Raw genomic sequence first — 57,671 nt, 5'->3', positions numbered from 1 at the left:
CGTGGCCTGGGCATCCGCTTCAACGTTCCGTGGCGGCGATAAGCGCGGGGGGGCTAACGGCGCGCGTCTGGCGCTGGCACCGCAGAACGGCTGGGCGGTCAATGCCGGCGTGGTAAGTGATGTGCTGCCGGTCTTGCAGCAGATCCAGCAGGCGTCCGGCAAGCTCTCGCTGGCGGATATCCTTGTGCTGGCAGGCAGCGTTGGTATTGAGCAGGCGGCAGCCGCCGCTGGCGTGGCGGTACAGGTGCCGTTTATGCCGGGTCGCGTGGATGCGCGTCAGGATCAGACCGATATTGAGTCGTTTAACGTGCTGCAGCCGCTGGCCGATGGCTTCCGTAACTATCGTCGCGTGCAGAGCGGTTCCTCAACGGAGACCCTGCTGCTGGATAAAGCGCAGCAGCTGACGCTGAGCGCGCCGGAGCTGACGGCGCTGCTGGGCGGCCTGCGCGTGCTCGGCACCAACTATGACGGCAGCCAGCACGGCGTCTTTACCGATCGCCCGGGCGTGCTGAGCAACGACTTTTTTGTCAATCTGCTCGATATGCGCACCGCATGGCGCGCCACTGATGAACGCGCTGAGCTGTTCGAAGGGCGCGATCGCGAAAGCGGTGAAGTGAAGTATCACGCCACGCGCGCCGATCTGGTGTTCGGTTCTAACGCCATCCTGCGCGCGCTGGCGGAAGTGTACGCCAGCAGCGATGCGAAGCAGAAATTTGTCCATGACTTTGTGGCCGCCTGGACGAAAGTGATGAACCTGGACCGTTTCGATCTGGCGTAATCATCCTGCGCTGAATCGCGCCTGATACGCCCGTGTAAAAGCAGAACCGGAAGCCGCGCGCTTCCGGTTTTTTTTATTTGCCGGAAAATAGCCTGTAGCGCAGATCAGGCATGCCCGGCTGGCCAGGCGAGCCGGAAAATGGAATGCTGCTGTGACGTTACCATGCAGGTGGCATTGCCGCCGTGTGCCTGCATAATAGCCCGAACAACAGAGAGCCCCAGACCACATCCTTTTGGATTCGCTTCTCTGGCACTTATCCCGCGCTGAAAAGGCTGAAACAGCAGTGGCTGAAATTCAGGCGGAATACCGGGCCCTTCATCCTGAACGAGAATGTAATGCTCTCTCTCTGTCATACCATTTTTTATTACCAGGGTGCGTGATGTGGAGTAGTGCAGCGCATTGTCAAACAGCACGGTCAGGCACTGCGTCATGCGCAAAGCATCACAGACGCAGAGCTGTGGAGTGAGTTCAGTGATAACCGTAAAGCCTTTGCTTTCAAATTCCGGCGTAAATACGTCAATGGCATGTGTAATCAGCTGCTGTAAATCGGTTTCATGCGGGTCCAGCAGGTAGCCAGCTCCGCCAGCAGAGCTGACCACGCGTAAATCTTCAATCAACCTGTTTAAGCCTTCGGTTTGTCTGAGCAACTTTTCAAACAGAATCGGGTCGGGGCCAAAAACGCCCTCCACCAGCCCCTGTAAACGGCCACGTAATATAGTAACCGGTGTCCTGAGTTCGTGTGCGATGGCCGCATTCCACAAATTTCTCTGCTCATCGAGCGTCTGCAGCTTCTCCGCCATTTCATTAAAATCTTTTACCAGACTGTTGATCTCGCCCAGCATTGAGGTTGTACAGAGCGCCCGGGCGCTTAAGTCACCGGCAGATATCTTTTTCAGGCTGGAAGCAATTGTGTTCAGCGGAGTCAGTATGCGCGAGGAGAGCTTCACCGTAAAAAACAGCGAGATAACCAGACTGGAGAGCGTCATAACCAGCACCCAGATCCAGTCCCACAGATTCATGGACTCTTCTGCACCCGCTGTATTTTCGCCAGGAATATAGTCAGTGATGAAGGTATAAAACAGCCATGAGCCTGCAACTGAGATGGTAACGATAATAAAAGTCAGCGACAGCATATAGGTGAGTATCTGGCGACTGAGCACAGGCTCCCGGCTCATTGACTTTCTCCCAACCGATATCCCATTCCTCTGATACTTTCCGGCACACCCATCAGACCGGCATGCTCAAGTTTTTTACGCAGTTTACTCATATGACTATCTACCGTTCTGTCGAGTGTGTCTCCCTCAGGCAGGCAGGCGTTAAGTAGCTCTTCACGGGAACAGACTTTACGTGGACTTCTTGCCAGATAGGTCAGAAGTTTAAACTCGGTAGTGGTAAGTACTGGCGTTATGACGCTCTCTCCTGCTTTAACTTCCAGATAAAAGTCGTCAGGATAAATAGTGATATGAGCTGTTCGTACTGGCCTGGCTGCCTCAGCGGGCACATTACGCGCGGCTCGTCTGAGGACAGCCTCAACCCGGGCAATGACTTCAGAAGGGTTAAAAGGTTTGATGACATAATCATCAGCTCCCAGCCTCAACCCCATCAGTTTATCGATATCCTGATCGAGAGCGGTGACCATAATAACCGGCACATTGCTCTCTTTACGCAGCGTGGTCATGACGTTCCAGCCATCAAGCAGGGGAAGGTTGATATCCAGCAAAATCAGGTCGGGCTTTTTCAACCGGCTCAGACTGATGGCCTGCTCGCCATTGGCTGCCCTCAGGCTGCTCATGCCTGCTCGCTGCAAATAGCTCATTAATATATCTGCTATTTCATCATCATCTTCAGCAACAAGAATTAAAAAGCCGCTATTCATTTATTCTCCGGAAGAGCCAGGTAATGCTGGCTGGCCGGGGGGCAGAAGCAGGCAGCATAATCTTTTGCTCAAAAAGGTAACTGATATCTCATCAGGACAGGCTGGTTTAAAAAAAGTTTCATAAGGCTGACCCTATTTCTGTGCCGCTGCCTTATCTGCACGCGCCGGGGGATCTTAATGCAATCTCCACAAACCACAGATAAACACTCCATAGTGCAATGGGATAATGAAAAAAACAGGCATGCCTCTCTGGCTTTTCATTAATTGAGCGTAAAAGAGAACAGGATACCCGATGACAGGCGCTAACAGAGATACAGACGAGATGAATGGCCTCCAGGATGTTTTTATCAAAAGATTACGTGTGCTGGCACCTTTTATCTCAGTTTCATGGGGGTTACTTTATCTCTGGCTTATACTGGCGCACGCCGCTGACGACCGGGTATCGCATACGCTTATAGCGTCACCATTGATCTATCTCTCTATTGTGGCAGCCGCTTTACTGCTGGTGATGCAGAAGAGGTCCGGGGCATTAAAAGAGATACTCATTATTGCATTCTGGCTGCTGGTGATAATGCTCTGGCTGGTGTCATTTTTCTCCAGCATGCTGAATCTGCATCCGGGATTAAATGAATTACTCTTTTATTATGAATGTTTTTTGATTTTATTTTTCTGCGGTTCGCCACTCTATCTGATAATGCGAATAATGAATGCTATTTGCTAGCCGTTATTTTAAGGTTTTTTGCTCCATAATCTATCCATAAACCTCACATACAGCCTAAACAATGGCGCGTTAAACTGCATCCCTGTCTGGTTGTCACTGCGTAGCAGGTCTGTTACGGGCAGAAGTATGCTGTAGTCAGTTGCTGAGTATGAGATAAATGTAATGCCGCTATTTTTTATTCACCGCCCGGTTTTCGCCTGGGTTATTGCTCTGTTTATCGTTCTCAGTGGCGTTTTATCGATTCCGCATCTGCCGGTTGCTCAATATCCTGCGGTTGCACCGCCCAGTCTGATTATTTCAGTGAGCTATCCGGGCGCAAGCGCAGAAGCCATGAACACCTCGGTGGTGTCGCTGATAGAGCGCGAGATATCAGGCGTTGATCATCTGCTCTACTTTGAGTCATCCAGTGACACGACGGGCATGGCTTCTATTACGGTTACCTTTAAACCGGGTACTGATATCAAACTGGCGCAGATGGATCTGCAAAACCAGCTTAAAACGATTGAGCCACGGCTCCCGCAATCTGTCCGCCAGAATGGGATTAATGTTGAAGCGGCAAATGCCGGCTTTCTGATGATGGTAGGTCTGCAATCCCGGAATGGTGCGTTTCAGGAAGCGGATTTAAGTGATTACTTTGCCCGCAATATCGCGGACGAACTGCGGCGGGTGCCGGGGGTTGGCAAAATTCAGCTGTTTGGCAGTGAAAAAGCGCTGCGCATCTGGCTGGATCCGGCGCGACTGCACGATTATAAACTTTCTGTCACGGAAGTGCTTACGGCAATCAGTCAGCAAAATGTCATTGTTTCGCCGGGGAGAACCGGCGACGAGCCTGCCATCGACGGGCAGGCGGTAACCTGGCCTATCACGGTCAGGGGCCAGCTTACGTCTGCGGAGGCGTTTGGTAATATTACCATCCGGTCCGATGTAACCGGCGCACGCCTCAGGCTTGCAGATGTGGCGCGCGTTGAATCCGGACTGCAGAGTTATGCATTCGGCATACGCGACAATGGCCTGCCAGCCACGGCTGCTGCTGTTCAGCTGGCGCCCGGCGCTAATGCTATCAGCACTGCATCGGGCATTCATAACCGGCTTAAGGCGCTCACCGGCTCGCTGCCTGAGGGAATAAGCTTTACCGTGCCTTTTGATACCGCGCCCTTTGTAAAACTCTCCATCATCAAAGTTATTGAGACCTTTGCAGAAGCGATGGTGCTGGTATTTCTGGTTATGCTGCTCTTTCTGCATAAAATTCGCTGTACGCTTATTCCGGCTATTGTGGCACCGGTTGCGCTGCTGGGCACATTAACCGTGATGCTGCTGTGCGGGTATTCCATTAATATTTTAACGATGTTTGGCATGGTGCTGGCTATCGGCATTATCGTTGATGATGCCATTGTGGTCGTGGAAAACGTCGAACGTTTGATGGCAGAAAAAAATCTGTCACCCCGCGACGCAACCCAGGAAGCGATGCGCGAGATCACGCCTGCGATCATTGGCATTACGCTGGTACTCACTGCCGTCTTCATACCCATGGGCTTTGCCAGCGGATCGACCGGAATTATCTATCGTCAGTTCTGCATTTCGATGTCGGTGTCGATTCTGCTGTCAGCCTTTCTTGCGCTGACGCTGACGCCCGCATTGTGCGCTACTCTGCTCAGGCCGCACGATAATGGTTTACGCAGCGCCCGGACATTTTCAGCCCGCTTTAACCGGCGTTTTAATGCGCTTACGGCTCATTATGAATCGGGCGTCAGCGCACTTCTTAAACGAACCGGCAGGATGATGCTGCTCTACCTGGCACTATGTATAGCGCTGCTGGCTGGTTTAGCTACGTTGCCGTCCTCTTTTTTGCCTGAAGAAGATCAGGGCTATTTTATGTCGTCTCTTCAGCTGCCTTCCGACGCCACGATGCAAAGGACGCTTAACGTGGTTGAAAAGTTTGAGCATGAAATAGCGCAACGGCCAGCCATTAAAAATAACATTATGATCCTGGGTTTTGGCTTTTCAGGCTCTGGTCCTAACACGGCGATGGCGTTTACGACGCTGAAAGCGTCCAGGGATCGTGGCGGCAGCAGTGCGAAGACTGAAGCGGATTATATTCAGCAGCAGATGGAAAGCGTGGCGGATGGCGTTACGATGAGTTTGCTGCCCCCTGCTATTGCCGATCTGGGGACCTCTTCAGGCTTTACCTACTATGTGCAGGATCGGGGAGGGCGGGGCTATAACGCGCTAAAACAGGCGACCGACGAACTGATACGGCGTGCAGGCCATCATCCTGCGCTGGCAGAAGCATATATCGACGGTTTGCCGGACGGCACCAGCCTGTCGCTGAAGATCGACCGGGAAAAAGCAGAGGCGCTGGGTGTTTCATTTGATGAGATAAACCAGACCCTTTCTGTCATTGCAGGATCCAGTTACGTTAATGATTATGTCAACCAGGGGCGGGTACAGCAGGTTATCGTTCAGGCGGATGCAGCATACCGCATGCAGCCTGAGCAGCTGCTGCAGAGCTGGGTCAAAAACCGCAGCGGTCAGATGGTTGCGCTATCCAGCTTCGCGTCGATTGAGTGGGGCGTTGCACCGCAGCAGCTGAATCGCTATCAGGGCTATCCCGCTATTCGTATTACCGGTAGTGCTGCCCCCGGCGTTTCCAGCGGCACCGCCATGCAGGCCATTGACCAGCTGGCGCAAAATCTGCCAGATGGATTTGCCGGCGAGTGGGCTGGCAGTTCGCTGCAGGAAAGAGCGTCTGCAGAACAGCTTCCGTTACTGATTGTGCTTTCCGTGTTGGTGGTATTTATGGTGCTGGCAGCGCTCTATGAAAGCTGGTCTGTGCCGGTGGCCGTTATGCTGGTTGTACCACTCGGGCTGACTGGGGCTGTAATTGCGGTTGCCATTGCACAGATGACGAATGATGTATTTTTTAAAGTCGGACTGATTACCCTGATTGGGCTTTCGGCCAAGAATGCCATCCTGATTATAGAATTTGCCCGCCATTTACAGCAGCAGGGTGAGACCCTGACGGCGGCGATTCTGACTGCGTCACGGCAGCGCCTGCGCCCGATTATAATGACATCACTGGCCTTTACGCTTGGCGTTGTTCCGCTCATGCTTGCCAGTGGCGCAAGCGATAGTACACAGCATGCCATCGGCACAGGCGTATTTGGCGGTATGATCAGCGGTACGCTACTGACAATATTTTTTGTACCCATATTTTTTACCATAGTGATGCGTTTTGTTAAGAAAAGCGCGGAGTAGCACAATGGTATCTGCGGACAAGCTTCAGTAATCAATCGTTTTATCACATGGTAGCGCGAGGCATAATGAATATTATTACCACTTCAAGACTGATTATTCGTCGGTTTTGTCAGAGCGATGGCGCGGCATTATTCAGCTATCTGCACAAGCCTGGCTCCCCCTGTTTTTATGATGAAAGAGTAGCGTCGCTGGCGGCTGCTTATCTGGAAGCGGAAAAACGATCGACAGATAAAAGTCAGTTTGCCGTGTGCCTGAAAGAGAACAATCAGTTAATAGGCCATCTTTTTGCTGAGAATGGGAATGATGAACCTGACAGGCACACCTGGTCAGCCGGCTGGCATTTTTCTCCGGCATTTCACGGTCAGGGATATGCCTGTGAATCGGTGGCGGCACTGTTTGATTATCTTTTTAAGCAGCAATATGCCCGGCGAATTTATGCCTGGGTGGAAGATTATAATGTTCCTTCGCGCAATCTCTGCGTTCGCTTACATATGCGGCAGGAAGCATGCTTTAAGGAGTTCGTCAGTTTCATCACTGAAAATGGTGAAGCGCGTTATGACGATACGCTGGTGTATGCCATTCTGAAAAAAGAGTGGGATGCGAAGCGAAATAAAAATAATGGCGATAATGCTGAGTGAGAGAGTGAACTTTTTTTATGGAGTAAAGACTAATATCTGCCATCAGAAATGATGCAATATATTCAAATAATAGATTCCAGTCAAAGGGTGAATGCGCTATTTAGCGCTATTTGCCAGAGCAGCTTATGTCTGCTGTGTCATAATTAAAGAGAAAAGAGATGAAGAAAATACTGGTTACAGGGGCTACCGGCTTTTTGGGCGGTGCTATTGCTGCTGAGTTAATGGTAAATGAAAACCCAGAGAAATTGCTTCTTCTTGCGCGAGGCGATGCAGAGAGTAGCGCCCTGGAACGGGTGAAGGAGAATTTAGCTAAGTTTGGCATCAGCCCCGCTCAGCTAAATACCCTTTCAGCGCAACAAATCATAGAAGGCGATTTATCAAAGCCGAAAACTTTTATTGCAGATCTCAGGCTGAACGATGTGGAAAAGGTAATTAACTGTGCCGCAATCGCTTCCTTTGGTAACAATCCGCTAATCTGGAAAGTAAACGTTGAGGGCACGTTTCAGCTTGCCAGCCGCATGAGTAAAGTAAAGGGATTAAAACGCTTTATTCATGTGGGTACCGCGATGTCATGTACGCCTGAACCTGACAGCCATGTGACAGAAGCGATCGCGCCCACGCAAAGAAAAGACCATATCGTAGAGTATACCTGGAGCAAATCGACGGTAGAGCAGATGATAAAAGAGCACCTGCCGGGCTTTCCGTTAATTATTGCCCGGCCATCTATTGTGGTAGGACATACCGAGCATGGGTGTATTCCCTCCGCCAGCATTTTTTGGGTGTTTCGCATGGCGCTCAGACTGGGCAAGTTCATGTGCAACCTTGATGACAGAATCGATGTTATACCGGTTGATTACTGCGCCAAAACCATAGTCAGGCTGCTTCAGGCAGCTGAACTTGATCATCCGGTTTATCATATCTCCTCCGGTAGAGAGAGCAGCGTAACGTTTGCAGAGATTGATCGTGCTATGGCGCTGGCTTCAGGCTCCCGACCCATCTCGGCCAATTATAAAAAAGTCGGCTATAAAGAGTTATCCCGGGAAAAGCATAATTTCAAAACGCTTTTTGGCGACTGTAATGAAAAAATCGTACTGAAATCGATGAGTTTGTATGGCGAGTTTTCAAAGCTAAACGTGACTTTTGATAATGAAAAAATCCTGAAGCTCGGCATGCCAGCCTCACCCAGGTTTACCGATTATATTGCGGTCTGCCATAACTCAGTAAAAGAAAAAACGCTTTCTGAATTAATGGCTGTCGATTTCAAATAATATGAATGCTTAATAGGGTAGTGCTATATTTAAGCACTACCCTGGATGTCGCTCAGTGGACATGGCGCCTGAAGTTAATTTTTTTTCAGGGTATCCTTTTAACTGCGGTGCTTAGCTTATTAACCGCGGTTATGGCAGGTATGAGTTGCCTGACAATCCGATTCCAGCGCGTCAGTGGCGTTGCGGTAACATAGACAATATCATAGGGCTGTAATTTGAAATCACTGGCCAGTGCCATCGCTGCCGCATTTCTCAGGTTAATTTGATAAATATCAGCGATTCTTTTTTGTTCTGGTGCCTTTAATTGTCTGATGACAAAAATGCCCGTGGCATCTGCCGTGGTCTGATCTATCCCCCGCGCACTGCTGATAGCCTCTGTCAGCGTCATGCCGCTTCTGTCCATCAATAATGTTTTTTGCGCGCCTGTTTCACCCATGACAAAAATCTTCCGGGAATCGTTACGCGGGATGTAAAGAATATCACCATGATGCAATAGAGCGTTTTGTGTCAGGTCGCCCCTCTCCAGCAGCAACTTAAGTGATATCGGGTGCTGCACGGCATTATGCGTTAGTGTGGCATTTTCCCAGTCCGCCTCTTTCGTCAGGCCGCCTGCAGCATTAATTGCGTCGAGCACGGTCAGCGGAATATTAGTAATGGGCTGCTGGCCGGAACGCATCACTTCGCCACTCACATACGCTTTCCGGGAGCGAAAAGCGGCTATTTTCACATCAACCTGCGGGGATTCAATGTAGTGGCGAAGTCGTGCAGTTATCTCTGTCCTGACCTGTTCTGTAGTTTTATTAAGAACATAGATACTGCCCGTATAGGGAAAATAGAGGGTGCCGTTAGGCCGGACAGTGCTGCCGGTTTCCGTTGAGTCACGATACTGACCCGCCGGAGACGTAATTTCCGGATGATCCCAGACGGTAATACTCAGTACATCACCTACGCCGATGCGATAACAATAATCGTCTTCCGGCAGCCGGAAAATATGTTTTGAGCGGTTTTGCTGACCGGCTTCATTAAGCTGTTGCAGCATTACCGGACTTAACAGAGTGACCCTGACCAGCGCGTTAATGTCAGAGCGCTCGCGGTTATCGTTAACCAGCGTTTTATTGGCCAGCGGCAGGTCCTGACCTGGCTGCACGGTACAGCCGCAAAGTATTAACGCAACACTGAGCGCTGAATGGCGAAATAGTCGCAATTTACTCTTCATTAATCCGGTCCATAAAAAAAGTGCACAACAGCAAGGGGTTTCAGAAATTATCAGTAGCGGCCAGCTATCATTTTGCAAAGCGATTTGCAGCGGGCTGACGATACAGATGGTGATAACTAGCTGGTATACCGAAGTAGTGCGGATTACTGATGCAGGATTTATGGAGGGAAAATGCAGGCCTGAAAAAGCAGCGTAGTTAACGCTGCTTTTCCGCAGGATAAACTAAATCCGATAAATAAAAATCACCGGCTGATTGCCTGTTGTCAGTCGCAGTCGCTCAGCCCAGTGTCCACGTATCAGCATCGCGCCACGCCGGAAAGCGCTCGCGGTACGTCTGCAGCGCCTCCAGCGACAGATCTGCATCCAGGCGTGCCGGGGTGAACGGCTCAGCCGCCGCGAGGATCTCCCCCTGCGGTGAGATAATCTGGCTGTCGCCGCGGTAGCGGTGATGATTGCCGTCGCTGCCCACCCGGTTACAGCCGGCGACATAAGCCTGATTTTCGATAGCGCGCGCCATCAGCAGCGCCTGCCAGTGATGCGCGCGCGGGGCCGGCCAGTTAGCCACGTAGAGCGCCAGATCGTAATCGTTACGGTTGCGGGAAAACACCGGAAAGCGCAGGTCGTAGCAAATCTGCGGCAGAATGCGCCAGCCGCGCCAGTAAACCCGTTCCCGGCGTTCGCCCGGCAGATAGTGCTGATGCTCCTCCGCCATACGAAACAGATGGCGTTTGTCATACTGATGCAGCGTGCCGTCTGGCTCCACCAGCAAAAACCGGTTTACCGCACCCGCTTCTGTCTGAATGGCCGCGCTGCCGCCGATCAGCGCCTGGGTGGCCCGCGCGTGATGCTGCAGCCAAGCCACCACCTCCTGCTGCGGCAGCGAAGCCTGCGCCGCCTCCATGGCAAAGCCGGTTGTAAACATCTCCGGCAGCACAATCACATCGCGTCCGCTCAGATTTTCCAGCAGTCGATCAAAATGACGCAGGTTAGCGGCGCCGTTCATCCAGCTCAGCGGCTGCTGCAGCAGAGTAATCTTCAAAGTTTGCACAGGCGCTCCGCGGCGGCGTCAAGCGTCGCCTCTTGTTTGGCAAAGCACAGGCGGATCAGCCGGTGCGGGAAAGGGTCAGCGCAAAACACCGACAGCGGGATAGCAGCGACGCCCGCCTCTCTGGTCAGCCACTCGCAGAAGCTGACGTCGTCCAGATCGGCGATCGCACTGTAGTCCAGCAGTAAAAAATAGGTGCCTTCGCAGGGTAATACCTGAAAGCGACTGGCTGCCAGCGCCTGCGTCAGACGATCGCGCCGGGCGCGGTAAAACTCAGGCAGCGTCCGGTAGTGTTCCGGCTGCTGGCGCAGCATATCCGCCAGCGCCAGCTGGGCCGGAGTATTGACGGAAAAAGTCAGATACTGATGTACCTTGCGCAGCTCGGCGCTGATAGCGGGCGGCGCTATGGCGTAGCCCACTTTCCAGCCGGTCATATGATAGGTCTTGCCAAATGAGGAGACGGTGACCGCACGCTGGCGCAGTCCGGCATGCGACAGCACGCTGGCGTGGCCTGCCGTGCTGAAACAGATATGCTCATAAACTTCATCGCTCAGCACATAAATCTCCCGATCTGCAATCGCCTGCCACAGCGCCTCCAGATCGCTCTGCTGCCAGACGGTAGCGGAGGGATTGTGCGGCGTATTCAGAATCACCAGCCGGGTACGTGCGCTGAGCCGATCGCGAAACGCAGGCCAGGCGACGCGAAACGCAGGCGGCTGCAGGGCGATGCGCTGCATCACGCCGCCCGCCAGCGTTACCGCGGGCGCATAGCTGTCGTAGCTGGGGTCAAAGCAGATTACTTCGTCGCCGGGGCGCACCAGCGCGGTAATGGCCGCGTAGAGCGCTTCCGTCGCTCCGCTGGTCACCGTAATGTCGCTGCCGGCGTCGGGCCGGTAGCCATAAAGCCCGGCGGTTTTATCCGCGATGGCGTCGCGCAGCTCCGGCGTGCCGATCATCGGCGCATACTGATTGGCTCCCTGGCTGACGTGATGCGCCAGCCGCGCCTGCAGCAGGGCGGGGCCGCTGAAATCGGGAAATCCCTGGGAAAGATTAATGGCGCCGTGCCGGGCGGCAAGCGCGCTCATCTGCGTAAAGATCGTGGTGCCGGTCGCGGGAAGCTTGCTGTCGGGAATAAGATCAAATGGCGTCATAGTAAGCTGGCCTTGCGCATAAGCAGCGTGATAAGAAACCCTGTATTGCTGACACTATAATCAGGATGCTACTCTTTGGCAATCAAGACGCTTAGATGGCTAAATGCAGCTTTTACAGGAGCAGGTAATGGCACAACCTCATGACAACAGCGCCGCCGGCGAGGCGCTGGCGCAGACTTTGCTGGCGGCATCAACCGGGATAAATGACGAAGCGGCACGCCGCCTGGCGGAACAGCTGTTCAACTGGCAGCCCGTGCCGGTGCCGGTTACGCTGCAGGCGCTGGCGGCGGAGCTGCAGCAGGATGAGGCGCTGCAGCAAATCCTCGGCGTACTGCGCTGGCGTTTCCTTACCCGTCCTGAAACACAGCTGCCTGAGCACGGCTGCGCTGCGCCTATTGGTTTTGCCGTCAGCGGGGCGTTAAGCGATCTGCTGATCCACTACTGCGCGGCTCCCGGCCAGCTGCCGCTGCGCGAAGCCGCCGATGCGCGCGAGCAGCATCTGCAGGCGGTTCAGCAGCTGTGGCGCGGATTTTCCGCCGGCTTTCGCCGCCAGGTGGGCAGCGAAGCGCTCTTCAGCTGGCCCGGCTGCGACCAGCTGCTGCTGCAGTCAGTCTGGCATGACGCTCTCGGCTACAGCGGTGCAGCGCTGATCCGGCGCAGCCTCAGCGCCATCACGCTGAGTGATTTTTCCGGTATCGATGATGACGGGATGCGCAACGCCTGTCTGCACAGCGCGCTGGCGCTGGGGCGCACCCTGATGCTGGCCGCTGACCATATTGCGGATGAAGAGGCGCTGGTTGCCCGCATTCGCCAGGCCGCGTAGGGGCTGGCGCAGGCAAAAAAAAGACGCCTCCCTAAGGAGGCGTCTGGCACCTGGTGTCGGGATTATGCCGCTTCGCTGGATCGCGCCTGCGGCCGGGGTTGTGGCTTCGGTGCGGCCAGCGCTTCCGGCACGAACTCATCCACATTAATGGCTTTCAGCCGGCTTGCTTCTGCGCGGATCAGCACCTGCGCTTCGCTCTCGTCGATCAGTCCTTCCTTCAGCGCCCGCTGCGCCAGCGCATCAAGGCGGGTAAAAGAGAGATGCTTTTTCTGCTGCTGACAGAGGCGATCGTGGATCACTTCTGCCGCCATCACATCCTGCAGCGCCTGCTCCAGCTGGCCCGCCGGATTATGCTCAGCTGGCGTCAGATACTGACCGCGGCCAAGGCGGGAGCGGGTGGCAGAAGGCAGCTGCAGCAGCTTCGCCAGTTTATGATCAAGTTTGTCTGACGGCGGCAGGCAGCGTTTGCCGCCGGCGAAGATAGCCAGGCGCAGCGCACCGGCGGCCAGACGGTTCGGAAAGTTACGCAGCAGATCGTCCATCGCCACTTCTGCCTGATGCAGCGCATCCTGCACGCCCCAGTGCACCAGCGGCAGATCGGCTTCATGGCGTCCTTCTTCGTCATAGCGTTTCAGCGTAGCGGAGGCCAGATACATCTGGCTCAGCACATCGCCAAGGCGGGCAGAGATACGCTCGCGCCGCTTCAGGCTGCCGCCGAGCACCGCCATGGAGATATCGGAGAGCAGCGCCAGGTTTGCGCTCAGGCGATTAAGCTGCTGATAGTAGTGGCGCGTCGCGTCACGCGTCGGCGCGGCGCTGGTGCGGCCGTTGGTCAGGCCAAGCCACAGGCTGCGTACCGCGCTGCTGCCAACGTGACCGATATGGCTGAACAGCGCGTGGTCAAAGCGGGAGAGATCGTTCTTCGCCGCCGCGTCCATCTCTTTAAGCACCCACGGATGGCAGCGAATGGCACCCTGGCCGAAGATAATCATGCTGCGCGTCAGGATATTGGCGCCCTCAACCGTAATGGCAATTGGCGCACCCTGATAGGCGCGGGCGAGGAAGTTGTTATCTCCGAGCATAATGCCTTTGCCGCCCGCGATATCCATCGCGTCAATAATGGCGCGCTGACCGCGGTGGGTACAGTGATACTTCACAATCGCAGAGAGCACGGCGGGCTTTTCACCCTGCATAATGCCGGTAGTGATCAGCGTGGCGGCTGCGTCCATAACGTAAGCATTACCGGCAATACGCGCCAGCGGCTCTTCAATGCCTTCCATTTTGCCAATCGCCACTTTGAACTGACGGCGGATATGCGCATAAGCGCCGGTGGCCAGCGCCACGCTTTTCAGACTGCCGGTGGAGTTAGAGGGCAGGGTGATGCCGCGCCCGACTGAGAGGCACTCGACCAGCATGCGCCAGCCCTGACCGGCCATCGCCGGGCCGCCGATAATATAGTCAATTGGCACAAAAATGTTGTTGCCGCGCGTCGGGCCGTTCTGGAACGGCACGTTGAGCGGGAAGTGGCGATGACCGATCTCCACGCCCGGCGTATGGGTCGGGATCAGCGCACAGGTAATTCCCGGCTCCGGGTTATCGCCCAGCAGGCGATCGGGATCGGAAAGTTTAAACGCCAGGCCCAGCACGGTGGCGACCGGCGCCAGCGTGATATAGCGTTTGTTCCAGGTCAGACGCATCCCCAGCACCTGCTGGCCCTGCCACTCGCCCATGCAGACCACGCCGGTATCAGGAATGGCACCCGCATCAGAACCCGCTTCCGGGCTGGTCAGGGCAAAACAGGGGATCTCCTCACCACGTGCCAGTCGTGGCAGGTAGTGATCTTTCTGCTCCTCAGTACCGTAGTGCTGCAGCAGTTCACCCGGTCCCAGAGAGTTCGGGACGCCGACGGTGATCGCCAGAATACCGGAGACGCCAGCCAGCTTCTGCAATACGCGCGCCTGCGCATAAGCGGAAAACTCCAGGCCGCCATACTCTTTTTTGATGATCATGGCAAAAAAGCGATGCTGCTTCAGATAGGCCCACAGTTCCGGCGGTAAATCGGCCAGCTCATGAGTAATCGCGAAGTCGTTTGCCATACGGCACGCTTCCTCAACCGGACCATCCAGAAACGCCTGCTCCTCATCGGTGAGGTGCGGGCGCGGGTAGTTATGCAGCTTCTGCCAGTCCGGCTTGCCCTGAAACAGGTCGCCTTCCCACCAGGTCGTGCCGGCATCGATCGCTTCCTGCTCGGTGCGTGACATCGGCGGCATGACGTTGCGAAAGCCCCGCAGAGCCGGTTTTGAAAACAGGCGCTGGCGCAGCGACGTCAGGTTAAACGGCAGCAGGACCAGCGCCAGCGGCAGCAGCAGCCAGGCGCTCCAGAGGCCGGTCAAGGCCATGGCAGCGGTCCAGAGCAGCAGGATGGCGCTGCTCAGACGCAGAGATATCTGATGATAAAAGAGGGCGCTAACCAGCAGTAGCGTCGCCACGATGGAAACCAGCAGCATAGTGAATCGCTCCGTAAGTAGTAAGAGGTCTGACCTGTTAGTCACAGGTTTAGAGCAGCCGGTCTTAATAAGCAATTCCTTTACATCACAATTACAACCAGGCTCACAAAATCATCGCGGCTGGCGCATTTATCACCTGGCGACGCTGTAGCGGACGCGTTTTCCCTGCTGCCAGCGCTTTGCGCCCCTGTGGCATTCCGTTAAACTTGCCGGGTTAACCTCTCCGCTAAAGGACATCTCCTATGTATCAGGACATCATTCGCTCGGAACTCAACGAAGCCGCCGACACCCTGACCCGATTTTTGAGTGACGACGCGAACATCCACGCTATTCAGCGCGCTGCGGTGCTGCTGGCAGACAGTTTCAAAGCGGGCGGAAAAGTGCTCTCCTGCGGCAATGGGGGATCGCACTGTGACGCGATGCATTTTGCCGAGGAGCTGACCGGCCGCTATCGCGAAAATCGTCCCGGCTACCCGGCGATTGCGATTTCCGATGTCAGCCATCTCTCCTGCGTCAGCAACGACTTCGGCTACGACCATGTGTTTTCGCGCTATGTGGAAGCGGTCGGGCGCGAAGGCGATGTGCTGCTGGGGCTCTCCACTTCCGGCAACTCCGCTAACATTATCAAAGCGATTGAGGCTGCGCGCGCGCAGGGAATGAAAGTGATCACCCTGACCGGCAAAGATGGCGGCAAAATGGCGGGCAGTGCAGATATTGAGATTCGGGTGCCGCATTTCGGCTATGCCGATCGCATTCAGGAGATCCACATTAAAGTGATCCATATCCTGATGCTGCTGATTGAAAAAGAGATGGTTAAGTAAATTACGCTGCCTTCCCGCATGCCGGGAGGGGTGAGAAGGGGGGAAGCTATGTGCGAACTGCTCGGGATGAGCGCCAATGTCCCTACGGATATCTGTTTCAGTTTTACCGGACTGGTGCAGCGCGGCGGCGGTACCGGGCCGCATAAAGATGGCTGGGGTATCGCCTTTTATGAAGGTAAAGGGTGCCGCACGTTTAAAGATCCGCTGCCGAGCGTAAATTCACCGGTTGCCCGCCTGGTGCAGGAGTATCCGATCAAATCGCACTCGGTGGTCGCGCATATCCGCCAGGCAAACCGGGGCGAGGTCTCACTGGAGAATACGCATCCGTTTACCCGCGAGCTGTGGGGCCGCAACTGGACTTACGCACACAACGGACAGCTTAAAGGCTATCGCCAGCTCGACAGCGGCCACTTTCGCCCGGTGGGGGAGACCGACAGTGAAAAGGCGTTTTGCTGGATCCTCTCACAGCTGCAGGCGCGCTATCCGCGCACGCCAGGCAACTGGCCCGCCGTATTCCGCTATATTGCCGAGCTCGCCGGCGAGCTGCGTGAAAAGGGCGTTTTCAATATGCTGCTATCGGATGGTCGCTATCTGATGGCGTTCTGCTCCACCAATCTCTACTGGATCACGCGGCGCGCGCCGTTTGGTAAAGCGCGCCTGCTGGATCAGGATGTGGAGATCGATTTCCAGCAGCAGACCACGCCACATGATGTGGTGACGGTTATCGCCACGCAGCCGCTGACCGGAAATGAAACCTGGCACCGGATAGCGCCAGGCGAGTGGGCACTATTTTGCCTGGGTGAGCGCCAGGAATGATTTGGACGCCGCGTCCGGTGCAGAAAGTACCGGCGTGTTGTTCACCGCATACTGACCCGTTGCGGTGACGTTAACGCTGGGCGGTACGTGATATTTAGCAAAATAGGCGTAGCCCGGCTGCAGTTCGNAAAAATCGATGTAGGTCGAATAGCGATGACGCTGAAGATTGCTTTCCGTCATGCGGAACGGATAGATATTCAGCTGCATCTCCTGCTGGCCGTTACGCAGGGCCGCATTAACGTAGTTGAAAATCTCATCCATTGAGCCGTTGGTCATGGCGTAGCAGCCCACGGAAACGCAGTCGCCGTGAATCATCAGATAGTTGCCGTTATAGCCCTTGCTGCGATCGTACTGGTTAGGAAAACCGGTATTGATGGCGCGGTAAAAGCGGCTGTCGGGTTTCAGCTGATTAAGTTTAACGTTGTAGAAACCTTCCGGACTTTTGAAGTCGCCCTGGCGGCGCTTGGGACCGAGTCCGCCGGAAAAATTACAGATGCGATAGCTGTCCAGCAGGCGATATTCATTACCGATTTTGCCATAGAGCTCCAGCGTACGCTCTTCTTTGAAAATCTGAATAAACACCGGCGTACCCAGCAGTTGTTTCTTTAACTCTTTGCTTACCGGAGCCAGCGGCTGTGCGGGTTCAGGTGTGATTGCCCAGCTAAGGACTGGCATAAGAATCATCGCGAACAGCAGTGCGATTCTGCCCATTCTGTGTGTACCTTGAAGTGAAGAAAAACTCAGACGCGCAGCGTCACTCAGTTGCATTATCGGAAATATCCGCTATCGCTGCGCAACATTAACATTGTCTGGCTTTTAATCAAGATAGCGGGCAACAAAATGGCGCAAAGTTGTGAAGCATCGGGGGAGTAAAAACGCTCAGGCGCGACATTGATGATGAGGAAGATTGCTCAACGCCTTCGCTACTGTATACTTAGCCAGTGTCCGGAGGGGGTATGCGCAAAATCATTCATGTCGATATGGACTGCTTTTACGCAGCGGTTGAGATGCGTGACGATCCGTCGTTGCGGGATATCCCTATCGCCATTGGCGGCAACCGCGTTCAGCGCGGAGTCATCAGTACTGCTAACTATCCGGCGCGCAAATATGGCGTGCGCAGCGCTATGCCGACCTCGACCGCGCTGCGTCTCTGTCCGCATCTGCGCCTGCTGCCGGGGCGTTTTGACGCCTATAAAGAGGCCTCGCGACAGATCCGCGACATCTTTCTCCGCTATACGCCACTGATTGAACCGCTCTCGCTGGATGAAGCCTATCTGGATGTCACCAGCAGTCTGCACTGCCAGGGGTCGGCGACGCTGATGGCGCAGGCGATCCGCGCGGATATCTTGCGCGAAACCGGGCTGACGGCGTCGGCCGGCATCGCACCGATCAAATTTCTGGCGAAAATCGCCTCCGACCTTAATAAGCCTGACGGCCAGTATGTGATCACCCCGCAGGCGGTGCCGGCGTTTCTGCATGAGCTGCCGCTCAGTAAGATCCCGGGCGTGGGCAAAGTGGCGACCAAAAAACTGGAGGAGATGGGGCTGCGTACCTGTGCTGACGTGCAGCGCGCCGACCTGGCGCTGCTGCTGAAGCGCTTCGGAAAGTTTGGCCGCTCGCTCTGGGAACGCAGCAACGGCATTGACGACCGCGAAGTGATCGTCGAACGTGAACGTAAGTCGCTCGGGGTAGAGCGCACGCTGCCGGAAGATATCCACCACTGGGAGCAGTGCCTGCCGATTATTGACTACCTCTATGCGGAGCTGGATCGCCGTCTGGGTGCTATCCGGCCAGATAAGCAGATCGCCCGGCAGGGGGTGAAATTTAAGTTCAGCGATTTTCAGCAGACCACGCAGGAGCACGTCTGGGCGGTGCTGAATAAAGAGGATATGGTGGCGGTGGCGCGTCAGGTCTGGGAAGCGCGTCGGGCAGATCGCGGGGTAAGGCTGGTGGGGCTGCATGTCACGCTGGTGGACCCGCAGCTGGAGCGCCAGCTGCTGCTGGGACTCTGAAATCTCCCCTGCCCGGCAGCGGACAGGGGAGCAACATCAATTACGCTTTTGCCGGAATCGCGTTCAGCAGCGCAGTGAGCAGCTTCCAGTAGAGGCCAACGCTCTCAATATGCACCTGCTCATCCGGCGAGTGCGGGCCGGTAATGGTCGGTCCGATAGAGACCATATCCATATGCGGATAGGGTTTTTTGAACAGACCACACTCCAGACCGGCATGGATCACCTGAATGTTAGGCGTTTTACCAAACAGCGCTTCGTAGGTGGTGCGCGTCAGCGCCATGACCGGTGAGTCGGCGTCAGGCTGCCAGCCCGGATAACCGCCTTTTGGCGCGGTCTGTGCGCCCGCCAGCGCGCCCAGCGAGGTCAGCGTTTCTACCACCCACTCTCTGCCGGTATCGATCAGCGAACGGATCAGGCAGATGATCTCAGCGTTAGCCTGATCCATGCTGACCACACCCACGTTCAGCGAGGTTTCAACCACGCCTTTCGCCACGTCTGAATTACGGATCACGCCGTTAGGGGTGCTGTTGAGCAGGTTGATAAAGCGATTGCGGCTCTCTGCGCTCAGCGCCTCAGCCTGCTGCGCCAGCGGCTCGGTCTGCAGTACAATATGCTTCTCTTTGCTGCCAAGCTCGTTGAGCAGTACCGCCTGGAAGTGCATCGCCGCAGATTTCAGCGCATCCACTTTGTGGCTTTCTACGGCCAGCGTGGCAAAGGCTTCACGCGGGATCGCATTACGCAGCGTGCCGCCGGTAAAGTCGATCAGACGCAGATCCAGCTCGCGGGCATGGGCGGCAAGAAAACGCGCCAGCAGTTTGTTCGCGTTGCCAAGACCCAGGTGGATATCCGCACCGGAATGACCGCCTTTCAGCCCTTTGAGCGTCAGCTTCAGCGTTTCATAGCCGGCCGGCACCGCTTCGCGGCTCAGCGGCAGTGTGGTAATAAAGTCGATGCCGCCCGCGCAACCCATGTAGATCTCACCCTCTTCTTCAGAGTCGGTGTTGATCAGGATCTCTGCCTGCAGCCAGTCCGGCTGCAGGCCAAATGCGCCATCCATGCCCGACTCTTCGGTCATAGTCAGCAGCACTTCCAGCGGGCCGTGCGTCAGGCTGTTGTCAGCCAGTACCGCCAGCGCTGACGCCATGCCGATGCCGTTATCTGCACCCAGCGTAGTGCCGCGCGCTTTCACCCACTCGCCGTCAACCCACGGCTGAATCGGATCTTTCGTGAAATCGTGGGCGGTATCGTTGTTCTTTTGCGGCACCATATCCAGGTGCGCCTGCAGGGCAACCGGCGTGCGGTCTTCCATGCCGGGCGTGGCAGGTTTGCGGATCAGAATATTGCCGACCCGATCGCGTTCGACCCAGAAATTCTGCTCTTTGGCCCAGCTGACCACATATTCAGCCAGCGCCTCTTCATGATAAGAAGGGTGGGGAATAGAGCAGATTTTGGCGAAGATATCCCACAGCGGCTGCGGGGAGAGTTGAGACAATTCAGACACAACGCGTCTCCTGTATCAGCGTGGCGGACAGGCCGCTCGCACGCAGTTTCCGGTTTAAGATCGCCGTCAGCTCATCTGACGTGATGAGCCAGAGAATATCACCCTTTATTCGCAGGCGCGTCATCAGGCGCGCTAAAAACCTGCAACCAGTGTGACGGATGCTGGTTTTTAACGCGTCAGATCCTTATAATCTCGCGCAACCTTTTCCCCCTTGCATATTTTTAAGCCACTTTTGGTGGTTGGGATTCCTTTTATGAGCGAAAAATACGTCGTAACCTGGGACATGCTGCAGATTCATGCCCGTAAACTGGCCCAGCGCCTGCTTCCTGTGGAACAGTGGAAAGGTATCATCGCGGTAAGCCGCGGCGGTCTGGTTCCGGCATCGCTGCTGGCGCGTGAGCTGGGTATTCGCTACGTCGATACCGTCTGCATCTCCAGTTACGATCACGATCACCAGCGCGAAATGAAAGTGCTGAAGCGCGCTGAAGGCGACGGTGAAGGCTTTATCGTTATCGACGATCTGGTCGACACCGGCGGCACCGCGCAGGCAATCCGTGACATGTATCCGAAAGCGCGTTTCTGCACCATCTTCGCCAAGCCTGCTGGCCGCGCGCTGGTGGATGACTACATTGTGGATATCCCGCAAAACACCTGGATTGAGCAGCCGTGGGACATGGGCGTGGTCTATATTCCGCCAATCGTCAAAAGCTGATTGATGCAACGCAAACAACGCCCGGTTAAGCCGGGCGTTGTGCTATTCGCGCCTCGCGCAGCCGGAGCGGGTGCAGTAAACTCATAGCCATCTATGCGACCGCCGCAGGAGAAACCGTCAGATGGCCGAAAAAAATCTTAGCGAAGAGTTATTCAAGCCGCGTTTTAAACATCCCGAAACCTCTTCCCTGGTGCGCCGCCAGCATCACGCTACCGCGCAGGTGCATAACGCGCTGGAGGGTGATACTCAGCGCGGCTGGTATCGCATGCTCAACAAACTGCTCTGGACATGGCGCGGCCTGTCACCGCAGGAGATCAGCGAAGTTCTGGCGCGTATCGCCGTCAGCCGCTTTGAACACACCGATGAGGCGCTGCTGGATACGGTAATCGGCTATCGCGGCGGCAACTGGAATTTTGAGTGGTCAAAGCAGGCGGCGCTCTGGCAGCAGCGGGCGATGCAGAGCGAGCAGCATGATGAAGCGGGCCAGCAGTGGCTGCATGCGGCGAATCTCTACAGCCTCGCGGCCTATCCCTATATTAAAGGCGATGAGCTGGCGGATCAGGCGCAGGTGCTGGCTAATCGCGCCTATGAAGAGGCGACCCGGCGGCTGCCTGGCGAGCTGAAATCGCTGACGTTTCCCGTCAGTGGCGGCAGCCCGGTTACCGGGTTTCTGCATATGCCGGCGCAGGCCAGCGCACCTTATCCCACCGTAATGCTGTGCGGAGGGCTTGATTCGCTGCAGAGCGATCACTATCGGCTATTTCATGACTACCTGGCCCCGCGCGGTATCGCTATGCTGACGCTGGATATGCCATCGGTTGGCTATAGCAGTAAATGGACGCTGAACCAGGATACCAGCCATCTGCATCAGCAGGTTCTGCGCGAGCTCAGCAATGTGCCGTGGATCGATCACACCCGCGTGGCGCTGTTTGGCTACCGCTTTGGGGCCAATATTGCGACCCGACTCGCCTGGCTTGAGGTGCCGCGTATCCGTGCCGTAGCCACGCTGGGCGCGATGGTGCACGGCGTGTTTGTTGACGCGGCGCGTCAGCAGCAGCTACCGGACATGTATATGGATATGCTGGCGAGCCGGCTCGGTATGGCGTCAACGTCCGACAGTAACCTGCGCATTGAGCTGAATCGCTATTCGCTAAAAGTACAGGGTCTGCTGGGACGCCGCACCCCGGTGCCGATGCTGGCCGCTTACTGGCCGGACGATCTTTTCAGCCCGGAAGAAGACTCGCGCCTGATTGCCGGCTCGTCGGCGCAGGGGAAAACGCTGGCTATCCCGGCCTCACCGGTATTTCACAGTTTTGAGAAAGCGCTGAATCAGATCTGTGACTGGCTCAGCAAACAGTTGCAGCGGTAACTGGCAAAATGCAAAACCTCTGCTAAAACTTAATGTCGGCCTACTACGCGCTGCGCCCTTTGCGCAGCGCGCTGCTTTTTTACGGTTTATTTGAGGGAGAGAATTAGCATGACGTTACCGAGTGGTCACCCCCGTAGTCGCCTGCTTAAGCGCTTCACCGAATTGGGGCCGTACATCCGTGAAGGAAAATGCGAAGATACGCGTTTCTTTTTTGACTGCCTGGCTGCCTGCGTAAACGTAAAGCCTGCACCAGAGAGCCGCGAGTTCTGGGGCTGGTGGATGACGCTGGATGCGCACAGCGATCACTTTACCTACGAATATCACTTTGGCCTGTTTGATAAAGAGGGCGACTGGAGTGTGACAACCATTAAAGGTAAAGAGAATAATGAGCGTGTAGAGAGCACACTGCGTAACTTTCATGAGCGGCTGAAAGCGATGCTGCACGAGCAGAAGCTCGATCTGCGCCCCGCCGCTGGCTTTAAAGAAGAGCCGGTTAAGCTGAGCGCATAACGTAAAAAAAGAGCCGGTCTTGCGCCGGCTCTTGCGTTGTCAGGGTATCAATATCACAGCGGGTAATCAGAACTGATAGGTCAGCGCGACGGCCACCACATCGTCATTGTTCAGCCCCAGCCTGTTGTTGTCATCCAGCTGATTAATTTTGTAATCCACCATGGTCGACATGTTTTTATTGAAGTAGTACGTCAGGCCCAGATCAACATATTTCACCAGGTCTTCATCACCCACGCCTTCAATATCCTTGCCCTTGGTCTGTACATAGCCGAGTGACGGACGCAGACCGGAATCAAACTGATACTGCGCCACCATTTCGATGTTCTGCGCTTTATTAGCAAAGCCGCGCGTGCCGATTGGCGTCATGTTGCGCGTCTCGGTGTAGATGGACGCCAGGTAGAGGGCGTTGGCATCATATTTGATACCGGCTCCCCAGGATTCTGCTTTGTCGCCGCGTCCGAGCAGGCCAGCCTGCTGCTGCTGGCTGGTGCGATCGGATGAGGTAATGGCTGACATCAGGCTGACGCCGCTATCGCCAATGGTATAGCCCAGGGATGCGCCGTAGCCGTCGCCGTTCTGGGTGCTGGTATCCGCTGCGCTGCCGCGGCTGTTCGCGCTGTCGGCGTCGTTTTTACCCTGATACTGCAGGGCGAAGCGCAGGCCATCCACCAGACCAAAGAAATTACTGTTGCGGTAGGTTGCCACGCCTGATGTGCGCGCCGCCATAAAGTTATCGGTGCGCGCGGTGCCGTCACCCCCGAACTCAGGGAAAACGTCGGTCCAGGCTTCGACGTCATACAGTACGCCGTAGTTACGGCCATAATCGATTGAGCCGTAGTCGCCAAATTTCAGGCCGGCAAAGCCCAGACGGGTTTTGTTGCCGTTGTTTGCGTCACTGCCTTCCGAGCGGTTGCCCTGAAACTGATATTCCCACTGGCCGTAACCCGTCATCAGATCGTTGATCTGCGTCTGACCTTTAAACCCGAGACGCACGTAAGTTTTATCACCGTCCGCGCCTGCATTGTCACTGAAATAGTGCATCCCTTTTACGCGACCGTAGAGATCCAGTTTGTTACCGTCTTTATTATAAATTTCTGCGGCTTGTGCCGTTGTGGCCAGAGCCAGTGCGGAAACAACCAGTGCCAGTGTGCTTTTCTTCATTTGCTATCAATCCCGATGAGTAAAAAAAGTATGTACCCGTGAAAAGGTTTGTAAAACACGGGACGTTTTACCGATCGCTGATGAAGGTTTTATGACAGATTTGCGCAATCGGGGTGAATGAGGTAGCGCAGTTGCGCTGGCAGGCCTGCGGAAATTCGCGCTTTTCCCAGCGTGGCTGTTGGCTTCCTTGCTGACTCCTGATAAAACGTCCGTTCGCGGATTTTTTCTCAGATGGCAGGAAAATATGAGTGGCAGTCAGACCCTGGTGGTCAAATTGGGTACCAGCGTTCTCACCGGCGGTTCGCGCCGGCTGAACCGGGCGCACATGGTGGAGCTGGTTCGCCAGTGTGCACAAATGCACGCGGCAGGACATCGCATTGTCATTGTCACCTCCGGCGCGATTGCGGCCGGACGTGAACACCTTGGCTATCCCGAACTGCCACCGACCATCGCCTCAAAGCAGCTGCTGGCTGCGGTGGGGCAGAGTCGTCTGATTCAGCTGTGGGAGCAGCTGTTCTCTATTTATGGCATCCATATCGGGCAGATGCTGCTGACGCGCGCGGATATGGAAGATCGCGAACGCTTTCTTTATGCGCGCGATATGCTGCGCGCGCTGCTGGATAACCACATCGTTCCGGTGATTAACGAAAACGATGCGGTCGCCACGGCGGAAATTAAAGTTGGCGATAACGACAACCTCTCGGCGCTGGCGGCGATGCTGGGCGGAGCGGACAAACTGCTGCTGCTGACCGATCAGCAGGGGCTGTTTACCGCCGATCCGCGCACCAATCCGGAGGCGCAGCTGATTGGCGACGTGCACCAGATTGATGATGCGCTCCGGACGCTGGCGGGCGGCAGCGTGTCAGGATTGGGCACCGGCGGTATGGCGACCAAACTGCAGGCTGCGGATGTCGCCTGTCGCGCCGGCATCGATGTGATTATCGCTGCCGGCAGCCGTCCCGATGTGATTAGCGATGTGCTGAACGGCAAACCGGTCGGCACGCGCTTTCACGCACAGCAGTCGCCGCTGGAGAACCGCAAGCGCTGGATCTTCGGCGCGCCGCCGGCTGGCGAAATCACCATTGATGATGGTGCCCTGGCGGCGGTGCTGGAGCGCGGCAGTTCGCTGCTGCCTAAAGGCATCCGCGAGGTGCAGGGAAATTTCTCACGCGGTGAGGTGATCCGGATCCGCAACCTGCAGGGACGCGATATCGCCCACGGCGTGACGCGTTACAACAGCGATGCGATGCGCATGATCGCCGGACATCACAGCCAGGAGATCGGTGATATTCTCGGTTATGAGTATGGCCCGGTTGCCGTGCATCGCGACGACATGGTTGTCAGCTAAGGAGCAGAAAATGTTAGAGGAAATGGGTAAGGCGGCGCGGGCGGCATCGTACGCGCTGGCGGCGCTCTCCACCGCAGAGAAAAATCAGGTGTTGCTCACCCTGGCTGAAGGGCTGGAGGCGGATCACGCAGAGATTCTGGCGGCGAATGAACAGGATCTGGCCGACGCGCGGCAGAGCGGCATGAGCGCGGCGCTGCTCGATCGCCTGACGCTGACGCCGCAGCGGCTGAAAAGTATTGCCGATGATGTGCGGCAGGTCTGCCAGCTGGCCGATCCGGTCGGACAGCTGATTGACGGGGGACAGCTCGACAGCGGCCTGCGTATTGAACGGCGTCGTGTGCCGCTCGGCGTGGTGGGCGTTATTTACGAAGCGCGTCCAAACGTCACCGTTGATGTGGCGGCTCTCTGCCTGAAAACCGGCAACGCAGCCATCCTGCGCGGCGGCAAAGAGACGTGGCGCACCAATGCGGCCACGGTCAGAGTCATTCAGCGTGCGCTGGTAAAGCACAACCTGCCAGCCGGAGCCATACAGGCGATTGAAAATCCGGATCGCGAGCTGGTCAGTCAGCTGCTGAAGCTGGATCGCTATGTCGATATGCTGATCCCGCGCGGCGGGGCAGGGCTGCATAAGCTGTGCCGCGAACACTCCACTATCCCGGTGATCACCGGCGGTATTGGCGTCTGCCATCTCTATCTTGATGAGACGATGGAGATCGCGCCGGCGCTTGAGATCATCGTTAACGCCAAAAAGCAGCGGCCGAGCGCCTGCAACTCGCTGGAGACGCTGCTGATCCATCAGGATCAGCTCGATCGTTTCCTGCCAGCTTTCCTGCAGCGTATGGCGCAGGAGAATATTACGCTGCACGGCGATGCTAATATTCTGGCGCAGCTGCAGGCGGGGCCGGCCAGCGTAGCCGCAGTGAGTGAGGCGCACTATCGCGATGAGTGGCTGTCAAACGATCTCAACGTGAAGCGGGTGGCGGACATGGATGAGGCGATTGCGCACATTCGTGAATATGGCACCCAGCACTCCGACGGCATTCTGACGCGCAGCATCCGGCACGCGAATGCGTTTGTTCAGCAGGTGGACTCTTCTGCGGTCTACGTCAATGCCAGTACCCGTTTCACCGACGGCGGCCAGTTTGGTCTGGGCGCTGAGGTCGCGGTCAGTACGCAAAAACTGCACGCGCGCGGCCCGATGGGGCTGGAAGCGCTGACCACCTACAAATGGATTGGCTGGGGCGACGATACGCTGCGCCGCTAGCCGTCCTGCCCGCCTGAGATGGGTACCTGTACAGGTACCCATTTTTTTTGCTTTAGATCCACTCAATATCACAGCTTTCTGAAATTTATCTGTCATCTGTGGCGCGTCAGCCGCTTTTCACCCATTTTTTTGTGTAAGCGCTGGCCCGGGTTTAACAGAAGATTCCTGAAAACCTCAGTCAGAACAAGCTGTCACACATTCATTGCTGGTTTAGCGCAGGCGGGCGAGGATAATGATCCTCCAGCTTCATTGATAATATCGCGTGGGTAGTAAACTAGCGGTAATATAAAATGAACTGGTAGCAAAAACCAAAATAACATTCAGTCTTTTACTGATGGCAGACAATTAACTGATGGTTAAAAAAGAGAGTACAAAACACGCTTTTACTGCCAGGCTGATTGCCGCATGCGAAAGTGCGGGAATTGTCGGACATGGACGAAACAAACAGGTTGCACAGGCGTTGCAGCAAAGAGGATGCAAAATTTCAACGCCGGGGGTATGGAAATGGTTCAACGGTCAGTCGATTCCGGATGACGGAAATTTATTAGCGCTCAGCGATCTGCTGGGCGTGCGCGTGGAGTGGCTGCAGTTTGGTATGGAGAAACCGGATGCCGCGCTCTCGCAGCAGCGTCTGCTCTCAGCCGGGCATATGTTCCGCGTGGAGAGCCTGGATATCGGCCAGCGTAGCGCGCAGGGCATTGCCGCGCGCGATGAGCTGGTAGAGACCATTCAGGCGATAGAATATGGGCTGGATGAGGCGCGCGTGCTCTTTAACGGCCGCCCGGCAGAGAGTATCCGGCTTATTGCGCTGAACAGCGATTCAATGGCCGGCACCTTCGCACCGCGCGATCAGCTGTTTGTTGATATCAGCGTGCATCACTTTGATGGCGATGGAATTTATCTGTTTACGCTTGACGATCAGCTCTATCTCAAACGCCTGCAGCTGCAGCATAAAAAAGTGGCCGTTATCTCAGATAACAAGCGCTATGAGACCTGGTATCTGACGCTGGATGAAGCCGATTCTCTGCAGGTAATCGCCCGCGTCATCATGAGCCAGGCGCGTGATTATCAGATTCTGGGCTGAGCGATTGCCAGCACCGGCAGAAAAAATAACCCGGCTGAAATCATAAATTTAACTGCTGGTAAATAAAAAATTAACTGTTGGTGTTTGCCAAAGTATTAGAACATGTTAATAATTTGACCATAGATGGACGAAATCGTTGCCCCCGGATGGGCCCGCTCTTAAACAATTGAGGCGCTGCACAAGCGCGAAACTACCCACTCAAAATCAGTGTATTTTGGGATGGGGTGGATACGCACTTAGCAGCGTTGTCAGTTGTCTCCTGCCTTCACTTCTCTCTGCTTTTTCCTGGCCGTTTTTTAACGACCGGGAAAGCGGATTGTGGGTGATTCCAGTGGCACACCGGACGCACCGGCCTCTGCCGGAAGGCCGCGTTTGCCACCCCATCGCCAAAAACTCATTCACAGGAGGAGTTATGGCGATTATCCAATATGGCAAGTCAGCGTTTACCGGTAATGCACGAACCCGGCGTCATCGACGACGCCAGCCACTCGCACGTCTGAACCGTACTATCGACAACGCACTCGGGTTCGAATGCGATGACGTCACGCTGCGCACCGCTGAACGTATATGTCAGCGGGAGATTCGATCCAGAGTAGAGCGTGCCGTACTGGCGCCGGGACGCTCGCACACTGAAAGCGCCAGTTTCGATAACTGCTGTTTACCCCACGTTCATCTCTACGCTACCCGTTAAGTTTCCTCTGCTTTTCCAGTTCTCAACGGAACGTTTTTACATTGCTCACTGTTTAATCGCGCTTGAGCGTTGCGCTTGATTCTGGCGTGCGCGAATGGCTGACCGATCAGTGATGTTTAAGTGTGCTGAGCCTGCGCGCAGCGTACTCCGCGTTGCGCCTCAAAGAAGGAACGGATATGAGCCAGATTATTGCCATTTTAAATTTTGAAGAGGGTTATCGCGAAGCGCCCTATCTGGATACGCAGGGCTTCCCCACCGTGGCGGGCGGCATCCGCATCGGACCAAAAGGCGCCTCGCTGAGTAACTACATCTTTCAGGTGCCGCGCCGCGTCGGGGACGTCTGGAAGCAGTGCATCGTGGAGAAAAAAGTGCAGGAGATGCAGCAGCGTGAACTGATCCGCCAGGCGCTGCTGAAGTGCAACGACGCCCGCAGTGATGTGCTGATTAGCATGGCATATCAGATGGGCGTGGAGGGGCTGGCGCTGTTTCGCGGCATGCTCACCTCGGTCACGCAGGGCGACTTTGACGCCGCCGCAAATGCCATGCTGGATAGCCTGTGGGCGCGGCAGACAGCCGGACGCGCCCGGCGGCATGCGGAAGCGATGCGCAGCGGCACCTATGACATCTACCGGGGGCTGCTATGAACATGAAGTGGATGATCTTCATCATTGCAGTACTGGCGGCAATCATACTGCTGCTCCTGCTACAGCGCTTTACCACGCTGGAGTTTGTTAAACATGCGCGCCTGCTGTTTAAAACCTGGTCGGTATGGCTCGCCTCACTTGGCTCCATGCTCAGCGCATGGGCGCAATCCTTTCCCGCTTCCGCGCTCGATGCCTGGAACGCGCTGCCGCCGGACGTCAAAGAGGTTCTGCCGCACAACTACCTGGGGCTGATTGGTGCCTTTATGGTGGCAATGGGCGTTATGGCGCAGTTTGTGCGGCAGAAAAATCTGGCGGAAAAACGCAGCGCGCTGGAGGAAAAATCATGAGTTTTCTTCTTTCCCTGCTGGCGGGCAGCTGGCACTGGCTGGCGGCGCTGTTCGGCATCATCGCCGCGCTGGTAGCCAGCTACGCTGGCGGTAAAAAGATCGGCAAAGTGCAGCAGCAGGCCAGAGCAGACACCGAACGCGCAGAAAAAACAGCGGCGCAGGCGGTAGCGGTTAACCAGCAGCAGCAGCAGCTGCGTGAGGAGGCCCGACGTGTGGAAATCAGCAACAGTAATCTTGATGATGCTGCCGCTCGTGACAAGCTGCAGCAGTCGAAGTACCACCAGCCCTGAGGCGCCGGTCGTTATCGATTCCGCCTGCTCTCTGTTTTCACCCATTTATACCCACGGCAGTGATGCCGACCGCATGGATATTCGCACCGTGCGCGCCATTAACAATCACAACGACCTCTGGGATCGGCACTGCCGCACGCCGGCACGCTAACGCCGCTCCTTCTGACGCTATTCCAATACCCTGTATAAGCCGAGGAGGCTGACATGATCGAAGTTAATTCATTTGCTGAACTGCGTACCACTGCACCTGCCAAAAACGGCGATTCTGCGTTTCTGCGCCGCTACAATGCGGACTCAAACTTTCGCGGTGGCGGTGACTTTACCGGTTTTATCGGGACAACCACGGCGGCTGACGATGGCGGTACGCTGGCGGTCGGTAATGGCTTCTACTGGAAGCGCGTGATCAACGATCCGGCAGACCTTAACGTCTACCACTTTGGTGCGAAGGGGGATGGCTACGCCAATGACACCGAACCCTTCAAACGCATGCTGGCGTGGACTCAGGGCTACAGCGGCAATATCCGCGATCTGCCGGTGCGCTTTCCGGGCGGTAAATTCCTGATTAACCCGATAGATATCAGTGATACTGAGGTCGCCTTCTTTGGCCTGCAGGGGGATGATGTGGAGCTGGGTTCGCTGCCGCGTACCACGATCATTTCCGACAAGAGCGCCAATACGGTGTTCAAGGTGAAGGCGCGCCGCACCGCGATCAAGGGGATCACCTGGCACGGTCAGGCGTCCGCCGATACCAATACCAACAAAGGCACCATCACAGCCGAGCTGTGTACCAACGTGCAGCCTTTCTTCGAAAACACCTGCATCGAAGGCTCTACGGTAAATATCTACTGTTTCCGCGCGCAGAATAGCGGCGGGACCGTAATCAAAGTGCTGGATACCCTCGACAGTAAGTTTGACCAGATCTACACCCTGTGGACCTACGGGCGCGTATTCGACATCGGCTGGTCAAACTCGCCGAAAGGTAAGTGGGACCACTCCACCGCGATTGAGATCTGCAACTGTAACTTCCAGACCGGTTACGGTGACGCCACGCTCTATATGCCGCGCGTGACGCAGGGCATTATGCGTAATGTCTGGATTGAGCATACGCGTAACCCAGGCGATCTCTCCGACGGCGGCTGGACCATCGATACGCTGAACATTGAGGATTGCGGCTCGCCGTTTAACCTCAATAACGCCCGCGTGATCATGCGCCAGATTGGCCTGCAGTCGGGTGCCACTATCTCCAACGATCTGGCGGGCACGCGCTGGCTCTCGACGTTTGAGTATGGCTACCGGCGCGAGGAGAACCACGGCACTATTATTACCGGCTCCCTGCGTACGGGTTACTACAGCGGCCATAAAGTCACCAATAACACCGATACCGATAACTGGTATCGCCTGGGACAGCTCTTTTTCCCGGTGGCGAACCAGCAGTGGGTAATGGAGCTGATTGGTAAAGCGGATGCCACCCAGCCCACCGGCACGGCGGCATCGCCGGTCAATATGGCCGGCACCGGTAAAACCTGGATCAACCTGCAGCGGCTGGATACCGTCTGGGCTGACGCCTGCCATATGGGCCAGCCTGCGGTGATGGATATCCGCTACAACCGGGTCGGCACCACCTATGCGGTGGTGTGGGTTAAGCTGCGCGCCAAAAGCGGTGATACGCTGATTAACCTGAAAACCACCGGACCAACGCGTTTTGAGTCAGGCTCCTGCTCGCTGTTCCAGACTGACTTTTCAGTCGTAACCGATACCACCAAAATGGGCACACTCAAGCCTGCGGCGCGCTTCGGCCTGCATAACGGTGTAGCTGGCATTGGTGCCAATGAGAAAGGGGTGCTCACTGTCGCGACGGCAGCGGGTAATCCCACCAATAAAACGGCCCCTTCGGGCTTTGTGCTGGTCAATATCAACGGTGTTGATCGTAAGCTGCCTTATTACGATTAAGGCCAGCACCTTTTTGGCGAGGCTCCGGCCTCGCCTTTTTTTTGTGGTGAAAAACGCACCAGCGCTGCTGAAAAAGCGGACGGTTGAATCACCGCATCTTGACGCCGCGCGTCACATTTCCTATTTTTACTCCCCGTAGTTCCCGCCCCATTGCCGGTGTAGCTCAGTTGGTAGAGCAGCGCATTCGTAATGCGAAGGTCGTAGGTTCGACTCCTATTATCGGCACCATCTTTTCCAATAAAATCATATAATTACTGTTGCATAGTTTTGCTTTTCTTAACACGAATGTGCATTTTTNTGTGGCAAAATTGTGGCAGGCACAGTGAGATTATTTGTGGCCCAATGCAAGGGTATGCTAACAGCATGTCTTACCTTGAAGCTCCCCCTCTATCTTGTCTTTTGAGCAATATTACTACTTTGATGGCTTCTGGTTACGGATGTTGACAATCCAATGCTTGCCTGCACGGATGGGTCGAAAAGATGTCACTACAAAAGCATCATTCAAACACTTTTAGTAGTCCATTTCGGTATTTGCATTCTTGACTAACCACTTGCATTTTACTTAGCCAGGTCTGACAAAAAAGCATCCAATACCCTGCTAAATTGACAGTTAGCTTTGAGCGCGGAGCGGAAGCTGGTCCAGTATGCCAACTAGAAAAGGTGACAGAAGTGCTAGCGATTCAAGCCGGCTTGATGTGAGTTACTTAGTCGGAATGAACTCAGAAAATAGCGTCAAGCTGCTGAGCTTTCCTGTGGTCTTAAAAGCAATAACTGAAAGCACGTCTTATACTACAAATCCGCTCTAACATATTAACCGCACTTATGATTTTTTCTTAAATTCAATAGGTTAATCATAGTTGTTAGGTCAACAAAAATCAGTAGCTTTAAGCGCTTAAGCCTTCCCTAAGGAAAATAGAGCAGACTAACTATATGAAACCTCACCCTCGACAAAACCTCCTAGATCGAAACGATTCGTCAAAAAAACGCTACAACACACCAAAATTGCGATACAATTACGGTAAAATGTGACTCATGCTGCGATTGTAAAAGGTAGTGCTAAGTGGAATATATATCTGAAGTTCTGAAAATTTTAGAAGGGGCATTGAAGGCAAACGCGTCAATGTCTAATAATTATGCTGGCCTTCTAGCTGACAAACTCGATGAGAGGGGAGAAGCCCGATACGCGAAAATGATTCGTGATAAATTGAATAAAATGCCCACTGCTCTGGTTAGCGCTCAAAAAGGTGATGGTGGCTTTTCATTTAATGATTTACCAGTGGACAATGATAGCAGATTAAATACTGTTGACGTCAGCATTCCAACATTACATGAAGACAAGATTATTTTGTCAGAGAGTGCTACTGAGGTAATCGATGATTTCATAGCAAATATTGATAATTATGATAAATTATATAAGTTCAATGCGGCACTTCCAAATAGAATAATATTATTTGGAAAACCCGGAACAGGTAAGACAAGACTTGCCAGACACATTGCAGCCCGTTTATCGTTACGAATGTTAACTGTGCGTTGCGATACATTAGTTAGCAGCCTTCTAGGGCAGACAAGTAAAAATCTTAGAAAAGTATTTGAATATTCCTCGACAGTCCCTTGTGTGCTTTTTTTAGATGAATTTGATGCGCTCGCATCAGCCCGCGGGAATGAAAGGGATATCGGTGAGTTACAAAGGATCGTTATCGCATTATTACAGAATATTGATTCTCTTCCCGAAAATGTGATTGTGATTGCTGCGACTAACCATGAGAATCTTTTAGATCCAGCAATTTGGAGGCGGTTCTCATTTAAGTTACCGATGTATACACCAGATGAAAATATTTTGACTGAAATATGGAGAGACAAGCTTGGTCAATTCATCAGCAAAGATGTAGATATAAATTACATTGCAAAGAAATCATTGGGAGTGACTGGCTCAACTGTTGAGCAAATTTCACTTGATTGTAAAAGGAAGGCGATACTTTCAAATAATAATAATGTTGACGAGATATTACTCCTTAAAAAAATCGCATTTACAATAGCTCAGGATAAAAATATTTCCTTGAAGAGTAAAGAAGATGAAATTAGATGGTTGAGAAGTTGGGACGAAAAAAAGTTTTCACTGAGAGTATTATCTAAACTATATAACCTATCTGTTCGCGGGATAGGAAACATTGTTAAGGAAAATAATTATCATGGTAAACAGAGTATCTAAAAGGAGAAACCCGTTCTTCCACATTCCTTACAACCCACGAGATCTTACTGGGGTAGAAACGAAGGGTGGGGGTGGGAAGTTATTTGTTAATGTAGATGAAAATTACCGAGTGAAGTTAGCAAATGAGCTAGACTCATCTTTTGAGGCATTATCTGAAGAATCAAGGGATTATCCAGAATTACTTAAAACTTTAGTTTTCAAGATTCGAGATGAAGCTATTGCTAAATCTCATAGACCAATGACATTAGCAAGTGATGGCAATCTTGAAATTGCTGGGCACGGGAAAATAAATGAAATGCTCGTTGCTGCACACTCTGCGAGTTATAGAAGTCTTAAGACTGCTATACTGAACAGGCAGACTAAAGCTATAAAAAACAACCTAAGCGCAATCGAGTCAATTGAGCCATGGACAGCTGAACGAAAAACATCACTTTCTTCAGATGAACTTGTACGCATGAAAAGTATTTATGTGCGTCTATTTAGATATAATGGTGATGATGCTAATCAAAAAAATATAGATGCTTTCCGAGAAATCTTAGATGAAGAGGGGTTGATGTACGATGAAATAATTCAGCCAAGAAATAGCTTTATTTTCAATATTAAAGAGTTAAGTACAAATGATATAGTTTCTATTGATAAACTTCTCAAGTTTCCTGGAGTTAAATCTGCCTATCCAGTGCCGATTGTAATTCCAGAACAAACTGATTATCTGAATGCTCAAGGAAATAGTGAGATCCTTCCTCCACCTGTAAATGGTTTGCCGATTGTTGCTGTATTTGATACTGGGGTCAGTAACGCAGCAACAGCTTTGTCACCCTGGATAGTGGGAAATGATTTATACGTATTGCCTCCTGAAACTGATTATGAACACGGAACAATGGTTTCTTCTTTGATAATAAATTCAAGGAAAATAAATAACAACCACAGTTGGCTTCCTGATAGCCAATCTAGAATTTATAATGTCTGTGCTTTAGAATCTGCAGGAAGTGATACCGCCCTGCTAACTGAAAGGCTTAAAGCAGCAATTGCGAAAAGACCAGATATAAAGGTTTGGAATTTGTCACTAGGTGGAGGCTCCTATAAAAACGAAGAGTTTAGTGACTTTGCCATCGAATTAGACCATCTTAGCGATCAATATGGTGTTTTATTTGTTGTTGCATCAGGGAATTACATTCCTTACAATTACAACCCACCTCTATCAGTTCGTAGATGGCCAGTAAATGGTACATATCCAGATTTATTATCCTCCCCCTCAGAATCAGTTCGGAGTTTAACTGTTGGTTCTATAGCACATTTAGAGACTCATGACTCTTACGTTAAAGTCGGTGAACCAACGCCATATTCTCGTAGAGGACCTGGGCCTGTCTTTACACCAAAACCAGATGTCGTTCATCTTGGTGGAGGTGTGCACCAAGCATGGTGCTCTGGCAATACAAGCTTAAATGTCATAGGTCCAGACAATAGAGTATATGGTGGTTTTGGGACTAGTTTTTCAGCTCCTATTATTTCTAGTATGGCTGCAAATACTTGGCGTTCACTAGAAGGCAATCCCAATATTTCAGTTTCTCCAAGCCTTGTAAAGGCTTTGATTATACATGCTGCGCAACTTAACTCACCTAAATATGACGCAACGGAAAGACGTTATTATGGTGCAGGAAGACCACAAGGTGTTTTGGAATCATTATATGATAGTGATGATAGCTTCACTTTGGTTTTTCAGGCATCTTTAATTCCGAATATGAAATGGAGGAAATCAAATTATCCTATTCCACAATGTCTTATTCAGGATGGAAAATTCAAGGGTGAAATAATTATCACCGCCTCCTATAACCCGCCTTTAGATCCTAATGCTGGTAGTGAATATGTTAGAGCCAATGTCGAACTAAGCTTTGGCGTACTGGATGGGGAAAGTATGAAAGGCAAAGTGCCTATGGAAGGAGAAAAAGGAAGTAGCGGTTATGAATCAGCCCAAATTGAACATGGTGGAAAATGGTCGCCTGTTAAAATCCACAGACAGCGATTCCCGAATGGTATTTCTGGAGATGTTTGGGGTCTACAGGCTAAAGTGATGCTAAGGGCAAATGAACCAGTACTTCCGAATCCTTTAGATGTGAATATTATTGTCACCATCCGCTCTTTAGATGGAAACAACTCCGTCCACTCAGATGGAATTAGAGCACTTGACGCGACTAACTGGATCAAAAATCAATTATCCAACCAGTTGCCAATTAATGTTTAAATGATAATCTTTAGCCATGTTATCTTGATTTTTGTGACGTGGCTAATAACCTCTTTCAACAATTAATTAGATTAATCGCGATCTAAGTGACTTGCTTCCCATAAACGAACATAACATTATGTAAGCAACGTCTGCACATATAAGTCTTTCAGATTTAAGACCTATATCCTTACGTTCCCGAATTTGAGTGGTCGGATTTTATTGGCGATGATCGAGTAATCTGCAAAGGTCATAAGGGTAAATTCAAATGGGCGGTCAGGTCAAATGCAACTACGTATCCATTAGTATTTTCGGGTAATTAGATGTAAGATCTTAACGTCTGATGTAGGATGTTCTATGCAAGCCAGAGTCCCCAAAAATAAGCCCGATCTTACCAATCGGGCTTATTTATATCGACTTTCAGTGTCGCCTGTACCACTGCTAAAATGATTTGTCCGGTCAGGACTGGGGCCCATCATCTAGGATTCGATTTTTTAACCCTCAGTTGTCCGAGTGTTATCGTATTTTAATAAGTCGCTAGTAATGCATGTGTATTTTTCAAAGAAAATTATGCATTAGGTTTAAGTAATCTAATTGAATGCCCTTACTTTTGTTTATTAAACCATGTCTCATGTAGCTCTTGCAATTTCATCCAAAAAGATGCATCTGTGTTGAAAATTATCGAGAGTTGAGTAGCTTCTTCAAGCGTTATATTTCGCTCATTTTTAATTATTTCCCAAATTTTTTCATATGTCGTATCCATCAGTTCAGCAAGTCTTGCGGGAGGCATATCCAATGGTTTCAAGAATTCTTCGTATAAAATCTCGCCGACAGTTGAAGGTGCAGCATTTATCGTCTTCATATCTCCCCCTTTTTTTCAAACGTCATAGGATTCCATGTAGTAATTTGTTTAGCTAAACAAATCAGAGAGTAAGGTTAGTTGAAGTATTTTTCTTACTAAAATTCGATATATCCGTTGTCAGAAATGAAACATTTACCAACAGTGTTTGTTATAAAGGTTAGCTAACCAAATTTCTAAATCATCTACCTTTCCTTGCTGTTTACATTTTGTTTCATTTTATTTGTTGCTATTTAGTTTAGCTAAACAATTTAGATTTATCATGTATAAGCTGTGTATTTATCCACAGATTATGTTAATAATATTGTGCATAACCTGTTTCTTTATTTTCTATATTATTGACATATGAAGTAGTGTTTATTGACATATGAGGGGCAATTTCATGACACTTGAGGGGCTACTTTATGACATATGAGGGGCGCATTTGGATATTTTTCCTCTTAATAATCATTGCGTTAATTGATTTTTGCACACCCCTCTAACCAGATCTTTAACCCTATATATAACCAAAAAGATTAAAAGGATTATTAAAACCTTAGCGTCGTTCAAAAAACGCCCAAAAAAACAAATTCCCTGCAGAATAAGAACCCACTGAATAAAAAACTCTGTTGACATAATTATTTTTGCCAGTAATTTTTAATTATTCTCAATTCATAACGTTGGTTTGCAAATTTTAGCAGCTAAAATTTTAGCAGCTAAAATCCTCTAATTTTTACTGAGAGATAGGTTCTTCGATGAAATCAGTTATGCCAGAACTTATAACCGTTGAAGAGTTGGCTTTTGCGTTAAAGAAAACCGTAAAAAGTATACGCAGTGATGCAACGCGAAATCCAAAATGTCTACCACCAAGGTGCCGTCTTCCAGGTAATAAACGCCTTCTCTGGCGTAAAGAAGATGTCAAGGACTGGATAGATAAATCCGTTGAGTCAAAGAAAGAGAATGATGATATATCGAAAGAGATAAATAAGTCTCAAAGGAAACGTGGCAGACCACCAAAGCTCAAGCCGCAAGAATAAAAATATTCCTTGGGGTATTCAAATAAGTTTCCTTTCAATAAACACATATGCTGCACACTTTTACATGACTAATCCTGCACAAATGCTTTAGGAAAACACACTGAGTACACAGGAATACACAATACATACACAGATTCACAACGGCAAATGTAGGGCAGGACATGTAAAGTAGGCCCACCGTAAACGGTGCTTCTACTTTACCTTCCCTTATTCGCAGCTGGGCTGCTCGATGGAGTCCTGCTCTGCGAGGCTGATCGGCTACCGGCTGTATGGAGAATGATATGACCGTTTCTCAGACTAGAAAAAATAGTACACCAATTAAAGTTTATTGTTTGCCAGATGAAAAAGCGCAAATCCAGGAAAATGCAGAAGCATCTGGCTTAAGTGTAGCGAGTTTCATTCGTAAAGTAGCAATGGGTTATCAGGTTGAGTCGATTGTAGATATTGATCAGGTTGTAGAGCTTAGCCGAGTAAATGCTGATCTTGGTCGACTTGGTGGGTTACTTAAACTGTGGTTAGCTAACGATCCACGCACAGTTGATTTTTCACCCTCATTAATAAAAACGTTGCTTGCTAAAATAGAATCAACCAGACAAGAACTAAGAAATATTATGGATAGAATCTTGGATAAATAAATTTATGGCTTCCTAACTATCTGTATCTGTTAAAAGTACGAGTTTTCAATATCAATAATCAGTTAAAATTAAGGTGGGCAAATGAAGTTAATGCTCTTAGTATTTTCATCACTGAGAGGGATTTTAGCAGCTAAAAATCTTTAGCAGCTTCCTTCCTGGCATCCATCATGGCATTACCGGCGACAGCCGGTATCCCTGTCATCGATGGTACTAATGTGGTGCAGACCACAATCAGCGCAGTCAATAACGTTCAGGCTGTGGCTAAACAGATCCAGCAGTACCAGACGCAGCTGCAGCAGTATGAAAACATGCTGAAAAATACAGTCGCACCTGCGGCATATATCTGGGATCAGGCCAATTCGACCATCAACAAATTATTGCAGGCGCAGGACACTCTTAATTACTACAAAAATCAGGCCGGGAGTCTCGATTCATATCTGAAACGTTATCAGGATATTAACTATTACAGATCGTCGGCGTGCTTTAACAGTAATGTTGAATGTACTGCGGATGAAATTAGCGCACTGCGTAAAGCTGAACAGAACAACTCTGAGGCACGTAAAAAGGCGAACGACGCCGTGTTTAAGGCTCTCGATCAACAGCAGGAAACACTGCAAAGCGATGCTGATAACCTGACAGATTTGCAAACTCAGGCAACCGGCGCGCAAGGGCAAATGGAAGCTATTCAGGCCGCTAACCAGCTTGCCAGTGCTCAAACAAACCAGCTGCTGCAAATCCGCTCGCTTCTGGTAGCTCAACAAAACGCTGCAGCAACACTGGCGCTGGCTCAGGCCGATAAAGAGGCCCAACAAATAGTCGCTGATGAAAAAGCGTTAGCTGGCGAGAACACACCAAGCCCGAAGCGAATTTAGTGAGGGATAGCTGAATGAAAAATAAACTTTTGGTCATTTTTATTCTAATCATTCCATTGATTCTATGCTCTTGTGATAAAAAAGATGAAGATTGTTTATCGACGCCAGAGAATAAATTGAACGAACATAGCTACGATAAATGTGCCCTGCGCAGTAATAACAATCCTAGCCCTAAGCGAGAATGGTAATTATGAGAATAGTAAGCAAACTCACTTTTTTGGGAATGATTTTTTTATTTTCTGTAAATGCTTATGCTGGTCAATTAGATAGTAGCGGATTACTTGATACGTTATTAGATAAGTTTCAGCAAGTAGCCAGCACATGGTCATTAGTAATTGGTGATTATGCGAATTGGCTCTTCTGGGGGCTGGTATTAATCAGTATGGTTTGGACATTTGGTATGTTGGCGATGCAAGGGGAAGGTTTAATCAATGCACTTGCAGAAATAGTTCGTTTTTTTGCCGTGATTGGTTTTTTTTATTATCTTTTAATCAACGGCCCAGCCATAGCACAATCTATAATTAACTCAATGAGACAACTTGCAGCAAATGCTTTAGGAACAAGTACTGGTATTTCACCCTCCAGCATAGTTGATATAGCTTTTGTGATATTAACAAAGGTCAGTTCAGCGGCATCAATTTGGTCTCCAATGATTTCGACCATAATGATAACCGTCGCGATAATAGTATTAGTAGTAATGGCGCTTATCGCGATAAATATGCTAATAATGTTAGTTTCTGCATGGGTGTTGTGTTATGCAGGACTTATTTTGCTTGGGTTTGGTGGCTCGAAATGGACTTCTGATATAGCAATAAATTACTTACGCACAGTATTATCGATTGGTATTCAGTTATTTACAATGACATTAATCATTGGGATTGGGCAATCATTTATAGATCAGTATTTTTCTATTATTAAAAATGATATTCCTGATCTTAATAGTCTTATTGTTTTACTTCTGGCGTCAATTATTCTTTTAGTATTGACGAATAAATTACCGTTGTTGTTATCAGGCGTTGTTGGAGGAGCGTCCTTACAAGGGATCGGTGGTTTTGGAGCAGGTATGATTACTGGCGCTGCTACTACTGCAATCAGTGGCGCTGGGGCAATGGCAATGAGCGCTACAGCTCAAGTCAGTGGTGGTGCTTCCGCTCTAAAAGCAGCATTTGAATCTGCACAAGCGGCGATGGCCGAAGAATCTGGTTCTGGTGATAAAGGTGGTTTAGGTAGAGGATTTGGCGGCGGGGAAGATACCGGTTCCGTAGATACTTCTGGAGGACAACCATCAGGCGGTTCCGGTGGTTCTTCTGCAGGGAGCAATACAGGTAGCGTCAGCGGAGGAAGCCAGGGGTTTGCTTCATCATTCTCACGAGCTGGCCGCATGGCTTCTCACATGGCGAGCGGGCTGTCTAATGGAGCATCGGAGTATCAGATGATGAAGGGAAGTGCTAATTCTATCCGAACACAACAGACTGTTGGTGGGGAAATAGCGAATCAAATACGTAAACACACAGCCGATCGTCAGAGTAACCACGAACAGGATGAGTTTGAGGGTGATAGTTTTACTGGCAGTAAAAAATCTTGATTTAGGCGCGTCAGTTAGCGCGGTAACGTTAACTGACGCTTCCACTAAACACCTGTAAGGAGGTGGATAATGGTTGATTATAATAGCTTAGTTTTGGAAGGGCTAAAAATCCTTTTTTCCGACAAAAATAATGAATTTGTAAAAAAACTCTATGATCCCTTGATAAATATTCTGTGCATTGAAGACTATTATTTTGCTACCGGAATTTATGATTCAGAAGATGCGTCCAAACAAATTGAAAAGCTAAAGAAAGCAATAAATGATTATAGGTTTAATTATTAGTAATTAGAAAGAGGCTAACAAAGGTTAGCCTTTCTTTTATTTTGATTTTCCAGTGTAATAGTTAAATACCTCAAGTCTAGCTTCTTCATAAGTCAATTCTCCATTAATGACCTTGCTCTTTATTAGTTCATAGTATGGTAACCCTCGCGGATCTTTGTTTGATAAATATAAACTCGCCTCCGCTTTCTTGAAAGCTTTAGTACGCTTATCATATATTGAATTCATTTATTCAAAACTCATTATCGTATTTTTTTTCATTAACTGTACTACTGATTTCTTGAGGTTCGTAATCATCTTCTTCATGATAGTCTTTCACAGAACTCCCAATCTCTTCAATTTCTGCTTCTCCTATAGCAAACTTGCCTAGTATGATTTTACTTTTATTTGTAAAGGAGACATCAATTTCTTCACCGCAATAAGGCTTGTCTTCATGAGTGGTTCCTGAAAGGATGCACTCGAACTTGACTTTAAACGATTCATCAGTGAGTTCGCTGTCTATAATTTGCAGGTTTTCTACATATTCAAAGTAAGCGTTAGTTTCTGCTATGCTACCACTTACTTCATCACAATGAATCAAGTCGTACATACCATTTTCCTCAAGATTGTCACGTATTTTTTCACTGACCTCATCTTTTGTAAGGATTTTTATATTGAGATCCTCTTCGAATATATTCTGTAAATGTTCAAATAAAGTGTAGCTGTCAGTATCTTCATCAATATTTTCGTCTTCGATTATTGATTTAATATCCGTTATTAAACTTTCTGAGTAAATTATATAATCAATCGCCTCTAAAGAATCTGTGTTGAAATTTTCATCTTCGAGTAATTTTGTAAAAGATGTGTATCCAAAAACACTAGCGATTACTGCGCCTAAACCCGAAAGCGATATTTTAATTGAATCAGCAGTAAGTATTAAGTCAAGTTTATTAATTAAATAGAAGGCTGAAGAAAGTTGTGATATTTTCTTTTTTTCCTCGATTTGATATTTCAGTTTGTCATAGCTCATTTTTTCTCTCTCTCTGCTCATAGCCTCTCGTGAGAGTTTGATTTCTGCTGCTTGTTTTTCTTTGATAGAAGTCTCCAGTTCAATTTTCATTTTCTGAGATTTTTCGTACATCGCTTTAATAATTGCCGAGGATGCTTTAGCGCGTTCCTTTATATCTTCAGTTAGTGTTTTTTGTTGTTCGATTTTTTCATTGCTAAATGCTATTTCTTCGATGATTTCTTGAGCTGCAATTTCACTCTCATGCTCAGCCTTATATTTTGAGTTAATAAGCCGTGCTCTTTCTTTCTCTTTTTTTACTTTTTGATTAATGCTAGAACAATATCTTATGTGTTCTATCTCACCTTGAATTAAACCAGTAAGATAATTTACTAAGGGTAATAAAAATAAATATGCTAGTATCAGAAATGCTATCAATAAATATTCTGAAGTGGTAATCCCAGTTAAGAATGATTTAAATTGAGTGACTCTGGAGTCGATTGTTCCAGTTCCCCAAAATAGCAATGTGAATTTATCCCAGTATAAAATTACAAATATAGCACTCAATGTACCTAAGATTGGACTATTTATTCTGGTGTCAATGTGTTTATACATACTAGAGATTAAATCTTTCAAAAATTGCATTTTTTTCTCTTAGGTTGTTAGTCTAATTTTTTTGCCAAATCTTCAGCCTTTGGATGATAATAGCGCATAAGCATCCTGGGGTCTTTATGTCCCGTTATTTTTGTCAACTCATGCATGGGGAAGATTACCGCAAGTCGTGAAGTGGCTTCATGCCGCAGGTCATGAAATCTCAGATCTTTTAGGAAAGTGTCATCACAGTGTGGATTAGTTTCTACATACCTTTCTCGGGCTCGCTTTACAGCTCGGTCAAAAGCTTGAGTTATCGCGTCCGCACGCATATTGAAAACCTTGTCAGTCCCAAGTTTAGCGTGTTCCTTGAGATTGGAGAGCATTTTTATTGCTTTCGTTGATAAGGGGACATCGCGGGCATTCCCATTCTTAGTATCTGGTAAATGTGCAACTCGCTTCTCAAGGTCGATAAAGCGCCAGCGTAGTTCTGCGATCTCGCTACGGCGCATGGCTGTCTCTAACGCCAGAAGAATGATTGCTGGCAATACTACGGAATGTGTTGCGGCGATAATATGTTCGATCTCGTTAGCTATTTCTTTTCCTGACGTAACACCGGTTTTCTCTGAAAGTACTGGCTGCGTTTCCAGGCGCCTAGTTCTGGCGTTCTTGGGTTGGGGTTTGCGAATGGCTTCTACAGGGTTAAGCAGGCTTTCCATGCCCCATTCTTTACGCGAAACGTTGAATACGTGAGAAAGTAACGCCAAACGCCTTAAAACGGTTGCAGAAGCATAGATTTTCAACCATTCATCCCTGAGTTTGGCGACATCAGCGCTCCTGATGCTGGCCATATAGTTTTTCGCCAGCTGAGTACCTTTTAGTATCCGCACTAGGGAGTGATCTTGCACTGCTCCTTTTTTGCCGGGAACAATCTCTTTTTCATAGCGCGTTAGGGTTTCATACAGTGTTGTAGATTCCGCTTCGCTCCGGCTGAGCCAAACACCTCTCGCCATTTCTGACTCGATCATTTTGGCCCATGCCTCTGCTTCCACTTTGGTGTTAAAGGTTTTGGTTTGGGAGGGAAAACCACGTTTACGGATCTGAGCTTCCCATTGGTAGTTACCACGTTTGCGTATAGTCGCCATTTCAACCTGATTCCTAACGAACTGTGGCGATATTGTGGCAAAAAATCCATTTAAATTCGATAGGTATTGATTTTATTAGATCAATTTACGCATTCGTAATGCGAAGGTCGCAGGTTCGACTCCTGTTTCCGGCACCAGTTAATTCCATCTCTTATCGATCATTTTCTCCTGCTCCTTTCAGCATCTGCATAAGACAGCCTCAGGCAGACGCCGGCTGGACGTATTCCTATCCGTTGACCAGACTTAGCGTTCCCCCCGAAAAGGAGAATGCACAATGAGTACCCGATACAAAGTGACCTATGAACATCAGGATGGCGACGTTAAAAAGCGCGAAGAGGTGATACTGGAGAGCGAAAATGAGCCTTCAGATGAAGAGGCGCATGAAGCGGTGCTGCAGGATCTTGCGATGATGAAAACTCCCGGTACCGGCGTAGATGGCGTGGCGAAGTTCGATATTATCAGTATCGCCCCGGCTGACGAGTAAAAGGGGCGGTTGCCCCTTACCTCTTACCCCTGCAGCAGCTTAAGCACCTGCTGCGGTTCCTGCTGCGCCTTTGCCAGCACGGAGTTACCGGCCTGCTGCAGAATTTGCTGACGCGCCATCGCTGACACTTCCTGCGCATAGTCAGCGTCTTCAATACGCGAGCGGGCTGCTGCGTAATCGGTTGTGCTCTGGCTCTGCAGCCGCTGCGCCGACTCCAGCCGGTTGGCAATCGCACCCAGCTGGCTGCGCCGGCTGTCAATCAGCGCCAGGGCGCGATCCAGCGTTGCCAGCGGATCGTCCGGATGCTTCAGGCGGATCTCATCGCCCATCTCTGAAACACGCATCGTCGTCAGATTGGTTGAGGCATCAGTGGTTGAAGAGATGCCCGCCTGAAAATAGATCTGAATATCACCGGTGCCCTGCAGCGTTTTCAGCATGATACTGCCGCTGCTGTCGTGAGTCACAAAGGTCGCTGTTTTATCAATGCCGATATCCGGCGCATCCATATAGTAGTTGCCGTCACCGTCCAGCCGCAGCACGTCGCTGGCGCTCTGGCCTGAAACATCGGTATAGCGCAACTCAACGTTTGCCGGGTCCAGCGTGACGTAAGCCGTACCGGTTACGCTGTTTACGCTGCTAAAACTGTTGATAGCACTGCTGCTGACAGCGCTGATAGCCAGGGAACTGCTGCCGGTCTCGTCAGTATGCGCGGCCACCGCTGCGTTGAAATATTGAAAATTACCGCCGCCGTTATCAACTTCCATCACGTACTGTGAACCGCTCTGCAGCAATCGCGCATTACTCAGGCTATTTCCGCTGGCATCCGTAAAGCTGAGCGTGGCGCTGCTGGTATCAATAGCGGGCGTTTGCGTTACAGCAGCCGGTAGCGTAGCAAAATCGGCACTGCTTTTGGTCGGGGCGCTGGTGACCTGCGCGATAACATTTCCGCTGCTGCCAAAGTCCAGCGTGGCAGCGTGATAGAGACCGCCTTGCTCAACATAATAGCTGCCGTTATCAACGGTGAGATGCGCGGCGGGCGTAGCGGCAAGCGCAGTGCCATCTGATTGCTGAAAATTAACTGCCGGAATAGCACGCGCCGCTATAGTGTTTACGCTGCTATAGAGCGGGGTGGATGTGGCGCGGCTGATGGCCACCGTTCCGGCGGCATTAGCGGTGTCCCAGCGGGCGCTTACCGCCGCCAGATAGTATACCGGCTTGCCGTCAGCGCCGGTGCTCTGCACATACTGCCGGTTATCCGCGCTGCTGCGCATCAACTGCGGCGCGCCTGACGAAGGCGTATAGGTCACAGTAATAGCCGGATTGGTGAAATTCATATTGGTGGCAAGGCCGGTCACGCGGTTAACCGGCGTCACTTTGCCGCTGATGCCACCGATCACCAGATCTTTCAATCCCAGCGCGCCAACGCTAAAGCCCGGCGCGGAAAGGTCCAGCATAATCTTTTCACGATCGTTGGCACCAACCTGGAAACCGATTTGTCCGGCGCTGCCATCGAGCGTTTTGATGCCATTAAACGCAGCCGTACTGTTCAGACGATCGATCTCTTTCAGGTTAAGGTTAATCTCTCCCTGAATGGAATCGGCGTCACTCTGCGAAAGGGTACCGTTCAGTCCCTGTACCGCCAGCTGCCGGATACGCTGAACGCGATTATTGATCTCATCCAGAGCGCCAGCAGTGGTATTTACCAGCGACAGCCCATCGCCTGCGTTACGCTGCGCCTGCTGCAAACCGCGCTGCTGACTCTGCATCCGGTTTGCTATGGCCTGTCCTGCCGCATCATCACTTGCGCTGTTGATACGCATTCCGGAAGAGAGATTACGTATCGCTGTTCCCAGCGCTGACTGGCTTTTGTTTGTGTTCTGCACCGCATTAAGGGCAAAAAGGTTGGTTTGCAGGGAAATCATTTACTAACTCACCGGTTGTGCTGTTGATAGCGTTATCGGCAGAAAGTGATTTTATTTTAACCATTATTTGGCCTAAGTCGCTGTAGCGCTGCGGTGCTGTGATTTACAGCGGAATCGCGATCTTTTTTTACTGATATTAATCCTGGTGACCCTTACGCGTTTATCTTATCAGTCAGCGTAATATTCCTTTATTAAAGCTAATCAATCTGCATTTTAATTAATGGCCGATTTGCTGCGTAAATTCTGTTTTCCTGGCCTCCCCATTGACCCTGGCTTGTTCAGCAGAGAGAATGCCGTTTAAAGTTTTGAAACAGATCGCATTTTAAGGGCCTGAAGCCCATTGCAGTATGGCTGCGATAGCCATACTGGATTAACGCCTCCTGCTTCTCACGCGGTGCAACAGACGCAGCGGAATAATAAAAGAGCAGGGCGCACAGCACATATCATTAATGTTGCCACACGTTACGTTAAGGCCGCTGAAAAGTCGGTAAAACGATTTGCGCGACGTCGCGCCGCAGAGCGCGGCAGGCCGGACGCGGATAACTTATTGATAAAGAATGATACCCAGCTGAAGCTGATGCTAAAGCCGCTATTATTTGCCCGCCATCCAGCCAGATTGCGAGGTGAATCGCAGGCAGCCGGGCGTCGTCAGCGGTATGCATTTACAAACGAATAATAAATAGTTCTGGCGTGCAGCGCTGGCGAAATTCTTATTATTACTTTGAGTGTTCGTTTATTTAATTAGCGGATTTCCTTACTGAGGAAACTCCGAAAAAAATCCGGAATACAGTTAAGCCGGACGCAGGAATATGCCATAAAGCACGCGCTTTATCTGAACGGCAATCTTTAACGCCGCTGCGTTCGCCTTATTAATACTGACAAAACGAGTTCTGAGGTCTCATGCAAAATCCCGTAAACGACGTGTTACTGAGCGTCATTGTGCCGGTGTATAACGCGGCTGCTTATCTGGAAAGAAGCATTAATAGTCTGCTGCAGCAGACGGAAATGCGCTTTGAAGCGATTTTTATCAATGATGGCTCAACGGATACGTCACAGGCCATTCTTGAGCGGTTTGCGCACCATCCGCAGTTCCACATCATTGAACAGTCCAATATGGGCGTCTCTGCGGCACGGAATCAGGGGCTGCGCAGCGCACGCGGTAAATTTATCTGTTTTTTAGACGCGGATGACTTTCTGCCGCACGACGCCTTTGCCACCTGGGTAGGGCTGATGCAGGAAAATATCGGCATGTGTATCGGCGAGTCGCAGCATTTTACGCCAGCCGGTGAGCCGCTGGATCAGCCAGCCAACCGTGACGCATCGCGGCAGATGAGCGCGGCGGCAGCGGTCAACGACGTGCTCTATTTCCATCCCCGTCACGGCATCTGCGACAAGGTATTTCGCGCGGACGTTATCCGGCAGCATCAGCTGCGTTTTAACGAGGAGATCTTCAACTTCGAAGATCTGCTGTTTGTGATGAATTACCTCTATCTGCTGCAGAACCAGCAGGTCATCGCCACCGAACGCGTGGTCTACCACTACGTGAAGTCAGACAACTCCGCCACCCGTTCGGCGCTGCGTGAAAAGCACTTCTCCTTTGCGCGTTCGTTTGGCCGGATGAAGGCGTTTATGACCCGGCAGCACCATCGCTACTACTACCATCTCGTGCTCAAGGTCACCTCTTCCTACATCAGCAAGGGGCTGAACAGCCGTGAATTCAGCGGCGCCTTTATTGAGGATTATATCGCGCTTTATCGCCGCAGTTTCCGCGCCTATCTCTCTTCCGGCCCGATGCTGAATCCCTGGAGTCTCTATTTCACCCTCTTTTTTGTCAGCCCGCGCGGCGTTTCACAGCTGCGCCGCCTGGCGCGTAAAGCGTAAGGGGAGCCGGAATGAAAGAGAAACTCAGAAACTCAATGTGGATGATCGCTGAAAAGCTGATCGCCGTTTTTGGCCTGATTTTTGTGACCTCTTACGTCGCCAAATATGTCGGCCCGACCACCTTCGGCATTATCTCACTCTCAATGCTGATTTTTCAGTTTTTGCAGAGCATCGCGGTAATGGGCAGCGATGTCATATTGCTGAAGCGCATTGCGCAGAACCACCGTTCGGGTATTCGTCTGATGATGGCTGCAGGCCTGCTGGTGCTGGGCGTCTACAGCGTCCTGGCGATTAGCGGCATGCTGATCATGAAGGCGGAGTGGAGCCCGGACGCGGTAGTCTTTATCTGTGCCGCTGCGCTGGCCTGCCTTTTCTCGGCGCTCGATCTGGTTAACATCTACAACGAGGCGATGCTCAATGCCCGTCTCAATGTGATCGCTAACGTTATCGGGCTGGCGATCAGCCTCTCGGTGCGGTTCCTTATCTCCTGGCTGGAGCTCGATCCGCGCTACCTGGCGATCCCGATTGTGCTCGCCACCTTTATTCCCTTTGTCATTAAGCTCGCGCTGTTTACGCGCCAGCACCGCCATGAACCGCTGCCGGCGCTGCGTCAGCTGAAGCAATATTCGCGCTATATGGTGGCATCAGGCATGTCGCTGGTTATCTCGGCCATTGCGGTCGGCATCTATACGCGCGTCAACCAGGTAAGCGTCTCTTACTTCCTCGGCGTAAAAGAGGCGGGCATTTTCTCTGTGGCGCTGACGCTCTCCACGGCGTGGGTATTTTTACCGGCCGCACTGCTGGCATCGTTTTATCCCGCTTTCTTTGCCGAGCGCAACCGCGATCGGGCGATCGTCAAAGCGCAGCAGCTGCATCTGCTGGTGATTGGCGTCTCTGCGCTGGTAATTATGGCGATCTGGCTGCTGTCAGGCTGGTTTATTGGTCACTTTTACGGCGCTGCCTATCTGGATGCGGTAGCCCCGACGCTGCTGCTGAGCGTGGGTGCAATGTGCGGTGTGCTGAGCAGCGTGATGGACCGCTTCATTGTGAAATACAACGGCTATCGCTTTCTGATCAAAAAGACCTTTGCGGTACTGGTTATTTGCCTGATCTCTTCGCTGCTGCTGGTGCCGCATTACGGCCTGACCGGTGCTGCACTGAGCGTGGTGATTACCGAATTCGTCTCCTTCTCCCTGCTTAATTATTTTTTCACCGCGCAACCCGTGGCGCGGATCCACCAGGTTTTTTTCAACCCCAGGAAGCTATGGCAGTTATTTAGCGATTACAAAACCTCAGACAGTAAAGAGAGTTTATCATGAATGACAATCCGCTCTTCAGTATCATCATTCCCGTTTATAACTCACAAAATACCATCCGGCGCACGCTGCTGAGCGTTTTGAACCAGACGTTCAGCAGTTATGAAGTGGTGGTGGTTAACGACGGCAGCCGCGACGACAGCGCGCAGATTCTGTCTGAGTTTGCCAGCTATCCGCAGATAACCGTGCTGGAGCAGATCAACGCCGGCGTCAGCGCTGCGCGCAATACCGGGCTGTTAAAGGCGCGCGGCGACTACGTGCTCTTCCTGGACGCCGACGACTGGGTTGATGACAATTTCCTGATGAGTTTCAAGCAGAATCTCAACGCCTGGCCGGCTGAAACCGTAGACCTGATGGTCGGCCACCTGAATGACGATCGCATTGGCAAGGTGTCGCAGGCGGGCTTTTTCAGCCAGCACGATATCCCTTATGTGCTGGGCGAGCTGGAGATCAGCGACAACATCGGCTATCTGCATAATAAATGCTACCGCCGGGAGATTATTGAATCCCTGAACCTGCGCTTTCTGGAGGGGATCTCAATGAGTGAAGATCTGCTGTTTAACCTGAAATATTTCAGCTGCATCAGTAACTTCCTGATTACGCCTAACGCGGCTTATCACTATGAAGATACCAGCGGATCGCTCTCCAAGCAGAAGGTGCAGTACAGTGAATTAAAGGTGCGTAAGCAGTCGCTGACCGCGCTGTATGACACCATCGTCGATAAATATCAGGCCAGCGAACTGGACCACTTTCTGAAAGGGATCTCAAAGCGCGTGCTGGCGCTGGATATGCAGATTGTCACTGCCATGTATCACGCTTCCTTTTCACCGGCAGATATCGCAACAGAAATAGAACAGATAAAGCGCGGAAAATACTCAAAAGGTATCTTCACGCTGCTGAATAAAAATGAAAAACTGAAGTACATGATTATGAATCTTAACTCACTCACAGCGTACTATTTCCTCTATGCGTTATACAGAATGCGCGCATTCTGATCCCTGATTCTCCCGGCGTTGCCCTCCGATCTCTGTCTCTGGCAGAGGAGGGCAGCAGCCGGGAGAGACCGCTGCTTTTACCCTTCGGTTGTTTACTTCACTTGCACAATTTTTGTGACTCAGGTCAAATAACGTCAGGCAATCGATTGCGCGCCGGTTTTGTGCATTTTTAAAGCATAAATTTACCAGCCTGCGCATTTTTGCTGCTTTTGTGACGCGTATCTTGCGTTGTGCCCCCCGCACGGTGACAAAAACGTATAGCATGAGCGCGGTTGAACGGCAGCCCGCAGCGGCTGACCGTGAACAGAGAGCCGGAAACCGGCTGCAATAATGATGATTCTGGAGAGAGTGATGAACAACTCACAAACCAGCACGCTGGCAACCGCCAGAGCGGCCAGGGGCTGGAGCAAGAGTGACACGGTGTGGATGCTGGGTCTGTATGGTACGGCGATCGGTGCCGGAGTGCTGTTTCTGCCGATTAACGCCGGCGCCGGCGGGCTGCTGCCGCTGCTGATCATGGCCCTGCTGGCATTCCCGATGACCTTCTATGCGCACCGCGCGCTGACCCGTTTCGTCCTCTCGGGTAAAAATCCGGGTGAAGATATCACTGACGTGGTGGAAGAACACTTTGGCAGCGGGGCGGGTAAGATCATCACGCTGCTCTACTTTTTTGCTATCTATCCCATTCTGCTGATGTACAGCGTGGCCATCACCAATACCGTAGACAGTTTTATGGTGCATCAGCTTGGCCTGGTGTCGCCGCCGCGCGCGCTGCTGTCGCTGCTGCTGATCAGCGGGATGATGGTTATCGTGCGCTTTGGCGAGCAGATGATCGTGAAGGCGATGAGTATTCTGGTCTTTCCGTTTGTTGCCGTCCTGATGCTGCTGGCCGCCTGGCTGGTTCCGCACTGGCACGGCGCCGCGCTGCAAACGCTGTCGTTTAGCGAGGCAACGGGCAGCGGCAATCTCTGGATGACGCTGTGGCTGGCGATTCCGGTAATGGTTTTTTCATTTAACCATTCGCCGATTATCTCGTCGTTTGCCGTCGCAAAACGCGACGAATATGGCGCCGGTGCGGAAAAACGCTGCTCGCGCATACTGGCCAGTGCGCATCTGATGATGGTGGCTACGGTGATGTTTTTTGTGTTCAGCTGCGTGCTGAGCCTGTCGCCAGCCGATCTGCAGGCAGCGAAAGCGCAGAACATCACCATTCTTTCTTATCTGGCTAACCATTTTCAGGTGCCGATGATCGCCTGGCTGGGGCCGATTGTCGCGATGGTCGCGATCACGAAATCGTTTCTGGGGCACTATCTGGGGGCGCGCGAAGGTTTTAACGGCATCGTCACCAAATCGCTGCGCAGCCGCGGTAAAGCGATCGCGCCGCAGAAGCTGAACCGGCTGACCACGCTGTTTATGCTGCTGACCACCTGGCTGGTGGCCACGCTGAACCCCAGTATTCTTGGCATGATTGAAACGCTGGGCGGGCCGGTTATCGCGGCGATCCTGTTTTTGATGCCGATGTATGCGATTCAGAAAGTGCCGGCCATGCGCCAGTACAGCGGGAAAATCAGCAACCTCTTTGTGGTAATTATCGGACTGCTGGCGATCTCTTCTGTCGCCTGGTCGCTGTTCAACTGACCACAGCCGGGTCGCCGTCACCGGCGGCCCGGGCGTGGGCATTACGCCAGCGCGGTTTTAAACACGCTCATCGACTGCGCCAGCCGATCGGCCTGCTCCTGCAGCGCCTGTGAGGCGGCGGATGCCTCCTGCACCAGCGAGGCATTCTGCTGCGTCACCGCTTCCATCTGCGTAATAGCCTGATTAATTTCACCAATGCCGCTGCTCTGCTCGCTGCTGGCAATCGTAATTTCACTCATGATCTCAGCCACGCTCTGCACGCTGCTGACGACTTCACCTATGGTAGAGCCGGCGTGCGTCACCAGGCGGCTGCCTTCATCGACTTTTGCCACCGAATCTTCAATCAGAACTTTGATCTCTTTAGCGGCGGAGGCGGAGCGCTGGGCCAGATTACGCACTTCCGATGCCACCACGGCAAAGCCGCGTCCCTGTTCACCGGCACGCGCTGCCTCAACGGCGGCGTTGAGCGACAGAATATTGGTCTGGAAAGCGATAGAGTCGATGACGCTGATAATATCGACGATCTTCTTCGAGGAGTAAGCAATCGCCTCCATTTTATCGATAACCTGCTCCATCACCACGCCACCCTCTTTAGCCACCTCAGAGGTTTTTGATACCAGCGAGTTCGCTTCGCGCGCGTTGTCGGCGTTGTGCTTCACGGTCGCGGTCATCTGCTCCATCGCGGAAGCGGTCTCTTCCAGCGAGCTCGCCTGCTGCTCGGTGCGCGAAGAGAGATCGATATTGCCGCTGGAGATCTGATTAGAGGCAACGGCGATGGTATCGGAGCCGGCGCGCACGTTAGAGACGATGGTAATCAGATTGTCGTTCATGGTCTGCAGCGCCTGCATCAGCACGCCGGTTTCATCTTTACTGCGTACCGTTATGCGCGAACTGAGATCGCCGGCGGCCACTTTGCTGGCCACGGTGACGGCCTCATTTAGCGGACGCACGATAGAGCGGGTCAGCAGCAGACCCAGCAGCACGGCGGCAGCGATGGCGATAGCCGTGAAAATTACGGAAACCTGAATCGCCGTGGTGCCATCCTCAATGATGCCGACCCCTTCCTGATGGAGCTGGCTGGCCTGAGAGTCAGCAAAAGCGGCCGCGCTGAGCAAAAAGGTGTTTTGCGTCTGAGTAATCTTTTTCAGCACGTAGTTGCTGGCTTCCTCTGTCTTGCCATCCCGCACCAGCGCCAGCACCTCATTTTTTTGCTGTTCAAACAGCTTGCTGGCGGCAAGTAATCCGGCAATTTTCTTTTTGCCTATCGGCGTGACCTGGATGGCCTCAATTTTTTTCATGGCGCTGTTGGTTTGCGCCGTTGCATCCGCGAGCTGAGCAAAGCGTTTAACATTATTTTCCGGTCGGGTGGTATCAATCACGATACCGCGCAGATATTTGATCTGATCATTAACGCCATCGCGCACGTCAAAGCCGAGGCGAACCTTAACAAAACGATCTTCTACAATAGAGGTAATACCGGTTTTGATATTGCTGATTTTAAGCCACGACGTAACGCCCACCACCATTAACAGGGCCACGACCAGGCCAAAGGCGATGCCCAGGCGTACCCCGACTTTCATATTCTTGATGCTCAACATTGGTTCTCCCTGTTTGCCAGAAATCAGACAGTAATAGGATGCGTCAGCAGGTGGGTAATCTGCTGCGATAGACTGTTTTTAAAAGAAAAAGAGAAATCTGTCTGCGCAGGCTATCCCCGAAAACTCCGGCGCAGGCGCAACAGTTATCGGTAACTAATATATTTACTTTAATTTTTGCGCGCGGCAGCGAAGATCGGTTAGCAATACTAAATAGTGATGAATAAGCGGTACTGTTTCGGGGCGGGAGGAATAACCACAATAAAAAAGGCGCGATAGTCGCGCCTCAAGGGGAAGGGGGAAACAGGGCGGATTCAGCGCTGTTTTTCCAGCACGCTAAAAATGGCACTGGAGAGCTCATTGATCTCGAATTTTGCCACATAACCATCGGCGCCCACTTTGCGAACGTGATCCTCGTTGGCGCTGCCGGAAAGTGAAGAGTGAATGACGACCGGAATATGACGCAGCGCATCATCACGCTTGATATTACGCGTCAGCGTGAAGCCATCCATCTCCGGCATCTCCAGATCGGTCAGAACCAGGGCGATTTTATCGTGAATCGATTCGCCGCTGGCCTGCGCTTCTTTCTTCATTTCATTGATTTTTATCCACGCTTCCAGGCCGGTATTGTGCATCAGGGCCGGAATACCCATGCTCTTCAGCCCCTGTTCGAGCAGCTGACGAGCCACTTTAGAATCTTCCGCCACGATAGCGACTGCGCCGGGCTTCAGATTAAAGTTTTTCGCGGTCTTAGCGTCAGGTTCAACGCCGCGCACCGAAGGAATGATGTCATAGAGGATCTGCTCTACGTCGAGTACCAGAGCAAGGTTATTGCTCTCACCATTGCTGTCAAGGCAGGCGATACTGGTGATATTGCGGCTGCTGATCCCCGCTTCTGCGGTATGCACCTGGCTCCAGTCGAGACGCACAATATTCTCTACCGACTCCACCGCGAACGCCTGGGTACTGCGCGCATATTCGGTAACCAGCAGCAGATTCAGACCGGTTTCGGGTTTGCAGCCGGTTACGGCCGGCAGGTCGATGACCGGAATAAACTGCCCCCGGATACTGGCCATACCAAGTAGCGGTGAGTTCATACCAGCGGCGCGCGTGATGGCCGGCATCGGCACAATTTCGCGTAGCTTGAACACGTTGATGCCATACAGCTCAGATTTGCCTTTCAGCCGATCGGAACCCAGGCGAAACAGCAGCAGTTCAAATTTGTTGGACAGCGCCAGGTTTGCGCGTTCGTCGATCTCTTTCTGAAAATTATCCATCATGGCCTCGGGGCAGAATCTGGGCGGAGCAGGGAGAGGGCGGAAGTGCCATGATTAACTTATCGGCAGGGCGTGCGAAAAATGAAGGGAGAAGGAGAAATTTAGCGCAAGGGCGCGATCGCCCTCACGCTATAGCCATACTATTTCAGAAGAATCGCGCGCACGCTTTTTCCTTTGATCTTGCCCTCTTTGAGCCGGATCAGCGCTTTTTTCGCCTGCGCTGCCGCAATCGCGACATAGGCGTGCGACGGCGTCAGGTCAATTTTACCGATCTGATCGGCACTGAAGCCCGCTTCACCGGTCAGCGCGCCCAGGATATCACCCGGACGCATTTTTGCTTTGCGCCCGCCATCGATACAGAGCGTCATCATGGCCGCAGGAAGCGCCTGTGCCGCTCTGCCTTTTAAGGTAGCGGCCGCCACCCAGTTAAGCTTCTGCTGCAGGTAATCCTCCAGCGCATGGGCGCGAGCCATGCCGTCAGGAGCCACAAAGCTCACCGCGACTCCTTTTTCGCCCGCGCGCCCGGTGCGGCCAATGCGGTGCAGATGCACTTCCGGATCCCAGGCCAGTTCAAGATTGACGACCAGCGCCAGCGATTTGATATCCAGACCGCGTGCGGCCACGTCGGTCGCGATCAGGACGCGGCTGCTGCCGTTAGCAAAGCGGATCAGCACGCGCTCACGATCGCGCTGCTCCAGATCGCCGTGCAGCGCCAGCGCGCTGATATCGCGCTCGTTCAGCGCGGCGGCAATATCATCGCACTCGCGTTTGGTATTGCAGAACACCACGCAGGAGGCGGGCTGGTGCTGACTCAGCAGAGCGCACAGCAGGTTAACGCGCTCGCCTGCGCTCGCTTCGATAAACTGCTGTTCAATCGCAGGCAGCTCCGCTTCGGTTTCCGTTGCAACCGCCAGCGCGTCGCGCTGAAAGCGCTGGCTCAGGCTGGCAATGATGTCAGGCCAGGTGGCGGAGAAAAGCAGCGTCTGCCGTGCGGCGGGCGTGAAGCCAATAATCGCTTCCATATCGTCGCGGAAACCCATCTCCAGCATGCGGTCGGCTTCGTCGAGCACCAGCGTCTGCAGCTGGCTGAGATCGAGGTTGTCGCGCTTAAGGTGATCCAGCAGGCGGCCTGGCGTGCCGACGACGATGTGCGGAGCATGCACCAGCGAATCGCGCTGTGCGCTCATCGGCTGGCCGCCGCACAGCGTGAGGATTTTAATATTGCGCGTAAAACGTGCCAGCTGACGCAGCACATTGCTGACCTGCTCAGCCAGTTCACGCGTCGGGCAGAGGATCAGCGCCTGCGTATGAAACTGGCTGTTGTCGATACGATTAAGCAGGCCGATACCGAACGCAGCGGTTTTGCCGCTGCCGGTCTTCGCCTGCGCACGCACATCGCGGCCGGCAAGTATGGCGGGAAGCGACGCTGCCTGGATAGGCGTCATCGCATCAAAGCCCATGTCGCGCAGGTTGTCGAGCTGGCTGGCGGGCAGTTGCGTCAGGGTTGAAAAAGCAGTCACAAAGATGTCTCAGATAGGAGGGAAGATAACGCGGCCAGTCTGGCAGAAAGCCACGCAGGCAGCAACGGTAATTCGCCTGATGCATACGGCCGGAGAGAGAACACAACCCTGTCCCGCATAATGGTGATTATTGTTGCAAAGTTTTAATAAGTTGTTATCCGGAACGATCCTTTGTCGTTTAAAAAAGATTCAGTAAATAAGGAGATTAACGCTTTTAGATCGTTTTTCCGCGGTAACTTAAGATAAGTTTTCCCCGGGTCAGGCTTATATATTACCCAGCATAAGGAAATTCTGATTAAAAACCCTTGTTGTTCTGATCTATATTGGGCGCGCCATTTGGCGAACGAATTTACTTCAGAGGTCAATTTCATTGAGTCAAAGTCTCCAGGGACATAGCGAAGACATTCTGAAAATCGTCGGCCGCGCCGTATTAACGCTGCACCTTCATGGAGAAGCTTTATCCTCTGATAAAGTCAGCTCAATGATCGCCTGTTATGCGGAAGAAGAGCCAGTCAGTGACGATGAGCATCAGCGCCTCTATGCGCTGGCCATTCAGATGTTGTCGTAAAACGCTATGCAGCGGCGGGTGTCGCCGGTAAGTAAGACAAAAGCCTCCAGCCGGAGGCTTTTTTGTTTTTGGGCTGGGTGCTAAGCAGCGCGGGGCACTGAAGGGTTCCGCCCGTCAGGGCAGGGCTGTGCGCGGCACCGGAGGGTTCCGCCCGTCAGGGCAGTGCGTGACACCGGAGGGGTTCCGCCCGCCACGCTTCCGGCAGTTTCAGCGGCGTTTCCGCACGCGGACGGGCTAAGGGGCGGGTGGGCGCGCCCCTTAGCAATCCGCGCCCCGCGCCGTC

General features: G+C 51.8%; 49 protein-coding genes, 1 tRNA gene and 1 pseudogene (1 of these 51 running past the window's edge). 35 read left to right on the top strand and 16 right to left on the bottom strand.

All coding sequences use genetic code 11. From position 1 onward, the window contains the following. Positions 1-778, top strand: the end of a protein-coding gene (gene katG, locus F3I15_RS15950; RefSeq protein WP_150018584.1) for a catalase/peroxidase HPI. Its footprint begins 1,424 nt before the window's first position; the window shows 778 of its 2,202 coding nt (coding positions 1,425-2,202); its start codon lies beyond the left edge, outside the window; its stop codon occupies positions 776-778. Between the two features lie 104 nt (positions 779-882). On the opposite strand, the gene F3I15_RS15945 is transcribed toward katG, so the two are convergent. Continuing rightward, positions 883-1,953: an ATP-binding protein gene (locus F3I15_RS15945; protein WP_150018583.1), complete on the bottom strand. Its 1,071-nt coding sequence runs from the start codon at positions 1,951-1,953 to the stop codon at positions 883-885. After that, positions 1,950-2,654 carry a response regulator gene (locus F3I15_RS15940; RefSeq protein WP_150018582.1) on the bottom strand — a complete coding sequence of 235 codons (705 nt, stop codon included), beginning with the start codon at positions 2,652-2,654 and terminating at the stop codon, positions 1,950-1,952. Before F3I15_RS15940 ends, F3I15_RS15945 begins: the two co-directional genes overlap by 4 nt. A gap of 292 nt (positions 2,655-2,946) precedes the next feature. Here F3I15_RS15940 and F3I15_RS15935 point away from each other — a divergent pair, with 292 nt between their 5' ends. The 4 genes from F3I15_RS15935 to F3I15_RS15920 all read left to right on the top strand — a co-directional run bounded on the left by F3I15_RS15935 (position 2,947) and on the right by F3I15_RS15920 (position 8,536). Beyond that, the gene (locus F3I15_RS15935; protein WP_223810725.1) at positions 2,947-3,375 is read left to right on the top strand and encodes a transporter; all 429 of its coding nucleotides are present in this window, start codon (positions 2,947-2,949) and stop codon (positions 3,373-3,375) included. Between the two features lie 162 nt (positions 3,376-3,537). After that, complete coding sequence (locus F3I15_RS15930; RefSeq protein ID WP_150018581.1) at positions 3,538-6,630, top strand: multidrug efflux RND transporter permease subunit; 3,093 nt, start codon at positions 3,538-3,540, stop codon at positions 6,628-6,630. A gap of 65 nt (positions 6,631-6,695) precedes the next feature. Next, positions 6,696-7,268: a GNAT family N-acetyltransferase gene (locus F3I15_RS15925; RefSeq protein WP_150018580.1), complete on the top strand. Its 573-nt coding sequence runs from the start codon at positions 6,696-6,698 to the stop codon at positions 7,266-7,268. A gap of 158 nt (positions 7,269-7,426) precedes the next feature. Next, entirely contained in the window at positions 7,427-8,536 is a 1,110-nt protein-coding gene (locus F3I15_RS15920; RefSeq protein WP_150018579.1) for an SDR family oxidoreductase, read from the top strand. A gap of 85 nt (positions 8,537-8,621) precedes the next feature. On the opposite strand, the gene F3I15_RS15915 is transcribed toward F3I15_RS15920, so the two are convergent. The 3 genes from F3I15_RS15915 to F3I15_RS15905 form a co-directional block, all read right to left on the bottom strand. Beyond that, positions 8,622-9,752: a polysaccharide export protein gene (locus tag F3I15_RS15915; RefSeq protein ID WP_150018578.1), complete on the bottom strand. Its 1,131-nt coding sequence runs from the start codon at positions 9,750-9,752 to the stop codon at positions 8,622-8,624. Positions 9,753-10,029: 277 nt separating this feature from the next. Beyond that, positions 10,030-10,800, bottom strand: a complete 771-nt coding sequence (locus tag F3I15_RS15910; RefSeq protein WP_150018577.1) for an amidohydrolase — start codon at positions 10,798-10,800, stop codon at positions 10,030-10,032. Beyond that, a complete protein-coding gene (locus tag F3I15_RS15905) occupies positions 10,788-11,948 on the bottom strand; it encodes a pyridoxal phosphate-dependent aminotransferase (protein WP_150018576.1) in 1,161 nt (386 codons plus the stop codon). Before F3I15_RS15905 ends, F3I15_RS15910 begins: the two co-directional genes overlap by 13 nt. A gap of 127 nt (positions 11,949-12,075) precedes the next feature. Here F3I15_RS15905 and F3I15_RS15900 point away from each other — a divergent pair, with 127 nt between their 5' ends. After that, positions 12,076-12,771: a hypothetical protein gene (locus tag F3I15_RS15900; protein ID WP_150018575.1), complete on the top strand. Its 696-nt coding sequence runs from the start codon at positions 12,076-12,078 to the stop codon at positions 12,769-12,771. 62 nt (positions 12,772-12,833) lie between these two features. On the opposite strand, the gene fadE is transcribed toward F3I15_RS15900, so the two are convergent. Then, a complete protein-coding gene (gene fadE / locus F3I15_RS15895) occupies positions 12,834-15,278 on the bottom strand; it encodes an acyl-CoA dehydrogenase FadE (protein ID WP_150018574.1) in 2,445 nt (814 codons plus the stop codon). 242 nt (positions 15,279-15,520) lie between these two features. Here fadE and lpcA point away from each other — a divergent pair, with 242 nt between their 5' ends. Continuing rightward, entirely contained in the window at positions 15,521-16,099 is a 579-nt protein-coding gene (gene lpcA, locus F3I15_RS15890; protein WP_065650032.1) for a D-sedoheptulose 7-phosphate isomerase, read from the top strand. A 48-nt stretch (positions 16,100-16,147) separates the two neighbouring features. Further along, positions 16,148-16,915 carry a class II glutamine amidotransferase gene (locus F3I15_RS15885; protein ID WP_150018573.1) on the top strand — a complete coding sequence of 256 codons (768 nt, stop codon included), beginning with the start codon at positions 16,148-16,150 and terminating at the stop codon, positions 16,913-16,915. On the opposite strand, the gene dpaA is transcribed toward F3I15_RS15885, so the two are convergent. Further along, positions 16,886-17,626: a peptidoglycan meso-diaminopimelic acid protein amidase gene (dpaA, locus tag F3I15_RS15880; protein ID WP_150018572.1), complete on the bottom strand. Its 741-nt coding sequence runs from the start codon at positions 17,624-17,626 to the stop codon at positions 16,886-16,888. The two genes, F3I15_RS15885 and dpaA, sit on opposite strands and share 30 nt — an antisense overlap. A gap of 245 nt (positions 17,627-17,871) precedes the next feature. Here dpaA and dinB point away from each other — a divergent pair, with 245 nt between their 5' ends. Then, a complete protein-coding gene (dinB, locus tag F3I15_RS15875; protein WP_071668489.1) occupies positions 17,872-18,927 on the top strand; it encodes a DNA polymerase IV in 1,056 nt (351 codons plus the stop codon). A gap of 40 nt (positions 18,928-18,967) precedes the next feature. Here the strand turns inward: dinB and pepD are convergent, their stop codons facing one another. Further along, positions 18,968-20,428, bottom strand: a complete 1,461-nt coding sequence (gene pepD / locus F3I15_RS15870; RefSeq protein WP_150018571.1) for a beta-Ala-His dipeptidase — start codon at positions 20,426-20,428, stop codon at positions 18,968-18,970. Positions 20,429-20,681: 253 nt separating this feature from the next. Here pepD and gpt point away from each other — a divergent pair, with 253 nt between their 5' ends. The 3 genes from gpt (at position 20,682) to crl (ending at position 23,019) form a co-directional block, all read left to right on the top strand. Beyond that, positions 20,682-21,140 (top strand): xanthine phosphoribosyltransferase, encoded by a 459-nt coding sequence (gene gpt, locus F3I15_RS15865; RefSeq protein WP_007887137.1) that lies wholly within the window; start codon positions 20,682-20,684, stop codon positions 21,138-21,140. A 121-nt stretch (positions 21,141-21,261) separates the two neighbouring features. Beyond that, the gene (gene frsA, locus F3I15_RS15860) at positions 21,262-22,509 is read left to right on the top strand and encodes an esterase FrsA (RefSeq protein WP_039382875.1); all 1,248 of its coding nucleotides are present in this window, start codon (positions 21,262-21,264) and stop codon (positions 22,507-22,509) included. Positions 22,510-22,617: 108 nt separating this feature from the next. Further along, on the top strand, positions 22,618-23,019 hold the full coding sequence (gene crl / locus F3I15_RS15855) for a sigma factor-binding protein Crl (protein ID WP_039382877.1): 402 nt from the start codon (positions 22,618-22,620) through the stop codon (positions 23,017-23,019). A gap of 66 nt (positions 23,020-23,085) precedes the next feature. On the opposite strand, the gene ompC is transcribed toward crl, so the two are convergent. Continuing rightward, positions 23,086-24,180: a porin OmpC gene (gene ompC, locus F3I15_RS15850; protein WP_150018570.1), complete on the bottom strand. Its 1,095-nt coding sequence runs from the start codon at positions 24,178-24,180 to the stop codon at positions 23,086-23,088. Positions 24,181-24,424: 244 nt separating this feature from the next. On the opposite strand from ompC, the gene proB reads away from it, so the two are divergent. From proB to iteS, 12 genes are all read left to right on the top strand, one after another. After that, complete coding sequence (gene proB / locus F3I15_RS15845; RefSeq protein ID WP_150018569.1) at positions 24,425-25,528, top strand: glutamate 5-kinase; 1,104 nt, start codon at positions 24,425-24,427, stop codon at positions 25,526-25,528. Between the two features lie 10 nt (positions 25,529-25,538). Beyond that, positions 25,539-26,792: a glutamate-5-semialdehyde dehydrogenase gene (proA, locus tag F3I15_RS15840; RefSeq protein ID WP_255474552.1), complete on the top strand. Its 1,254-nt coding sequence runs from the start codon at positions 25,539-25,541 to the stop codon at positions 26,790-26,792. A 352-nt stretch (positions 26,793-27,144) separates the two neighbouring features. After that, positions 27,145-27,876: an XRE family transcriptional regulator gene (locus F3I15_RS15835; protein WP_150018567.1), complete on the top strand. Its 732-nt coding sequence runs from the start codon at positions 27,145-27,147 to the stop codon at positions 27,874-27,876. Positions 27,877-28,288: 412 nt separating this feature from the next. Beyond that, complete coding sequence (locus F3I15_RS15830) at positions 28,289-28,567, top strand: hypothetical protein (RefSeq protein ID WP_150018566.1); 279 nt, start codon at positions 28,289-28,291, stop codon at positions 28,565-28,567. A 176-nt stretch (positions 28,568-28,743) separates the two neighbouring features. Continuing rightward, the gene (locus F3I15_RS15825) at positions 28,744-29,211 is read left to right on the top strand and encodes a glycoside hydrolase family protein (protein ID WP_039382888.1); all 468 of its coding nucleotides are present in this window, start codon (positions 28,744-28,746) and stop codon (positions 29,209-29,211) included. A gap of 2 nt (positions 29,212-29,213) precedes the next feature. Beyond that, entirely contained in the window at positions 29,214-29,558 is a 345-nt protein-coding gene (locus F3I15_RS15820; protein ID WP_175540454.1) for a hypothetical protein, read from the top strand. Continuing rightward, complete coding sequence (locus F3I15_RS15815) at positions 29,555-29,848, top strand: hypothetical protein (RefSeq protein WP_150018565.1); 294 nt, start codon at positions 29,555-29,557, stop codon at positions 29,846-29,848. Before F3I15_RS15820 ends, F3I15_RS15815 begins: the two co-directional genes overlap by 4 nt. After that, positions 29,811-29,999, top strand: coding sequence for a hypothetical protein (locus F3I15_RS15810; protein ID WP_223810724.1), 189 nt, complete (start codon positions 29,811-29,813; stop codon positions 29,997-29,999). The genes F3I15_RS15815 and F3I15_RS15810 overlap by 38 nt, the downstream gene beginning before the upstream one ends. Before the next feature lie 53 nt (positions 30,000-30,052). Then, positions 30,053-31,798 (top strand): amylovoran biosynthesis protein AmsF, encoded by a 1,746-nt coding sequence (locus F3I15_RS15805; RefSeq protein WP_150018564.1) that lies wholly within the window; start codon positions 30,053-30,055, stop codon positions 31,796-31,798. Positions 31,799-31,950: 152 nt separating this feature from the next. Further along, positions 31,951-32,026 (top strand) — tRNA-Thr (locus F3I15_RS15800). Between the two features lie 832 nt (positions 32,027-32,858). After that, positions 32,859-34,007: an anti-phage ATPase IteA gene (gene iteA, locus F3I15_RS15795; protein WP_223810723.1), complete on the top strand. Its 1,149-nt coding sequence runs from the start codon at positions 32,859-32,861 to the stop codon at positions 34,005-34,007. Next, on the top strand, positions 33,988-36,246 hold the full coding sequence (iteS, locus tag F3I15_RS15790; protein WP_150018563.1) for a S8 family anti-phage peptidase IteS: 2,259 nt from the start codon (positions 33,988-33,990) through the stop codon (positions 36,244-36,246). The genes iteA and iteS overlap by 20 nt, the downstream gene beginning before the upstream one ends. 583 nt (positions 36,247-36,829) lie before the next feature. On the opposite strand, the gene F3I15_RS15785 is transcribed toward iteS, so the two are convergent. Beyond that, on the bottom strand, positions 36,830-37,087 hold the full coding sequence (locus F3I15_RS15785) for a HigA family addiction module antitoxin (protein ID WP_150018562.1): 258 nt from the start codon (positions 37,085-37,087) through the stop codon (positions 36,830-36,832). A 731-nt stretch (positions 37,088-37,818) separates the two neighbouring features. Here F3I15_RS15785 and F3I15_RS15780 point away from each other — a divergent pair. The 5 genes and pseudogenes from F3I15_RS15780 (at position 37,819) to F3I15_RS15760 (ending at position 41,474) form a co-directional block, all read left to right on the top strand. After that, positions 37,819-38,100, top strand: coding sequence for a hypothetical protein (locus tag F3I15_RS15780; protein WP_150018561.1), 282 nt, complete (start codon positions 37,819-37,821; stop codon positions 38,098-38,100). A gap of 281 nt (positions 38,101-38,381) precedes the next feature. Continuing rightward, complete coding sequence (gene traJ / locus F3I15_RS15775; protein WP_000218773.1) at positions 38,382-38,735, top strand: conjugal transfer transcriptional regulator TraJ; 354 nt, start codon at positions 38,382-38,384, stop codon at positions 38,733-38,735. 81 nt (positions 38,736-38,816) lie between these two features. Next, a pseudogene (gene trbJ / locus F3I15_RS15770) lies at positions 38,817-39,607 on the top strand (P-type conjugative transfer protein TrbJ). Positions 39,608-39,797: 190 nt separating this feature from the next. Further along, entirely contained in the window at positions 39,798-41,192 is a 1,395-nt protein-coding gene (gene trbL, locus F3I15_RS15765; protein WP_150018602.1) for a P-type conjugative transfer protein TrbL, read from the top strand. 69 nt (positions 41,193-41,261) lie between these two features. After that, positions 41,262-41,474, top strand: coding sequence for a hypothetical protein (locus F3I15_RS15760; RefSeq protein ID WP_024046447.1), 213 nt, complete (start codon positions 41,262-41,264; stop codon positions 41,472-41,474). Positions 41,475-41,703: 229 nt separating this feature from the next. On the opposite strand, the gene F3I15_RS15750 is transcribed toward F3I15_RS15760, so the two are convergent. Then, complete coding sequence (locus tag F3I15_RS15750; RefSeq protein ID WP_150018560.1) at positions 41,704-43,101, bottom strand: hypothetical protein; 1,398 nt, start codon at positions 43,099-43,101, stop codon at positions 41,704-41,706. A 17-nt stretch (positions 43,102-43,118) separates the two neighbouring features. After that, positions 43,119-44,192, bottom strand: a complete 1,074-nt coding sequence (locus F3I15_RS15745) for a site-specific integrase (RefSeq protein WP_150018559.1) — start codon at positions 44,190-44,192, stop codon at positions 43,119-43,121. 274 nt (positions 44,193-44,466) lie between these two features. Between F3I15_RS15745 and F3I15_RS15740 the strand changes: the two genes are divergently transcribed. After that, positions 44,467-44,676: a hypothetical protein gene (locus F3I15_RS15740; protein ID WP_039382899.1), complete on the top strand. Its 210-nt coding sequence runs from the start codon at positions 44,467-44,469 to the stop codon at positions 44,674-44,676. A 23-nt stretch (positions 44,677-44,699) separates the two neighbouring features. On the opposite strand, the gene F3I15_RS15735 is transcribed toward F3I15_RS15740, so the two are convergent. Continuing rightward, entirely contained in the window at positions 44,700-46,598 is a 1,899-nt protein-coding gene (locus tag F3I15_RS15735; RefSeq protein ID WP_150018558.1) for a flagellin, read from the bottom strand. 900 nt (positions 46,599-47,498) lie between these two features. Between F3I15_RS15735 and F3I15_RS15730 the strand changes: the two genes are divergently transcribed. The 4 genes from F3I15_RS15730 (at position 47,499) to F3I15_RS15715 (ending at position 52,428) form a co-directional block, all read left to right on the top strand. Then, on the top strand, positions 47,499-48,479 hold the full coding sequence (locus F3I15_RS15730) for a glycosyltransferase family 2 protein (protein WP_150018557.1): 981 nt from the start codon (positions 47,499-47,501) through the stop codon (positions 48,477-48,479). 11 nt (positions 48,480-48,490) lie between these two features. Then, positions 48,491-49,798 (top strand): flippase, encoded by a 1,308-nt coding sequence (locus tag F3I15_RS15725; protein WP_150018556.1) that lies wholly within the window; start codon positions 48,491-48,493, stop codon positions 49,796-49,798. Continuing rightward, entirely contained in the window at positions 49,795-50,790 is a 996-nt protein-coding gene (locus F3I15_RS15720; RefSeq protein ID WP_150018555.1) for a glycosyltransferase family A protein, read from the top strand. Before F3I15_RS15725 ends, F3I15_RS15720 begins: the two co-directional genes overlap by 4 nt. Before the next feature lie 351 nt (positions 50,791-51,141). Then, positions 51,142-52,428, top strand: a complete 1,287-nt coding sequence (locus F3I15_RS15715) for an HAAAP family serine/threonine permease (protein WP_150018554.1) — start codon at positions 51,142-51,144, stop codon at positions 52,426-52,428. Between the two features lie 41 nt (positions 52,429-52,469). On the opposite strand, the gene F3I15_RS15710 is transcribed toward F3I15_RS15715, so the two are convergent. The 3 genes from F3I15_RS15710 to dbpA all read right to left on the bottom strand — a co-directional run bounded on the left by F3I15_RS15710 (position 52,470) and on the right by dbpA (position 56,820). After that, on the bottom strand, positions 52,470-54,026 hold the full coding sequence (locus F3I15_RS15710) for a methyl-accepting chemotaxis protein (RefSeq protein ID WP_150018553.1): 1,557 nt from the start codon (positions 54,024-54,026) through the stop codon (positions 52,470-52,472). Between the two features lie 311 nt (positions 54,027-54,337). Continuing rightward, positions 54,338-55,300 (bottom strand): chemotaxis protein, encoded by a 963-nt coding sequence (locus F3I15_RS15705; RefSeq protein WP_150018601.1) that lies wholly within the window; start codon positions 55,298-55,300, stop codon positions 54,338-54,340. A gap of 140 nt (positions 55,301-55,440) precedes the next feature. After that, positions 55,441-56,820, bottom strand: a complete 1,380-nt coding sequence (dbpA, locus tag F3I15_RS15700) for an ATP-dependent RNA helicase DbpA (protein WP_150018552.1) — start codon at positions 56,818-56,820, stop codon at positions 55,441-55,443. Positions 56,821-57,190: 370 nt separating this feature from the next. Here dbpA and F3I15_RS15695 point away from each other — a divergent pair, with 370 nt between their 5' ends. Then, positions 57,191-57,388 (top strand): hypothetical protein, encoded by a 198-nt coding sequence (locus F3I15_RS15695; protein ID WP_150018551.1) that lies wholly within the window; start codon positions 57,191-57,193, stop codon positions 57,386-57,388. Positions 57,389-57,671 lie beyond the last annotated feature (283 nt).

Origin of the sequence: Pantoea sp. M_9, from assembly GCF_008631385.1 — a bacterium.
GTDB classification, from domain to species: domain Bacteria; phylum Pseudomonadota; class Gammaproteobacteria; order Enterobacterales; family Enterobacteriaceae; genus Pantoea; species Pantoea eucrina.
This window is presented reverse-complemented; position numbering and strand designations above follow the sequence as displayed.

Coding starts and splice junctions, on each gene's coding strand:
- F3I15_RS15945 (WP_150018583.1), bottom strand. CDS start 1,953: ATGAGCCGGGAGCCTGTGCTCAGTCGCCAGATACTCACCTATATGCTG.
- F3I15_RS15940 (WP_150018582.1), bottom strand. CDS start 2,654: ATGAATAGCGGCTTTTTAATTCTTGTTGCTGAAGATGATGATGAAATA.
- F3I15_RS15935 (WP_223810725.1), top strand. CDS start 2,947: ATGACAGGCGCTAACAGAGATACAGACGAGATGAATGGCCTCCAGGAT.
- F3I15_RS15930 (WP_150018581.1), top strand. CDS start 3,538: ATGCCGCTATTTTTTATTCACCGCCCGGTTTTCGCCTGGGTTATTGCT.
- F3I15_RS15925 (WP_150018580.1), top strand. CDS start 6,696: ATGAATATTATTACCACTTCAAGACTGATTATTCGTCGGTTTTGTCAG.
- F3I15_RS15920 (WP_150018579.1), top strand. CDS start 7,427: ATGAAGAAAATACTGGTTACAGGGGCTACCGGCTTTTTGGGCGGTGCT.
- F3I15_RS15915 (WP_150018578.1), bottom strand. CDS start 9,752: ATGAAGAGTAAATTGCGACTATTTCGCCATTCAGCGCTCAGTGTTGCG.
- F3I15_RS15905 (WP_150018576.1), bottom strand. CDS start 11,948: ATGACGCCATTTGATCTTATTCCCGACAGCAAGCTTCCCGCGACCGGC.
- F3I15_RS15900 (WP_150018575.1), top strand. CDS start 12,076: ATGGCACAACCTCATGACAACAGCGCCGCCGGCGAGGCGCTGGCGCAG.
- fadE (WP_150018574.1), bottom strand. CDS start 15,278: ATGCTGCTGGTTTCCATCGTGGCGACGCTACTGCTGGTTAGCGCCCTC.
- lpcA (WP_065650032.1), top strand. CDS start 15,521: ATGTATCAGGACATCATTCGCTCGGAACTCAACGAAGCCGCCGACACC.
- F3I15_RS15885 (WP_150018573.1), top strand. CDS start 16,148: ATGTGCGAACTGCTCGGGATGAGCGCCAATGTCCCTACGGATATCTGT.
- dinB (WP_071668489.1), top strand. CDS start 17,872: ATGCGCAAAATCATTCATGTCGATATGGACTGCTTTTACGCAGCGGTT.
- gpt (WP_007887137.1), top strand. CDS start 20,682: ATGAGCGAAAAATACGTCGTAACCTGGGACATGCTGCAGATTCATGCC.
- frsA (WP_039382875.1), top strand. CDS start 21,262: ATGGCCGAAAAAAATCTTAGCGAAGAGTTATTCAAGCCGCGTTTTAAA.
- crl (WP_039382877.1), top strand. CDS start 22,618: ATGACGTTACCGAGTGGTCACCCCCGTAGTCGCCTGCTTAAGCGCTTC.
- ompC (WP_150018570.1), bottom strand. CDS start 24,180: ATGAAGAAAAGCACACTGGCACTGGTTGTTTCCGCACTGGCTCTGGCC.
- proB (WP_150018569.1), top strand. CDS start 24,425: ATGAGTGGCAGTCAGACCCTGGTGGTCAAATTGGGTACCAGCGTTCTC.
- proA (WP_255474552.1), top strand. CDS start 25,539: ATGTTAGAGGAAATGGGTAAGGCGGCGCGGGCGGCATCGTACGCGCTG.
- F3I15_RS15835 (WP_150018567.1), top strand. CDS start 27,145: ATGGTTAAAAAAGAGAGTACAAAACACGCTTTTACTGCCAGGCTGATT.
- F3I15_RS15830 (WP_150018566.1), top strand. CDS start 28,289: ATGGCGATTATCCAATATGGCAAGTCAGCGTTTACCGGTAATGCACGA.
- F3I15_RS15825 (WP_039382888.1), top strand. CDS start 28,744: ATGAGCCAGATTATTGCCATTTTAAATTTTGAAGAGGGTTATCGCGAA.
- F3I15_RS15820 (WP_175540454.1), top strand. CDS start 29,214: ATGAAGTGGATGATCTTCATCATTGCAGTACTGGCGGCAATCATACTG.
- F3I15_RS15815 (WP_150018565.1), top strand. CDS start 29,555: ATGAGTTTTCTTCTTTCCCTGCTGGCGGGCAGCTGGCACTGGCTGGCG.
- F3I15_RS15805 (WP_150018564.1), top strand. CDS start 30,053: ATGATCGAAGTTAATTCATTTGCTGAACTGCGTACCACTGCACCTGCC.
- iteS (WP_150018563.1), top strand. CDS start 33,988: ATGGTAAACAGAGTATCTAAAAGGAGAAACCCGTTCTTCCACATTCCT.
- F3I15_RS15785 (WP_150018562.1), bottom strand. CDS start 37,087: ATGAAGACGATAAATGCTGCACCTTCAACTGTCGGCGAGATTTTATAC.
- F3I15_RS15780 (WP_150018561.1), top strand. CDS start 37,819: ATGAAATCAGTTATGCCAGAACTTATAACCGTTGAAGAGTTGGCTTTT.
- traJ (WP_000218773.1), top strand. CDS start 38,382: ATGACCGTTTCTCAGACTAGAAAAAATAGTACACCAATTAAAGTTTAT.
- trbL (WP_150018602.1), top strand. CDS start 39,798: ATGAGAATAGTAAGCAAACTCACTTTTTTGGGAATGATTTTTTTATTT.
- F3I15_RS15760 (WP_024046447.1), top strand. CDS start 41,262: ATGGTTGATTATAATAGCTTAGTTTTGGAAGGGCTAAAAATCCTTTTT.
- F3I15_RS15750 (WP_150018560.1), bottom strand. CDS start 43,101: ATGCAATTTTTGAAAGATTTAATCTCTAGTATGTATAAACACATTGAC.
- F3I15_RS15745 (WP_150018559.1), bottom strand. CDS start 44,192: ATGGCGACTATACGCAAACGTGGTAACTACCAATGGGAAGCTCAGATC.
- F3I15_RS15740 (WP_039382899.1), top strand. CDS start 44,467: ATGAGTACCCGATACAAAGTGACCTATGAACATCAGGATGGCGACGTT.
- F3I15_RS15735 (WP_150018558.1), bottom strand. CDS start 46,598: ATGATTTCCCTGCAAACCAACCTTTTTGCCCTTAATGCGGTGCAGAAC.
- F3I15_RS15730 (WP_150018557.1), top strand. CDS start 47,499: ATGCAAAATCCCGTAAACGACGTGTTACTGAGCGTCATTGTGCCGGTG.
- F3I15_RS15725 (WP_150018556.1), top strand. CDS start 48,491: ATGAAAGAGAAACTCAGAAACTCAATGTGGATGATCGCTGAAAAGCTG.
- F3I15_RS15720 (WP_150018555.1), top strand. CDS start 49,795: ATGAATGACAATCCGCTCTTCAGTATCATCATTCCCGTTTATAACTCA.
- F3I15_RS15715 (WP_150018554.1), top strand. CDS start 51,142: ATGAACAACTCACAAACCAGCACGCTGGCAACCGCCAGAGCGGCCAGG.
- F3I15_RS15710 (WP_150018553.1), bottom strand. CDS start 54,026: ATGTTGAGCATCAAGAATATGAAAGTCGGGGTACGCCTGGGCATCGCC.
- F3I15_RS15705 (WP_150018601.1), bottom strand. CDS start 55,300: ATGGATAATTTTCAGAAAGAGATCGACGAACGCGCAAACCTGGCGCTG.